This window comes from Cellulosimicrobium composti, from assembly GCF_009711085.1.
In the GTDB taxonomy this organism is placed as follows: Bacteria; Actinomycetota; Actinomycetes; order Actinomycetales; family Cellulomonadaceae; genus Cellulosimicrobium; species Cellulosimicrobium composti.
On sequence record NZ_WMKA01000001.1, the window covers coordinates 1 to 56,868 of the forward strand.

The following is a 56,868-nucleotide window of genomic DNA, read 5'->3' on the forward strand; positions in this document are numbered from 1 at the left end:
CGCGCCGCGTCGCGACCTCGCGCTCGCCGCCGCGCGCCCGGGTCCGGCCCGCGTGACCCGTCGCGGGCGCCGCGTCGCCGGTCGGCGTGGCTTCCGTGCCCGACGCCGTCCCCCCGGTCGCGGGGGCCGAGTCCGGAGCACCGCCCGCCGACGTCCCCGCGTGGGCCGACCCGTCCGCGTCCGTCGCGGCCTGCGCCGCGTCGCCGTACGTCGAGGCGTAGAGCATGCGGCGGTCGCCCGTGACGCCGGTGAGCGCGATGCCGAGGAGCGGGACGTTGCTCACGCGCAGCCGCTCGGCGGCCTCGACGAGCACCGCACGGTCGGTGCGGCCGGCGGAGGCGATGAGCACGACGCCGTTCGCGTACCCGCCGAGGATCGTCGCGTCGGCCGCGGCGAGCACGGGAGGCGCGTCGACCACGACGACCTCGGCGTGGTCGCGCAGGTTCCGCACGAGCTGTCGGGCGCGCGCCGTCGCGAGGAAGTCGGCCGGGTCCATCTCCTCCTCGGGCACCGGCATGACGCGCAGGTTGGGCACGGTCGTGGGGCGCAGCTCCTGCTCGTCCCCTTGCCACCCGTCGGGCGGCGGCAGCATGCGGTCGAGCTGGGGGCGCCGCAGGTCGCCGGACAGCGCGACCGTGCGCCGACCGCTCAGCGCGAACGACGCGGCGAGGTTCGCGGTGATGAACGAGCGTGGTGCGGACGGGTCGGCCGCGGTCACCACGACGACCGCGTGCTTGATGTTCGTCGTCGAGACCTGGACGGCGGTCCGCAGCTCCCGGATCGACTCCGTGAACGGCGTCGCGACCTTGCTCGCGACGGGGAGCGCGTGCGTGTGGGAGAACTCCTTCTCGGCCGGGCGCGTGCCGTAGAGCTCGGCCAGCACGGGCGTCTCGGTGAGCCGCGTCGACTCGGCGGCGCTGCGCACCCGCATGTCGAGCCCGCGGCGCCCGAACGCGAGGCCGACCCCGGCGACGAGCCCCACGAGGACGGCGAGCGCGAGCACCGTCGCGCGCGACAGCCCGAGCGCCTCCGCGCCGGTCGCGGGGGCGACGACCTCGCCCGGGACGGCGATGCCGCGCAGCGAGTTGATCTGCACCGTGAGCGCCGAGTAGTCGCCGACGATGATGTCCTGCTCCGCGAGCGCGAGCGGGTCGTCCCCGTCGCGGGCGAGCCGCTGCCGGACGCCCGCGAGCTGGTCGGCGAGCGCCTGGCGGCGCGCCTCGAGCTCCGCGGCCTGGTTCCCCTGGATCGTCACGAGCTGTGCGGCGTACGCCTCCGCGAACGCGTTGGCGACCTCCACCGACCACGCCTCGTCCGTCGTCGTCGCTGAGACGTAGACCATCCGGTTGTCCCCGTCCACGTCGGCGCTGACCGTGCTCGCGAGCTCGTCCGCGGCCGCCGGGTCCCCGAGCGCCGTCGCCGCGGCCTCCGCGACCTCGGGCGACGTCACGTCGTCGGCGGTGGTCTTGACGGTGACCTCGACCAGGGACTCGCCGCCCTGCGCGCTCTGCACGCCGTGCAGCTGCACGGTCGCGGTCGCGCGGTACTGCGTCTCCTGGCGGTCGAGGTAGAACAGCGCTCCGGCGACGACGACGAGGACCGCCGCCAGCACGTAGTACCTGCCCGCCCAGACGGTGCGGACGAACTCCCTGATGGTCATTCCTGCGCTCTCCCCCCACCCGGTCGTCCCGCGCTCAGGGTGCGGTCCTGCTGCTGCTCCGCGACGACGCCGCGCAGCCGCTCGACGAACCGCTCCCGGCCGAACGTCGCGACGTGCGCCGCCACGGCGTCATCATCCCACGACCGCGAGAGCGCGTCCTCGACGGCGTCCGCCACGAGGTCCGCGCGCGGTGCGTCGAAGAACACGCCGGTGACGCCGTCCGCGACGGTGTCGAGGTACCCGCCGTCGCGCAGCACGACGCTCGGCCGCCCGAACGCACCCGCCTCGAGGGGGGACAGCCCGTAGTCCTCGTACGACGCCGCGACGAGCGCGGACGCGTGCCGGTACACCCACCGCAGCGTGGCGTCGTCGACACGGCCGAGGAGGTGGACGCGGCCGCGCTGCGCCGCCTGCGCCTCGAGCCGGGCACGGTCCGGACCGTCGCCGACGACGACGAGCTCCCTCCCCGTGGCCTGCGCCGCGGCGACGACGACGTCGACGTTCTTGTACGGCAGGAGCCGCGCGACGCACAGCAGGAATCCCGGCTCCACCCCGGGCAGGGGGCGCTCCTCGCCCGCGGGCAGCATCGCGGGCGGCGGCGCGAGCACCTCCGCCTCGATGCCGTACGCCTCGCGGATCGCGCGCTGCGTGACGGTGGAGTTCGCGAGGTAGACGTCGGCGCGGCGCGCGGCGGCGCCGTCCCAGCGGCGGAGCCCCGGGGACAGCAGGCCGAGCGCCGCGGCGGCGGCGCGCCGCCGGGCCCGGTGCGCGGCCGACCCCTCGGCGGGCCCGAGGTAGCGGTCGCGCTGGTAGAGCCAGCGCGCTGGCGCGTGGCAGTAGACGACGGTGCGGCGCGCGCCCCGGTAGCCGTGCGCCCAGCCCGTGGACGACGCGAGGAGCACGTCGGCGTCGACGCGCTGCCGGTCGACCGCGGGCGCGAGGAACGGCAGGGCCGCGCGGTGGTGGCGGCGGAGCAGGCGCGAGCGGTCGAGCGCGGACGTCCGCAGGTCGAGCGCGCCGAACTCCGGGAACGTGCCGTCCGGGTCGTACAGCGTCGTGTACATCGGCGAGCCGGGGAACGCCTCCGCGAGGAGCAGCGCCACCCGCTCCGCGCCGCCACGCTGGGTCGCGTAGTCGTGCGCGAGCGCGACACCCTGGGTCATCGGCCCTCCCTCGCGAACGCAGGACCACCAGCCTAGGCGGGCGGCACCCCCCGGGAAGGGGGACGAACGGACCTCACCCGGGTGAAAACGGGCGTCCCGGGCCGCGGTCGCGTCAGGCCTTCGTGTGGTACTTCCCCTGCGCGGCGAGCAGCCCCTCGGTGAGCAGCATCTCGACGGCGTCGGCCGCGTCGTCGAGGAGGAACGGCAGCTCCTTGGCCTCGGTGCCCTTGAAGTCCTTGAGCACGAAGTCGGCGGTGTCCTGACGGCCCGGGGGGCGGCCCACGCCGCCGCGGACCCGCACGTAGTCGCGGGTGCCGAGCGCCTTCGAGATGTCGCGCAGCCCGTTGTGGCCGCCCTCGCCGCCCCCGATCTTGAGCTTCACGCTCCCGAACGGGATGTCGACCTCGTCGTGGACCACGACGACGTGGTCCGGGTCGATCCCGTAGTACTTCGCGAGCCCGGAGACGGGGCCGCCCGAGACGTTCATGTACGTCGTCGGCTTGGCGAGCACGACGCGCGGGCCGGGGCGACCGCCCGGCAGCATGCCGATGCGCGCCTCGGCGACCGCGGCCTGCGCGCGGGGGTGACGCGCGAAGCGGGCGGCGGCCCGGCCGGCGAGCACGTCGAGGACCATGTGGCCCAGGTTGTGGCGGTTGCCCGCGTACGCCGGCCCGGGGTTGCCGAGCCCGACGACGAGCCACGGCTGGTCGGTCATGTCGTCCTCGTCCTTCGTGCGGTGCCCGCGCCGAGCGACGGTCGGGCGCGGAATCGTGCGGGCGCACGGACGCCCGGCACCGTCACGGTACCGGGCGTCCGACGCGGGGTCCGGTCGCGGCGTCGGCCGACGACCGGGAGGGTCACTCGGCGGCGGCCTCGGCGGGAGCCTCGGCGGCCTCCTCGGCGGCGCCCTCGTCCTCGGGCAGCGCCTCGGCCTGCGGCTCCGTGACGGAGACCACGATGAGCTCCGGGTCCGCCGTGAGGGTCGCGCCCTGCGGGAGCGTCACGTCGCCCGCGAGCACCTGCGAGCCGGCCTCGAGGCCCTCGATGGAGACCTCGATCGACTCGGGCAGGTGCGTCGCCTCGGCCTCGATCGCGAGGGTCTGCAGGTCGACGAGGTGGATCGTGCCGGGGGCGGACTCGCCGGTGACGACGACGGGGACGTCGACGGCGACCTTCTCGCCCTTCTTCACGATGAGCAGGTCGACGTGCTCGATGACGTTGCGGACCGGGTCGCGCTGGACGTCCTTGGTGATGGCGAGCTGCGCCTTGCCCTCGAGCTCGATCGAGAACAGCGCGTTCGAGTGCTTGAGCGCCATCATCGTGTCGTGGCCCGGGAGGGTCACGTGCAGCGGGTCGCTGCCGTGGCCGTAGAGGACCGCGGGGATCTTGTCGGCACGGCGGATACGGCGGGCGGCACCCTTGCCGAACTCGGTGCGGGCCTCGGCGACGAGCTTGATCTCGGACACGTGGATCACTCCTGGAAGAACGTTGCGGGCCGGCCGCCAGTGGGGAGCGGTCGGCTGTCCGGACGGTGAGAGGGCCTCCCGGACGGGCGGCTGCGTCGGCGCGGGACGTGTGACGGGCGCGCAGGAGGACGACCGCCCAGTCGATAACGGAGATCCAACAGGTCTGGCTGACACTCGCGGTCCCGCGCCGCCGGTGTGCTCACCGGTCCAGCGCTGCCGGCCGTCAGACGTCCCTCGCCGAGGCAACCGGACTACTGTACCCGGGCGGGCCGGGACGGCGAAACCCGCCCGCGCGACGTGCGCCGGGTCAGCTCGTCGCCGCCGCGGTCGCGGCCACGGACGCGCCGACGACGATCGCCGCGGAGATCTCCTGGACGTAGGCGCGCACCGCCTCGCTCCCCCAGCTCTGGCGGGCGATCTCCTTCGCCCGCCGGTCCGCGGCACGTCGGTGGGCGGCGGTCCACTCCTCGCCGCCGCCCGACCCGCCCGCGGCGAGGACCCGGCCCGCCTGACCGGTCGCGGAGAGCACGGCGACCAGCGCGGCCGTGCGCTCGTCCGGGTCGCCGCCCTCGACGAGCACGCGCCGCAGGTCGGCGCGCACGGCGTCCTCGTGCCGCGTGTCGGCCGCGGGCCAGCGCGTCGTCGGGAAGATCCCGAGCACGCGCCCCTCCTCGCGGCGCAGGACGCCCCGCTCGGCGAGCGACGCGATCGCGCGCGCCGCAGGCTTGAGCCGCGCGAGGGGCGCGACGAGGGCCTTGGGCTTGGACCCCTCGCGCGCGCGGACGACGCCGAGCGCCTCGTCGAGGAGGGCGTTGCCCGTCGGGGACGGGTCCCGCACGACGATGCGGCCGACCCGGCCGCCGTCGCCGTCCCCGGCGAGATCGGCGCGGCGCAGCAGGGCCAGCTCGACGAGCAGCGCGCCGGCGGCGACCTGCTCGCGGTAGGAGGCGTCGACGACGGCCTTCCCGGTCACGTCGTCGAGCGTGAGCAGCAGGTAGTCCTCGAGGATGAGCATGTGTCCACGCTACGGCGGCGTGGCGCCCCGGACAGGTGCGGAATGTCATCGCCCGGCCGTGCGGCCCGCACCCCCACGACGAGGGCGCGGGGCGTGCTGGCCGGACCAAGCCCGGGCCCGGGAGGCGCGGTCAGTCCGCGAGCTCCCAGCGGACCGTGACGCTCGCGCGGACCTCCTGGGTGCCGGGCTCGACGACGAGCGCCTCGCTCGCCGCCTTGGCGGCCAGGACACGCGGCACCGGTCCCGGCCCGCCGACGTCCTCGCGGATCTCGACGACGGGCCCGAGCGAGCGGCCCGCGAGGCGCGCGTACTGCTCGGCGCGCGACCGCGCGTCGGCGAACGCGGCGTCGCGCGCCGCCACCGCGAGAGGCGCCGGGTCGCCCACGGCGAGGCTCGTCGAGTCGAGCCGCGCGACCGGGCCCGCGGCGTCCAGCGCCGAGCGGACGACCTCGCCGCACGCCGCGACGTCCCGCACGGTCGCGCGCAGCGTGAGCCGCGCCGTCGTGCGCGGGCCGTCCTCGCGCTGCTCGGTCCACGTCGACGTCTGCGACGTGCGCACGTCCTCGGGCGCGACCCCCGCCGCGACGAGCGCGTCCCGCGCGGCGGCGAGGCCCGCGTTCGCGCGGTCGAGCGCGTCCTGGACGCCCGGCGCGCTCGCCTCGGCCCCCAGCTCGACGACGGCGACGTCCGGCGCCGCGGTCACGGCGCCCTGGCCGGTGGTCGTCACTCCCGAGGTGCTCATCCCGCCTCCACGTCGTCGGTGTGTCGACGGCACGCGCCGGCGACGCGCCCACGCTACGCGGCCGCCCGTCGTCGTGCCGCCCGGGTCGCGGCCGCCCTGGTCGCCCGTCCGCCGGCGTCCCGGGTCGTGCGGTTCGCGCGCGCAGACGACGACGCCCCGCCGCGCGGTCGTGCGCGGCGGGGCGTGACGGTGACGCGTGGCGTCAGCTGTTGCCGTCGAAGAGCGAGGTGACGGACCCGTCGTCGAACACCTCGCGGATCGCGCGCGCGATGAGCGGCGCGATGGAGAGCACGGTGAGCTGCGGGAACTGCTTCTCCGCGGCGATCGGCAGGGTGTCGGTGATGACGACCTCGCTCGCCCCGCACTCGGACAGGCGCTGCGCCGCGGGGTCGGACAGCACGCCGTGCGTCGCCGCGACGATGACGGAGCGCGCGCCCGCGGCGAGGATGACCCGCACCGCCTCGGCGATGGTGCCGCCGGTGTCGATGAGGTCGTCGACGAGCACGCAGTCGCGGCCCTCGACGTCGCCGACGACGCGGTTCGCGACGGCCTGGTTCGGGCGCGTGACGTCACGCGTCTTGTGGACGAACGCGAGCGGCCCGCCCCCGAGCTTCGCAGCCCACTGCTCGGCGACGCGGATGCGGCCCGCGTCGGGCGAGACGACCGTGACGTTCGACGTGTCGACGCGCGAGCGCACGTAGTCGGTGAGGATCGGCATGGCCCACAGGTGGTCCACCGGGCCGTCGAAGAAGCCCTGCGTCTGCGCGGCGTGCAGGTCGACGCTCATGAGGCGGTCGGCGCCCGCGGCGGTGAACAGGTCGGACATGAGGCGGGCCGAGATCGGCTCGCGGCCGCGGTGCTTCTTGTCCTGGCGCGCGTAGCCGTAGAACGGCTGCACGACCGTGATGGTGCGCGCCGACGCGCGCTTGGCCGCGTCGACCATGAGCAGCTGCTCCATGATCCACTGGTTGATCGGGGCGGTGTGGCTCTGGAGGATGAAGACGTCCGAGCCGCGCACCGACTCCCCGAACCGGACGTAGATCTCGCCGTTCGCGAAGTCGTACGCGGTCGTCGGGAGCAGGTCGATGCCCAGCTCCCGCGCGACGTCGTTGGCGAGCTCGGGGTGCGCGCGCCCCGAGGCGAGGACGAGGGACTTCTCCCCGTTTCCGGCGATCGTGCTGCTCATACCTGTGGGTTCCTTCGGTGGTGTTTCCGGGTGCGGGGGTGGTCTGAGGAGGTCCGGCCGGTTCGCGGTCAGTCTGCCGTGGTGGTGGGTCGGGTGCCACGCAGCGCCTCGAGCGTGTGCTCGAGCTCGGGGCCGGGCGGCGGCGGGGTGGGGCGCTCGGCGGTCGCCGCGGCGCTCTGGTCGGCGAGCTGCGCCTGCGCCTGGGCGCCGAGCGGCGGCACCTCGGGGTCCGTCGCGCGCGCGGCCGCGGCCGCCTCGGCCGCCGCGGTCCCGGGACGGCGGCGCTCGACCCAGCCCTCGATGTTGCGCTGCGGGCCGCCGCTGACGCCGAGCGCGCCCGCCGGCACGTCCCGGCGGATCACGGACCCGGCCGCGGTGTACGCGCCGTCGCCGACGGTCACGGGCGCGACGAACATGTTGTCCGCGCCGGTGCGCGCGTGCGAGCCGATCACCGTGCGGTGCTTGTGGACGCCGTCGTAGTTGACGGTGACCGACGCGGCACCGATGTTCGTGTGCTCGCCGATCGTGGCGTCGCCCACGTAGGACAGGTGCGGGATCTTGGAGCCCTCGCCGATCTCCGCGTTCTTCGTCTCGACGAACGTGCCGATCTTGCCCTTCGCGCCGAGCACCGTGCCCGGGCGCAAGTACGCGAACGGCCCGACCGTGGTCCCCGCGCCGAGGACGGCGAGGCTGCCGTGCGTGCGCGTCACCGTCGCACCGGCGCCGACCTCGGTGTCCGTGAGCGTCGTGTCCGGGCCGATCGTCGCGCCCTCGCCGACGACCGTCGCGCCGTGGAGCTGCGTGCCCGGGAGCAGGGTGACGTCGCGTGCGAGCTCGACGTCGACGTCGACCCACGTCGTGGCCGGGTCGACGACGGTCACGCCCTCGCGCATCCAGTCCTCGAGCAGGCGGCGGTTGAGCTCGGCGCGCAGCGTCGCGAGCTGGACGCGGTCGTTGACACCCTCGACGACCGTCGGGTCGTCGGAGACGAGCGCCCGCACGACCCCGCCCTCGGCGCGCGCCGCCGCGACGACGTCCGTGAGGTAGACCTCGCCCTGCGCGTTGTCGCGCCCGAGCGTGGCCAGCCCGCGGCGCAGGACCGCGGCGTCGAACACGTAGATCGAGGCGTTGATCTCGCGGATCGCGAGCTCGTCGGCCGACGCGTCCTTGTGCTCGACGATGCGCAGCACGTCGCCCGTCGCGGCGTCGCGCACGACGCGCCCGTAGCCGGTCGCGTCCTCGAGCTCCGTCGTCAGCATCGTCACGGCGTTGCCGTCCGCGACGTGCGCCGCGAGGAGCTGGGCGAGCGTCCCGCCGTCGAGCAGGGGCGTGTCGCCCGCGGTGACGACCACGGGCCCCTCGAGGCCGTCGCCGACGCCGCGGCCCTCCTCGCCGTCGGGCACGCCCCGCAGGAGCGCCTGCGCGTGGGCCTTGGCGTCGAGCGCGGCGAGCGCGCACTGCACCGCGCGCCCCGTCCCGGGGATCTCGTCCTGGTCGACGACCACGGCGGCCGGGTCGACCGTCACCGCGTGCTCGGCCACCCGGTCGCGCTCGTGGCGCACGACGACGGCGAGGAGCGCCGGGTCGAGCGAGCGCGCGGCGACGAGCACGTGCCCGAGCAGGCTGCGGCCCGCGAGCGTGTGGAGCATCTTGGGGGTGGACGACTTCATCCGCGTCCCCTCGCCGGCGGCGAGGACGATCACGGCAGCGGGGGCGACCGTGGTGTCGGTTCCCTGCTGAGCTTCCATGGGTGTTCCCCTCGGGATCGGTGGCACGAGCTCCGCCCCCAGGACTCGAACCTGGACCAAGGGCACCAAAAACCCTTGTGCTGCCGATTACACCAAGGCGGAACGGACCCGGCGTCGACCGCGCCCGGTGCGTTCCCGGGCCGCGACGGGCGGGGTGGGTCCGGGAACAGTCTGCCAGGTCGGTCCCCCTGCGCGGCGACGCTCGCGCCCGGCTTCACGGCATGATGGTCCTCGTGGCCGAGCCCAGACGTACCCCCCGTTCCCGCATGACCGCGAGCCAGCGGCGCGAGCAGCTGCTCGCCGTGAGCCGCGGCCTGTTCGCGGAGAAGGGGTTCGAGGGCACGAGCGTCGAGGAGATCGCGGCGCGCGCCGAGGTGTCCAAGCCCGTCGTCTACGAGCACTTCGGGGGCAAGGAGGGTATCTACGCCGTCGTGGTGGACCGCGAGGTGCAGGCGCTGACCGCCGCGCTGTCCGGGGCGCTCGACGAGGGCGGCCACCCCAAGGTGCTGCTGGAGCGCACCGCTCTCGCGCTCCTGACGTACATCGAGACGTCGGAGGACGGGTTCCGCATCCTCGTCCGAGACTCCCCCGTCGCGCAGGCGACCGGCACGTTCTCGAGCCTCATCGGCGACGTCGCGACGCAGGTCGAGCACCTCCTCGCGGACCAGTTCAAGTCTCGCGGGCTCGACCCCAAGGTCGCGCCGATCTACGCGCAGATGCTCGTGGGCATGGTCGCGCTGACCGGCCAGTACTGGCTCGACGCGCGCTCCCCCAAGAAGTCGGAGGTCGCGGCGCACCTCGTCAACCTGGCGTGGAACGGCCTCGCCGACATGGAGAAGCGCCCGCACCTCATCACGACGAAGCGCTGACGGACGGCGCCCGGCACCCGGGCGAAGACCACGGGAGAAACCGCGTCATGGCGGCACGGCGTGCCCGTCTCTCCCTCGGAAGCACGAGCTCGACGAAGGGCGGGGCACCTCATGCACGGGCACGACCGGTCGACCGACCGCACGCCGCACGACTGCCGGGACGAGATCCGTCCCACGGTCTGGGGCTACTCGACGTGGACGACGGCGCGCTGCCTGCAGGGCGCCGTCGCCGGGACGCCGGAACGGATCGTCCAGCGGACCGACGTGCTCGTGCCCGGGCTGACGCCGCGCGAGCTCGACCGGGTGCGCCGGCACGCGGCCCGGCGTGCCGCGGTCGACGGGCTGCGTCCGGGCGTCGTCGCGGGTGCGCTCGTCGCGCTCGCGGTGCTCGTCCTGGGCCGGGACCTCGCGCCCGCGCCGCTCGTCCTCGCCGCCGCGGTCCTCGGTGCGGGCGCCCTGCTGCTGACGCGCGCGCTCGTGCACGCGGCCGCCGGGCCCCGGCTCACGCGCGTCGAGCGCCGCGCCCTGCGCGACGCGATCGAGATCCGGCGCGTGCGCGTCGCGCCGCCCACGTCCGCGGGCATGCGCGTGCTCGTCGCGATGAGCGCCGTCGAGTCGGTCTCGGGGCGCCTCGACGAGCGCGAGGCCGCGATCGCGCGCGAGCTCCTGTGGGCCGCGCTCGACGCCGTCCGCCGCGACGACGTCGCGGACGTCGACCACGCGACCGCGGCGATGCTGCGGATCACGGTGCGCGCCGCGCGCTCGCCGCTCCCGCGCGTGCCCGACGAGCACCGGGGCTGACCGCCCCTCGCAGCGCCGGCCACCGACCTCGGCGGGCCAAGCCCCCGCCGTCCGCACGGGCAGGACGTGACATCTGTCCCGTGCCGCCCGCCCGGCCGCGTGGTTGTGTGAGACGCATGGCGACTCTTGAGATCGACTCGCTGACCAAGTCCTACGGCGACGTCCGTGCCCTGCGGGGGACGTCGTTCGACGTGCGCGCCGGCGAGATCTTCGGCTTCGTCGGCTCCAACGGGGCCGGCAAGACCACGACGATGCGCATCGTGCTCGGCGTCCTCGCCGAGGACGCGGGCGAGGTGCGCTGGGACGGGCGGCCGATCGACCTCGCCGCACGACGGCGCATCGGCTACATGCCCGAGGAGCGCGGCCTGTACCCGCGCATGAAGGTGGGCGAGCAGCTCGTCTACCTCGCGCGGCTGCACGGCCTCTCCGCGGCCGACGCCAAGGACGCGATGGAGCGCTGGACCGCGACGCTCGGCGTCGACGCCCGCCGCGGCGACGAGGTGCAGAAGCTCTCGCTCGGCAACCAGCAGCGCGTCCAGCTCGCCGCGGCGCTCACGCACGACCCCGAGCTGCTCGTGCTCGACGAGCCGTTCAGCGGCCTCGACCCGGTCGCCGTCGACGTCATGAGCGGCGTGCTGCGCGACCGCGCCGACGCGGGCGTGCCCGTCGTGTTCTCGTCCCACCAGCTCGACCTCGTGGAACGGCTGTGCGACCGCGTCGGCATCATCAAGGACGGCGCGATGGTCGAGGTCGGCACGATCGACGAGCTGCGCCGCACGGAGCACGAGCGCTGGGTCGTGGACGGGCCGCCGGGAGCGACGTGGATCGGCGCCGTGCCCGACGCGCGGGCCGTGAGCCTCGAGGGGTCGCGCACGGTCGTCGAGCTCACGTCCGCGGGCGGCGTCGACGGGACGAGCGGGCGCGAGCAGGCCGTGCTGCGCGCCGCGCTCGCGGCCGGCCCCGTGCACGAGTTCGCGCTCGTGCGGCCGTCGCTCACCGAGCTGTACCGCGACGTCGTGAGCGCCGAGGAGAAGCCGGCCGGCGAGGCCGCGGAGACCGTGGAGGTGGGGGCATGAGCACGGGGACCACGCTGACGTCCTGGGGCGCGATCCGCCTCGTCGCCGGCCGCGAGATCATGACGCGGCTGCACTCGAGGTCCTTCGTGTGGCTGACGGTGATCCTCGTCGCCGCGGTCGTGCTCGGCGGCGTCGTGCTCAACGCCGCGAGCTCGTCCGGCCCGACCGCCGAGCGCGTGGGCGTCACGCCGCAGACGGCGGCGCTCGCGGAGCCGATCACGGCCACGGGCAGCACGCTCGGGACCGAGGTCGAGACGGTCGACGTCGCCGACGACGCCGCGGGCGAGGCCCAGGTGCGCGACGGCGACCTCGCCGCGCTCGTCACGGGGACGGCGGACGACCCGACCGTCGTCGTGGACACCGAGCTCTCGCCCGGGCTCACGGCCGTCTTCACGACGCTCGCCCAGCAGACCGCGCTGTCCGACGCCGTCGCGGACCTCGGCGGCGACCCGGCCCAGGTCGCGGGTGACATCGCGACCGCCGAGCCGACCGTCCGCACGATCGGCGAGCCCAGCGAGTTCGACCCCGCGCGCTACATCACGGGCCTCGTCACCGGGATCCTGCTCTTCATGGCCATCATGATCAGCGGCCAGCTCATCGCGCAGGGCGTCGTGGAGGAGAAGACGAGCCGCGTCGTCGAGCTCCTGCTCTCCACGGTCCGGCCGTGGCAGCTCATGGCGGGCAAGGTGCTCGGCATCGGCCTCGTCGGGCTCGGGCAGGTCGCGCTCGTCGTGGTCGCGGGCGTCGGCACGGCGCTCGGGCTGGGCCTCGTGGACACCTCGACGATCGACCTGGGGACCGCGGCCGTATGGGCCCTCGTGTGGTTCGTCGTCGGGTTCGTCAGCTACGCGCTGCTCATGGCCGGGCTCGGCGCGCTCGTCTCGCGCCAGGAGGACGTCGGCGCCGTCACGACCCCCGTCACGTTCCTCATGGTCGTGCCGTACATCGTGGGCGTCTCCGTCGCGCCGTGGGCCCCGGACAACCCGCTCGTGGTGTGGCTGTCGTACGTGCCGCTGTGCTCGCCGCTGCTCATGCCCGTGCGCATCGCGCTCGGCAGCGCCGAGACGTGGGAGGCGCTCCTCGCCCTGGGCCTGTCCGTCGCCGTCGTCCCGGTGCTCGTGTGGCTCGCCGCGAAGATCTACTCCAACGCGGTCCTGCGCACCGGCGCGCGCGTCAGGCTCAAGGACGCCCTGCGCGCCGCCTGATCACCCCCACGCCGAGCATGCGGTTCCGGAGCGTCCTGATCGTCGGACGCTCCGGAACCGCATGCTCGGCGCGCCGGAGTTGACCGGGGCCCGTCAAGAGTCTTGACGTCGAGACACATCGAGTACCCTCTCGTCATGGACCAGCAGCACGAGGACGAGGTCGACCGCATCGTCGCGGCCTGGCAGCGCGAGCGCCCCGACCTGGACGTCGAGCCGCTCACCGTCTTCTCGCGCGTCGACCGCCTCGCGCGCCACCTCGACCGCGCGCGCCGCACGGCGTTCGCGCGCGGGCACCTCGAGACGTGGGAGTTCGACGTCCTGTCCGCGCTGCGCCGGGCCGGCGAGCCGTACCGCCTCTCGCCCGGCGCGCTCGTCACGCAGACCCTCGTGACGAGCGGCACCATGACGAACCGCATCGACCGGCTCGAGGAGCGCGGCCTCGTCGTGCGCCGCCGCTCCCCCGACGACCGCCGCGGCGTGCTCGTCGAGCTCACGCCCGACGGACTGGAGCGCGTCGACGCGGCGATGACCGACCTCCTCGCCGTCGAGGCGCGCATCCTCGACGCGCTCGAGCCCGGCGGACGCCCGGCGCTCGCGGCGCTCCTGCGTACAGTCGTAGGACAGTTCGACGACTGACCGACGGCCCCCCGACCGGACGGGCGGCGTCGCCCCCGTCCGCACCCGGAGGTCCCCGCCCGATGCCGCCGTCCCGCCCGAGCACGTTCCGCGGCGGGATCGACGGCGTGCTGCTCGTCGCCGTGCTGCTCGTCGCGGTCAACCTGCGCGCTCCGCTCACGGCGCTGCCGCCCGTCGTCGCCGACGTCGCCGCCGACCTGCACCTCACGGCCGCGGCGGCCGGGCTGCTCACCGGGATCCCCGTCCTGTGCTTCGCGCTCGCCACGCCCGCCGTCGCGGGACTGCTCGGGCGGTCGTCGCTGCGGACCGCGATCGCCGTCGCGCTCGGCCTGATCCTCGCGGGCACCCTCGTGCGCTCGGCCGACCTGGGAGCGCTCGTCGGCGGCCCGGCGGTCAGCGCCCCGGGGACGTTCGCCGGGACGGTGCTCCTCGGGCTCGGCATCACGACGGCGAACCTCGCCGTCCCGATGATCGCCCAGCGCGACTTCCCCGGGCACGTCTCGACCGTCACCGGCCTGTACACGGCGGCGATCAACGTCGGGACGGTCGCGACGACGGCGCTCACCGCACCCCTGGCCGACGCCGTGGGCTGGCGCTGGGCGCTCGCGTCGTGGTCCGTGCTCGCAGTGGTCGCGCTCGTCTGGTGGCTGCGCGCGGTCCCGCGCGAGGCGCGACCCGACCGCGGTCCGGCGGTCTCGGCGGCGCCGCCGCGGGAGGCGCCCGACGCCCCCGGCGACCACGACGGCGACGGCGGCCCCGGCGCTGACGGCGACGGCGAGGCCCTCGCCGCGGCGGCCGCGGAGGGCGTGACGGGCACGGACCCGGCCGCCGCCCGTGAGCGCCGCGTGCTCGCGACGCCCTTCACGTGGTGGCTGTGCGCGATGTTCGCGCTCCAGTCGTCGAGCTTCTACGCGCTCACGGCGTGGCTGCCGCTCGTCCTGGAGGAGCTCGCGGGCATCCCGCGCGCGGCGTCGGGCGGGGCGGCGTCGCTGTTCCAGGGCTTCGCGATCGTCGGCGGGCTCGCCGTGCCGCTCGCGGCGCGGCGGTGGTCGCTGCGGCAGAGCTTCGTGGGGATCGCCGTGCTCTGGCTCTCGCTGCCCGTGGGCCTCCTCGTCGCGCCGGGGCTGTGGGCGGTCTGGGCGTCGGCGGCCGGGGTCGCCCAGGCGGCCAACTTCGTCGTCATCTTCACGCTCGTCGCGCAGCGCTTCCCCACCGTCCGACGCGGACGCCAGGCGTCGGCGACCGTGCAGTCGGTGGGCTACTGCCTCGCCGCGGTCGCGCCGACGCTCGCGGGAGCGCTGCACACCGCGACCGGGACGTGGACGACGCCGGTCGCCGTCGTGCTGGGCGCGCTCGTCGTCATGACGGGGATCGGCCTCGTGCTCACGGGCCGACGCCCGGCGCCCGCGCCGCGCTGACCGGACCTCTTCATCAACGGCCGGAGCATCCCGGCGCCCGTCGACCCTTGACCCTCGCTCGCGGGCGTGTTTATGGTGTACACATCGTTTATACCATACACCTACGTGTGCGTCGCACACCGCATCCGACCGAGAAGGAGAAGGCGATGACCGAACCGATGATCGCCGTGCAGGGGCTGGAGAAGTCCTACGGCGACCACACCGTGCTGCGCGGCGTCGACCTGACCGTGCGCCGCGGCGAGATCTTCGCGCTGCTCGGCCCCAACGGCGCCGGCAAGACCACGACGGTCAACATCCTCACGACCCTCGTGCGGCCCGACGGCGGCACGGCGCGCGTCGCCGGCGCGGACGTCGTGCACGACGCGGCGCGCGTGCGCGAGGTCATCGCGCTCACAGGCCAGTACGCGTCGGTCGACGAGTTCCAGACGAGCCGCGAGAACCTCGTGATGATGGGCGAGCTCGCGCACCTGCCCCGGCGTGCGGTGCGTCGACGCGCGGACGAGCTCCTCGCGCGCTTCGACCTCACCGACGCGGCCGACCGGCGGGTCGGGACCTACTCGGGCGGCATGCGGCGCCGGCTCGACCTCGCGATCAGCCTCGTCGCCGACCCCGCGGTGCTCGTGCTCGACGAGCCCACGACGGGGCTCGACCCGGCGTCGCGCGCCCAGCTCTGGGACGTGGTGCGCGGCCTCGCCGCGGACGGGACGACCGTCCTGCTCACCACGCAGTACCTCGAGGAGGCCGACCGCCTCGCGGACACGATCGCCGTCCTGCACGACGGCCGCGTCGCGGCGCGCGGCACGGCCGCCGAGCTCAAGGCGCTCGTCGCGGGCGACCACGTGCGCGTCGCGTTCGACGACCCGGCGAGCCTCGCCGCAGCGGCCGGGCTGGCCCCCGCGCTGGGGCTCGACGGCACGACCACCGACGAGAAGGACCTGTCGCTCACCGCGCCGAGCGACGACCCCGTCCGCACGATCCGCGACGTGCTCGCCGCGGCCGACACCCACTCCCTCGCCGTCGTCGGCGTGAGCGTCGTCAAGCCGACGCTCGACGACGTCTTCCTCGCCCTCACCCGGAAGGAGAGCGCCCGATGAGCGCCACCCCCACGGCCACCCCCACCCTGGCCCGGCCCTCGCGCACCGGGCCCGACCGTCCCCGCCGCAGCCCCGCGACGGCCGCGCGCGACGTCCGCACGATGGTCCGCCGCGAGACGCGGCGCCAGCTGCGCAGCGTGGACGGGCTCATCACGGCGTTCTTCCTGCCCGTGATGGTCATGCTCGTCTTCGTCGTGATCTTCGGCGGCGCGATCGGCGGCGACGACTACATCGACTACGTCGTCCCGGGGGTGCTCGTCATGTGCCTCGGGTTCGGCTCCGCGACGGCCGCGGTCGGCGTCGCGCAGGACATGACGTCCGGCACGATCGACCGGTTCAAGACGCTGCCGATCTTCGGGCCGTCCGCGCTGTGGGGGCACGTCGTGGCGAGCGTCGTGCGCAACCTCGCGTCCGCCGTCGTCGTCGTGGGCGTCGCGCTCGCGCTCGGCTTCCGGCCCGACGCCGGGCTCGCCGACTGGCTCGGGCTCGTCGCGTTCGCCGTGCTCGCGGTGCTCACGTTCACGTGGCTCAGCGTCGCGCTCGGCCTCGTCCTGAGCGTCGAGGCGTCGCAGTCGGTGAACTTCCTCTTCCTCTTCGTGCCCTACCTCAGCTCGGGGTTCGTCCTGATCGACACCATGCCGACGTGGCTGCACGGGTTCGCCGAGAACCAGCCGTTCACGCCGGTCATCGAGACGTTCCGCGGCTTCCTCGCCGGGTCGCCCGACGCGTCGACGGCGCTCACCGCGGTCGCGTGGCTCGCCGGCTTCCTCGTGGCGAGCTGCGTCGTCGGCTCGGTGCTCTACCGGCGACGGACCGCCCGCTGATCCCGCCGCCGAGAATGTTGCTGTCGCCCGCCCTGGGCTCAGGGCGGGCGACAACCACATGCTCGGCCGGGCACCGCGCCGGACACCCGACCTCGGGGATGATGTGGGCATGACGGACGCACCCGACCTCCCTCCCCGGCTCGCGCTCGCGTGGGGCGTCGCCGAACGCCCCGAGCGTGCGCCCAAGCGCGAGCTGAGCATCGAGCGGATCGTCGAGACGGCGATCGAGATCGCCGACGCCGACGGGCTCGGCGCGGTGTCCATGGCCAAGGTCGCGCAGCGGCTCGGCTTCACGACGATGTCGCTCTACCGGTACGTCACGAGCAAGGACGACCTGCTGCTCCTCATGCAGGAGGCCGCGCTCGACGTCGAGTACCCGCCGCCGCACGACCCCGCCGACTGGCGCGCGGAGCTGCGCGAGTGGGCGCAGTTCACCATGGCGACGTTCGCGTCCCACCCGTGGTTCCTCGACATCCCCGTGACGGGGGCACCCCTCACGCCGAACAACCTGCGCGGCGCGGACAGCGGGCTGCGCGCGCTGCGCTCCACGCCGCTCGACGACGAGGAGAAGATGTCCGTCATCCTCCTCGTGAGCGGGTACGCGCGGAACGCGGCCCGGCTCCAGACCGACCTCGCGCGCGCGGTCGCGGCGGCCGACGGCGACGCGACCGTCCAGGGCGGCGCGTGGGCCGACGCGCTGCGCGAGCTCGTGGACGAGGTCCGGTTCCCCTACCTGCGCCCGCTCGTCGAGGCGGGCACGTACGCGGGCGAGGGCGACATCGACGACACGGCGTGGGGCCTCGAGCGCGTGCTCGACGGGATCGCGGTCTACGTCGACGCGCGCGCGGCCGGTGCCCCGGGGGCTGGCAACCGCGGTGGCAGCGGCTCGACGCCGGTCGACGGCCCCGGCGCGGACGGCGCGGCCTCCGCGCCGGACCCGCGCGACGCCGTCGCACCCGTCGAGGTCGCGGTCCACCTCAAGGACCCGAAGGTCAAGAAGGCCACGCTCAGGCGCCGCGACGCCGAGCGGCGCGTGCGCGAGGCGCAGAAGAAGGTTCGCGAGCTCGAGAAGGCGCTGCGCGAGGCGCAGAAGGCCGAGCGCGAGGCCGCCCGTGCGGCGGTCGAGAAGGCGCGCGCCTGACCGCACGCCTCGCGGGAGGCCGACGCCGGGCATCACGCCCCGCGGCCCCCGCACGGCACGACGACGGCCGGTCACCCGCGCGGGGTGGCCGGCCGCCGTCGTGCGCGCGCCGTGGTGCGTCCGGCGCGAGCGCCGTGGGTCACTCGGCGAGGGCGAAGCCCGTGGTCCACGAGGTCTTCTCGGCCGCGGCGAGCGTGAGCTGCAGGAAGCCGAGGGCCTCGAGCTCGTGCGCGCGCCGCAGCGGGCCGGCGTCGACGACGCGCACGCCGGACACGGCGGCGGCGAGCGTGGCCTTCGCGTCGGCGTCGTCGCCCGCGACGAGGACGGTCGTCGACAGCGGGCCGACCTGGCCGGACGCGAGCGTCGCGGCGAAGTTCGTGTTGAACGCCTTGAGCACGCGGGCGCCCGGCACGCGCTCCTGGATCTGCGCGGCGGCCGACGAGCCCGCGGGCACGACGAGGGAGTCGAACGTCGCGAAGTCGACGGGGTTGGTGATGTCGACGAGCACCGTGCCGTCGAGGCGGTCCTCGTAGGTGTCGAGGACCTCGTCGACCGCGCCGTACGGGAGGGCGAGCACGACGACCTCGCCCGTGACGTCGTCGCCGACCTTCCCGGCCGTGACGCGCGGGTCGAGCTCGGTGGCCTCGCGCGTGAGGACCTGGACGTCGCTGCCCGCGGCGAGCGCGAGACCGGTGATCGCCGAGCCCATGTTCCCGGCGCCGATGATGGTGATGCTGCTCATGGTGGCTTCCCTTCCTGCGCCGTCCGGCGGGCGGCTATTGGTTGTTGCTACAACTAACACCGTACGCTCCGAAACTTGTAGCGTCAACTATTACGATGGAGTCTCCCGAGGAGGCTTGATGACGACAGAACCCCGCTGGCTCGACGACCAGCAGCTCGACGCGTGGAAGCGGCTCGTGGCGGTGGTCGAGCTGCTCCCGGGCGTGCTCGACTCCCAGCTCCGGCGCGACGCCGACCTGAGCCACTTCGAGTACTACGTGCTCGCGATGCTCTCCGAGGCACCGGGCCGCACGCTGCGCATGACGGGCCTCGCGAGCGCGACGAACGCGACGCTCCCCCGGCTCTCGCACGTCGTGGCGCGGCTCGAGAAGCGCGGGCTCGTCGAACGCGTGCCGTGCCCCGAGGACCGCCGCGCGACGAACGCCCACCTCACCGACGCCGGCTGGGACAAGGTCGTGGCCACCGCGCCCGGGCACGTGGCGACGGTGCGCGACCACGTCATCGACGCCCTCACGGACGAGCAGGTCGCCCAGCTCGACGAGATCGCGGGCGCCATCCTCGCGCGCGTCGACCCCGACGACCGCATGGGCTTCCTGCGGCGCTGAGCCCCGACGGCACCGCTCAGCGGGCGCGCGCCGGCCCGGCGACGACGAGCACCCCGTCGTCCGGGCCGAGGCCCGCGAGCGCCGCCGGCAGGTCGTCCACCGCGAGGTCGGCGTGCGCCGGGAGCGCGGCGACCACGTCGTCCCACTCGGGCGACGCGTCGTCGACCTCGACGCTGTGCCCGTCCACGAGGTCGAACGACACGTAGCGCGCGGTACCGCCCGCCGCCGCGAGCGCGAAGGCGGTGATGCGGCGTACGTCCGACCACGGCGCGAGGACGCCGCCCTGGCCGTCGTCGACCTCGACGCCGCGCGTCGAGACGGCGACCCGCATCGGGTGCGGGCCCGTCACCCGGCGACCTCCGCCGCCTCGAGCCACGCCGCCTCCAGCTCGTCCTTCTCGGCCGCGAGCGTGCGCAGCTCGGCGTCGAGCTCCGCGACGGCCGCGAAGTCGGTCGCGTTCGCCGCGATCTTCTCGTGCAGGCGCGCCTCCGCCTCCGCGATCTTCGACAGCCGCCGCTCGATGCGGTTGATCTCCTTCTTCGCCGCACGCACCTCGGCGGCGCTCGGCCCGGCCGGGGCGGCCGCGTCCGGCGCGCCCTCCGCCCCGCCGTCGCCCCCGGCCGCAGGCGCGAAGCCGCTCGACGCCGCCCCGGGAACCGCGAGCGCCGCGCGCCGCAGCTCGAGGTACTGCTCGACGCCGCCCGGCAGGTCGCGCACCTGGCCGTCGCCGAGCAGCGCGACCTGGCGGTCCGCGACGCGCTCCAGCAGGTAGCGGTCGTGCGAGACGACGATGAGCGTGCCGGGCCAGCCGTCGAGCAGGTCCTCGAGCGCGGCGAGCGTGTCGGTGTCGAGGTCGTTCGTCGGCTCGTCGAGCAGGAGCACGTTCGGCTCGGCGACGAGCAGGCGCAGGAGCTGCAGGCGCCGCCGCTCGCCGCCCGAGAGGTCGCGCACGAGCGTCTGCGACCGCTCGCGCGTGAAGCCGAGCCGCTCGACGAGCTGGGACGCGGAGAGCTCCTTGCCGTCGACGACGACCGAGCGCTTCTCGTCCTCGATCACCTGGATCACGCGCGCGCCGGCGATGTCGTCGAGCTCGCCGACGTCCTGCGACAGCTCCGCGACGTGGACGGTCTTGCCGCGCTTGACCCGCCCGGAGTCGGGCTCGCGCCGCCCGGCGAGGAGCGCGAGGAGCGTCGTCTTCCCGGCGCCGTTGACCCCGACGACCCCGTACCGGTCGCCAGGTCCCAGACGCCACGTGACGTCGTCGAGCAGCACGCGCTCGCCCTGACCGTCCTGGCGCGGCACCGCGACCGTCACGTCCTCGAGGTCGAGCACGTCCTTGCCGAGCCGCTTCGTCGCGGTGCGCGTGAGCTCGAGCGTGTCGCGCGGCGGCGGGACGTCGGCGATGAGCGCGGCGGCGGCGTCGAGGCGGAACTTGGGCTTGGACGTGCGCGCGGGCGCGCCGCGCCGGAGCCACGCGAGCTCCTTGCGCAGCAGGTTGTCGCGCTTCTCCGCCGCGACGGCCGCGGTGCGCTGGCGCTCGGCGCGCGCGAGCACGTACGCCGCGTACCCGCCCTCGTAGCCCTCGACCTGGCCCGAGCCGTCGCCGCGCACCTCCCACATGCGCGAGCACACGGCGTCGAGGAACCAGCGGTCGTGCGTGACGACCACGAGGGCGCCCTTCGCGCCCGGGCGGGCGAAGCGGTCGCCGAGGTGCGCGGCGAGCCACGCGACGCCCTCGACGTCGAGGTGGTTCGTGGGCTCGTCGAGGAACAGCACGTCGTGGTCGGCGACGAGGAGGGCCGCGAGCGCGACGCGCCGCCGCTGCCCGCCGGACAGCGTGTCCGCCGGGGCGTCGAGGTCGAGGTCGCCCAGCAGCCCCGCGTGGACGGTGCGGATGCTCGCGTCCGACGCCCAGGCGTGGGTCGCGGCGTCGCCGTGCACGAGGTCGCGGATCGTCGCGCCGGTGCCGACGTCGTCGCGCTGGTCGAGCAGGCCCACCCGCAGGCCGCCCACGCGGGTGACGCGGCCGCCGTCGGGCTGCTGCGTGCCCGCGAGGAGGCGCAGGAGCGTGGTCTTGCCGGCCCCGTTGGGGCCGACGATGCCGACGCGGTCGCCGTCGTCCAGGCCGAGCGAGACGTCGTCGAGCAGGGTGCGGGTGCCGACGGTCAGCGAGATGCCGTCGGCGCCGAGGAGATGAGCCACACCGTCGAGCGTAGCGACCTCGGCGGCGTCCTCGTGCAGGGCGCCGGGCGCTCAGCCCGACCGCGCGTCTCGGCCCGATGGGGACTCCTCCCCCTTGCGCCGGGCCGCGCCATGACGAAGGGTGACCGTGACAACCGTCCCCCTGCCAGCAGAGGTTCACCATGTCCTTCTACGGTGCCGACGTCGCCGCGCTGCGCGGGCTCGCCGACACGTTCCAGGGCGAGTCCGCGAAGCTCGAGGCGACGACCTCGGCGCTGCGCGCCGCCGTCACGTCGACCCCGTGGGCAGGTCCGGACGCCGAGGCGCTGCGGGCACGGTGGCACGGCGAGATGGAGGCGGCGCTGCGAGCGGCGTCGACCCTGCTCGACGACGGCGCGCAGAAGCTCCGCGTGCAGGCCGAGCAGCAGGACAGCGCGAGCGCCGTCGACGGCGGCGGGAGCAGTGGCGGCGGTGCTGGCGGCGGCGGCGGTGGCGGCGGGATCCCTGGTCTGCCGGGCGATCGCACCCTGCCCGACCTGCCGCCGATGACCGAGCAGCAGGAGCCGCCGACGATCGTCGCGACGGAGCACGTGACGTACGAGCAGGGCATCGGGGCCGGCCCGGGGGAAGGGAGCGCCGGGTTCGAGTACCGCATCGACGAGCTCTCCGACGGGACGTTCCGGGTCACCCAGCTCGCCGGGGGCAGCCTGGGGGTCGGAGAGGGCACCCCGACCCCCTACGTCGAGGGGCACGTGAACGAGCACGGCGTCAACCTCGGCGCGCAGGCGGGCGCCTCGGGCGGGGCGGTGCTGAACGTCGGGAGCGAGTACACCTTCGCGAGCCAGGAGGAGGTCGACGCCTTCCTCGCTTACCAGCAGCGCCAGACGATGCACTACATGGGGCCGGAGCTCGGGTCGTACGTGCCGCCGAGGCCCGACGCCACGATCGTCGAGGCGGGCGCCTACGCGACCGGGTCCGCCGGGGGTGCGGTCGTCCCGCTCGCCGGAGGCAGGGCCGAGGTCGAGGTCGAGGGCCTGGTCGGCACCCGAGTGGACAACAACACGGGCACCACGACGGTCTACGTCCGCGGCGAGGCCGGCGCAGGCATCGAGGGCACGGGGATCGTCCCGGGCAGCACGGACCTCGGCGGGCCCGGCGTGTACGCGATCACGTACGACGCGAGCGGCAACGTCGTGCCCAACCCGCCGAGCTCGCTCATCACGACGCCCCCCGGCGGGACGGTCGTGAAGGAGCAGGGTGCCGGGTTCTCCGCCGGGACGCCGCTGCCCGTGGTCGGCGGCGGGAGCGTCTCGGTCGGAGGGTCGCGCACCCGCACCGAGTACCCCGAGCAGGGCTGATCGGCGGCCTCTCCTACTTCAGTCCCGTGTGCGCCAGGCCCTGGACGAACTGCTTCTGCGCGACGAGGAACACCGCGAGGACCGGCAGCACCGTGAGCGTCGTCGCGGCGAGCTGGACGTTCCACATCGGGCCGCCGTAGGCGTCGACGTACTGCGTGAGCGCCTGCGGGAGCGTGAACCGGTCCTTGCTGGACAGGTACACGATCGGCTCGAGGTACAGGTTCCACGACTTGAGGAACGTGAAGATCGCGACGGCCGAGATCGCCGAGCGCGACAGCGGGAACGCGATCCGCCAGAAGATCCCCCACCGCCCGAGGCCGTCCATGCGCCCCGCCTCCTCGAGCTCGCCGGGGAGCCCGAGGAAGAACTGGCGCATGATGAACGTCGCGAGGACGCTCGGCGCCCCGAGGATCGGGATGACCACGAGCGGCCAGTGCGTGTCGATGAGCCCGAGCGAGTTGACCATCCGGAACAGCGGGACGATCGTCACCTCCGACGGCACGAGCAGCCCGACGAGCACGAGCAGGAACAGCGCGTTCGCCCCGGGGAACCGGATGCGCGCGAACGCGTACCCGGCCATCGAGGCCACGAGGATCGTCCCGACCGTCACGACCACGGCGATGTAGAGGCTGTTCCAGTACTGCTGCGCGAACGGCTGCAGCCGGAACACCTCGCCGTACGCCGCGAAGGACGGGTCCTGCGGCCACGGCGTCGGCACCGCGCGCAGGATCTCGCTCATCGGCTTGAGGCTCGACGTCGCCATCCACCACGTGGGGAAGACGAACGGGACGCTGAGCACGACGAGCAGCGCCACGAGCGCCCCGCGGCCCCAGCGGCGCCGGGACCGCGCCGCCCGGTCGCGCCGTGCGGGCGCGGGCCGCGCGCGGTCCCTGCCGTCGCCGCCCGTGCCCGACGCCGCGGGTCGGGCGGGGGCGTCGTCCGCGCCGGGGAGCGTGGCCGGGCCGGGCATCACGTCAGACTTCATGGAAGACCCACCTCTTGCGCGTCTGCCACTGCACGAGTGTCAGGACGAGGACGATGACGAACAGCAGGACGGAGATCGCGCTCGCGTAGCCGAAGTCGTTGAACCGGAACGCCTGCTGGTACAGGTAGTAGACGAGCACCGTGGTCGAGCTCCCCGGCCCGCCGCCCGTGAGCACGGCGATCTGCGCGAACACCTCGAGCGACCCCACGATCGTGAGGATCGAGACGAGCAGGACGGTCGGGCTGATGAGCGGGAGCGTGATCGAGCGGAACCGCCGCCACGCGCCCGCGCCGTCGATGCGCGCGGCCTCCTGGATCTCCTCGGGCACCCCCTGCAGCGCCGCGAGGAACAGGATCATGTTGAGGCCCACGTTCTTGAAGACCTGCACGACGATCACCGAGAGCATCGCGGTCGTCTCGCCGCGCAGCCAGTTCGGGCCCTCGACGCCGAGCAGCGACAGGAAGCCGTTGATTCCGCCGTCGGCCTGGAGCAGGAAGCTCCACACGATCGTCCACGCGACGAGCGACACGACGACGGGCGAGAAGAAGAACGTGCGGAACGTCGTGGTGCCCGGGAGCCGCTGGTTGAGCAGCACCGCGAGGAGCAGCGCGAGCGTGATGTTGAGGACCACGAGCCCGACGGAGAACCACAGGCTCGCGAGCAACGAGTCGCGCAGCCCGGGGTCGGCGAGCATGCGCTCGTAGTTGTCCGCGCCCGCGAACGTGAACGTGTTCGCGAGGACGTTCCACTCGTGCAGGGAGTACCAGACGACGGCGACGAGCGGCGCGACGACGAACGCGAGCGCGCCGAGCACGGCGGGCGCGACCATGGTGTAGCCCACGGCCGCGTCCCGTCGTGCGAGTGCGGAGGACGCCACGCTCAGTCCCCGAGCAGGGGCTGGATCGCCGCGCACGTGTCGGCGAGGACGCCCTCGACGTCCGCGTCGGCGGTCCACAGCGCGTCGAGCTCGGCGCGCACCGTGTCCTGCAGCTTGGCGAAGCTCTGGTGCGACGGCTTGGTCACCGCGCCCTGGATGCCGTCGACCACGACCGCCTGGAGCTGGGTCTCGCTGAGCCTCGGGTTCGCCGCGCCGAGCGTCTCGGCGTTCAGGAGCGACTCGCGCGGCGGCGGGAAGTACGCGGCGAGCGTCTCGGCGTTCTCCGGGTTGGTGAACCACGCGAGGAAGTCGGCCGCGACGTCCGGGTGCTCCCCGGCGGCGAAGACGCCGATGCCGGCCTGGCCGATGACGTTCTGCTGGCCCGCCGGGCCCGCCGGGAGCGGCACGACGTCCCACGCGAACGAGTCGTCGAGCGCCGACGCACGGCTGATCTGCGTGATCGTCATCGCGGAGTCGCCCGCGAAGAAGTCGGCGGTCGTGCCCGGGCCGGGCAGGGCCTTGTCGACGAACGTCGCGTCGTGGATCCACGTGAGCGCGTCGACCATCTCCGGATCGGTGAACGTGCACTGCGTGCCGTCCTCGCTCCACGGCGCGGCGCCCCAGCCGTCCCAGACCGTCGACAGGTTCTCCCAGATCTTGTAGTCGAAGTCGCGCACCACGAGGCCCTGCTTGCCCGACGTCGCCGCGGCGGCCTGCGCGATGTCGCGGGCCTGGTCGTACGTCCACTCGCCGGACGCGACGAGGTCGGCCGGGTTCGGCTGGCCCGCCGCGGCGACCTGGTCGGTGTTGACGAACAGCGCGAACGGCGAGTTGGAGAACGGGTACGCGTACAGGCCGCCGTCCTTCTCCCACAGCGCGAGCGACGAGTCGAGCAGGTCGTCGTACTCGTAGCCCTCGGTCTCCCGGAGCTTCGGGGCGACGTCCACGAGCGCGCCGCTCGCGACGAACTCGGGCGCGTAGCTCTCGAGGATCCATGCGAGGTCGGGCGCGTTGCCGCCCGCGAGCTGCGTCGTGAGGGACGTCGTGTAGTCCTCGAACGGGATGGTCTCGAACGTCACGCCCGAGACGAGGTCCGGGTTCTCGGCGACGTACGCGTCGGCGATCTCCTGGAACTGCGCGAGCTGCGTCTCGTCGGCCGTCCAGACCGTCATGCGCAGCTCGACCGGCTCGCTCGGGGTGCTCGGCTCGCCGGAGACGTCGTCGCCGCCGCCGGAGCACGCGGTGAGGACGAGGGCCAGCGCGGCACCGCCGGCGGCGAGGGGCACGCCGACGAGGCGGCGTCGGGCCGGGGTGCGGCGGGTGAGGGGGGTCATCAGTTCTCCTTCGGACTGAGGGGGTCGTGCGTCGGTCGCCGTCGGGCGGCCGGGTCAGTAGGGGTGGGCCTCCGCGGGCCAGCGCAGCTCGACGCCCGCCCGGACGAGCTCGTCCTGGTAGTCGGCGAGCAGGTCGGCCTTGGACTGGACGGCGTGCGGGGTGCGCCCCGTCGCGAGGCAGTGCGCCGCGAGGTGTCCCGCGGCCTCGCCGATGTTCCACTCGACGGGGTGCAGTCGGTAGCACCCGTTGGTGATGTGCGTCGTGCCGATGTTCTTGTTGGCGGCGAGCAGGTTGGTCACGCGCTGCGGGAGCAGCGCGCCGAGCGGGATCTCGAACGGCGTCGACGCGACGTCGATGTACGTGTCGCCGCCGGTCGAGGGGTGCAGGTCGATCCGGTACATGCCGACGCCGACCGAGTCGTCGTAGCGCGTCGCGCCGCGGTCGCCGCGCACGGCGTACGAGACGTCGTTCTCCGTCACGGTCGTCACGGCGCGCAGGCGGCGGGACTCGCGGTGGTAGGCCGCCTGGGCGAGCCCGTCGGCCGAGCCCATGACGTCGGGCCGCAGACGCAGGCCGGGGAACCCGGTCCCGCCGTCGGCGCGGGGCGCCTCGGTCTGCATCCAGTAGAGCATCGAGAGGCTGAGCTGGCGGGCGTCGGCGATCCGGGCCTCCTCCACGTCGCGCGGCACGTCGAGCACGGGCGCGAGGAAGTAGTCGATGCTCGGCCAGTTCACGAGGCACAGGTCGCTCGCGTAGTGGCCGGGCGCGAACAGGTCGCGGGCGGCGATGCGCCGGAACGTCCACAGGTTCCCGTCGCCGGGGTTCTTCGACTGGTCGGCGTCGACGGCGCGCGCGTCGTCCCCCGGGTTCGGGGTGAACGACCGCACGTCCATCGCGAGCGTGCGCGGGTTGGGCGCCTCCCACGACAGCATGCGCCGCCCGTTCCACGGTCCGGGTGTGTAGGTGCTCCAGAAGCCGTAGCGCTCGGGGCGGTCGATCGTGTGGTCGCCGTCCACGTGCTCGACGGCGAAGCACACGCTCAGCGCCTGCACGTTGTCCGGCTGCGCCTCGTCGGGAGCGCTCGGCTCGCCCGTCTCGCGGTTCGACTCGAAGCCCGTGACGTACTCGGTGCCGGTCAGCGGCAGGAGCTCTCCCGTCTCGGTCGCGTCGACGACGTACGCGGCGTGGACCGTCACGGCCCCGTCGCCGCCCGTGCCGTCGCCCGGGGTGACCGGGGTGAGCGTCACGGAGGTGACGCGGTCGCCGTCGGTCGTGGCCGCCGTCGGGCGTACGCGCTCCAGCAGGCGGACGCGGCCCGCCGACCGCCACGGGGCGAGCATCTCCTCGAGCACGCCGACCGCGACGCGCGGCTCGTGGCACAGCTTCGAGACCCAGCCCGCGCCGGGGTTGAGCGCGTCCCACGTGCGCGCGGCGTCGGTGAGCGGGTACGAGCGCCGGTAGACGTCGCGGATGCCCTCGCGCAGCGCGCGGTAGCGCGCGGTCACGCCGAACCGCTCGACCCACGCGCTCTCGTCCGGCGGCACCGCCTGGGACGTGAGCTGCCCGCCGATCCACGGGTGCTCCTCGGTGAGGACGACGCGGGCGCCCCGCTCCGCCGCGGCGAGCGCGGCGGCCACGCCGCCGAGCCCGGCGCCGACGACGAGGACGTCTGCCTGCAGGTCTGGATGGGTCACGCTGGGGTCCGTTTCTCTGGTGCTCGGGTTCGGGTCGGTGGGGGGCGTCAGACGCCCGGGGCGGTCGCGGGCGCCGGCCGTGCGGGGGCCGCCGGCCGTACGGGGGCCGCGGCACGACGGCGCGCGGGCGGCGCGGCGACGGTCTCGCCGTCGACGTCGACGCACTCCAGGAGCTGGTGGAGCTCGTCCTCGGGGACGGTGAGGCCGCGCGTGGCCCGCCGCCCGGAGCGCGTCGGGCCGGTGTCGGCCGCGACGAGGCGCGAGAGGAGGACGAGGGCGCGCGCGCCCATCTCCTCGCGCGGGATCGAGAACCCCGACCACCGGCGCCCGCCCGGGCGGCCGTGGTGGGGCTGGCCGAGGAGGAGGAACGACACGTCCTCGGGCACCCGCACGTCGCGGCGCTCGAGCTCGTCGACGAGCTCCTCGGGGTAGTTCTCCGGGGCGACCACGACCGCGGTGAGGCGCTGGTCGACGATCTCCGCGGCGGTGGCGGCGACGTCGTCGAGCTCGACGAACCGCACCGTGAGGCCGTGCGCCTTCATCGTGGCGCGGTAGGCGTCGACGCGGTCGAGCGTCGGCTGGTCGGTGCCGCGCGGCCCGACGTAGCCGATCCGCTCGTGCCCGAGCGTGACGAGCCGCTCGACCTGCCGGGCGGTCGCCGTGACGTAGTCGGCGCCGACGTAGGGCAGCCGCCCGCCGTCGCTCCCGCGCTTGCCGATGAAGACGAACGGGTAGTTCGTGTCGAGCAGGTGCTGGAGCTCGCCGCGGTCCTCGTGCTGGCCGAGCAGGAGGCAGCCGTCCGCGATGCCCAGGCGCTGCCACCCGTCGCGCGTGAGGCGGCGGCGACCGTCGACGACGCGCGCGCTCGTGAAGAGCAGGATGTCGATGCCGAGCTTCTCGGCCGCGTGCTCGATCCCGACGAGGAACGGGCCGTAGAAGTCGCGGCCGGCGCGCGGGAACGTCGCCTCGTAGGTGAAGACGCCGAGGATCTGGTTGTGCCCGCCCGCGAGGCGCTGGGCCACGGGGTTCGCCGAGTAGCCGGTGATCCGGATCGCGTCGAGGACGCGCTGGCGCGTCTCCTCGCTGATCCGCACCCCTGCGGGCGTGGAGTCGTTCAGCACGAACGAGACCGTCGCCTGGCTGACGCCGGCCATCGCGGCGACGTCGGCCTGGGTGATGCGGTGCCTCGGCATGGATCCTCCTCGATCACGTCGTCGATGACGTGATGAGGAGTCTCGCGAGCGGCGTGCGCCGAGGTCAACGCGATAATACGCATTATTACGCCGGGAGCCGCGCGCCTGCGCGCCTGGTCCCCGCTCCGGTGATCCGTATTACGACCGCCCGCGCGGGCTCCGGACCGTCTTCGGGCGGGCGGCGGGCGGGCTTCCGGCGGGCGACGGACGGGCGCGCACGGGACGGGCCCGGGACCGCACGCCGGGGTGCGGTCCCGGGGCCGTCGCAGGGCGTCGTCGGCGGGCTACCCGCAGGTCACCGCGTCGTAGGGCGCGGTGGTGGACCCGCCGCCGTCCCCGACGACCTCGACCGTCGCGTCGCCGGACGCGACCTGCGCCGAGCGCGACGCGAACGACTGGTACGCGCTGCGACCCGGCTCGACGTCGGCGACGGTCCGCTCGCCGAACGGCGTCACGAGCCGCACCGTCGCCGGGGCGTCGCCCGCGTTGCGCGCCGTCACGGCCACGTACGCGCGGCCCGCGAGGCAGCGCGCGACCGCGTCCACCTCGACGGCCGGCCCGTCGTCCGCGCACGCCGCCGCCTCCTCGGCCGTGGGCGTCCACCGGAACCAGTCGAACGACGCGACGATCTCCGGGGGCGTCGCGGACCCGCGCATCGCGAACGGCCCCACCCCGGTCGCGCCGAGCGCGGCGACGCCCACCGTGCGCCCCCACGGCGTGAACTCGACGCCGTCGACCGAGACCGACGCCCGCACGTCCGTCCCGTCGCTCGCGAGCCGGAGCCAGAACGTGTCGCCGAGCCCGGCCGGCGGGGCGATCGAGTCGAAGCCCGTGTTGCGGTCGCTGCCGCCCTGGCGCCAGATGAACTCGAGCCGGGCGCCGTTGGAGCCGTGCACGAGGTCGAGCTTCGCGTAGTTCGCGTCGTCGCGGTACAGCAGCAGCCCGCCCTGCTGGAACGTCTGGGCCGGGGACACGGAGACGGCGGTCGTGACCTCCCACGGCCCGTCCGGCACGGCCTGGAGCGGCAGCGACGCGCCGGCCACGCCGGTCGGGTACGCCGGGACGCGCAGCGCGCCGTCGGTCAGCGCATGCCGCGCCGTGCCCTCGCGCACGACCGACCACAGCGCCGGGTCGAGCGCCGCGCCGTCGAACTCGTCCGACCCCGCGCCGCGGCACTGCTCGCGCAGCGGGTCAGGGTCCTGCCCGGGCTCGGGCGGCCGCACCGCGTCGGGGTCGCGCTGCGCCCACGCGATGGTCGCGCCCAGCCGGTCGCCGGACTCGTAGAAGAGGTACGTCTCGTCGCCGTCGGTGACGATCTCGGGCGCGGCCACCCGGCCGGTGTCGTCGCCGACGCCGCTCGCGCGGTGCAGCTCCCAGCGCGGGCCGACCTGGGTCATCGTCGGGTCGAGCGTGCGCGCGAACGTGATGCCCGTGGAGCCGTGGTAGATCACGTAGAGTTGGCCCTCCCACTCCCACAGGTTGCCGCCGGACACGTTCGTGCCGGTCGCGGCGTCGGGCACGACGAGCGGGTCGGGCCGCACGTCCCACGTGCGCCCGTCGACCGACTCGGCCACCTTGATGCGGCGGATGTCGTCGGTCCGGTTCTGCATGTACGTCATCGCGAACCGGTACCCGGACGACGGGTCGGGGTGCTCGACGACGCGCGCGTACGAGGTCTCGGTGGTCCCCGCGCCGCCGTCGGCGTTGGTCACGGCGACGCCGGAGTCGTCGAACGTCACGCCGTCCGACGACGTCGCCCACCGCGTCGTCGAGTTCTCGCCGTGGAAGTACAGCAGCACCTCGTCCGTCGCGTCGTCCCACAGGACGTCGGGCGACGACACGTGCGACACGTGGTCGTAGAAGGGCGGCCACTCGTTCGCGACGAGCGGGTTGTCCGCGTACTCCGTCCAGGGGCCCTCCAGCGAGTCGGCGTACATGAGCGAGATGCCGCCCGGCGAGTCGTGCGGGGCGTAGTACAGGTACCACTCCCCCAGCGGGTCGTCGAGGTGGGCGCCCGCGTGGAACACGCTCGGGAAGATGAACTCGTCCGTCGGGTTGTAGGTCATCGACTCCTTGTCGGTGATCACGCCGCGGTACTCGAACACCGGCAGGTCGGACGCGGTGGGCGCGTCGCCCGCGGCGGAGACGGTCGCGGTGCTCGCGCCGCCGGGCGCCGGCGTGCTCCCGGCCGCGGCCGTCGCGGGGGCGGCGCCGGCCGCGAGCGACACGGTCAGGGCTGCGGCCAGGGTCGCCGCGGCGCCTGGTCGGCGCCGCGGTGCTGCTGCTCGGGTTCTCACAGGGGACCTCCATCGGTTCCTCGCCGGGGGCGTCGTCGCCGTCCGGGGCCGCGCACGACGGCGCGGGCTCGCTGGCAGTGTGGCCGGTCCGGCGGGGCGGAGGTCAAAGGGATGATGCGCATTATTAGCGTGGTCACCCGGTCGCCGTGACGGCGCTAGAGTCGATCCGACCCTGCGTCGACATCAGACGTCAGATATTTCTCACCTCCGGAGGACCGTCACCGTGCCGCTCTTCGACCTGCCGCTCGCCGAGCTCGAGACCTACGCCCCCGCGCTCGACGAGCCCGCCGACCTCGACGCGTTCTGGTCGCGAACCCTCGCCGAGTCCCGCGCGGCCGGGGGCGACCTCGCCGAGACGGTGCGCCTCGAGCCGGTGGACACCGGCCTCGACCTCGTCGTGGTCGACGACGTGACGTTCCCCGGGTTCGCCGGGCACCCGATCAAGGCGTGGCTCGTGCGCCCCGCGGTACCCCGTGACGAGCCGCTGCCCGCCGTCGTGGAGTTCATCGGGTACGGCGGCGGGCGCGGCCTGCCGCACGAGCACCTCGCGTGGGCGAACGCCGGCTTCGCGCACCTCGTCGTCGACACGCGCGGCCAGGGCAGCCACTGGGGCAGCGGCGGCGGCACGCCCGACCCGGCCGGGTCCGGGCCCGCGGTGCCGGGCGTGCTCACGCGCGGCATCGAGGACCCGCACGACCACTACTACCGCCGCGTCTTCACCGACGGCGTCCGCGCCGTCGACGCCGTGCGCTCGCTGCCCGGGATCGACCCCGCGCGCGTGGCCGTGCACGGCGTGAGCCAGGGCGGCGGCATCGCGATCGCCGTCGCCGCCCTCGCCGACGGCCTCGTCGGCGCGATGCCCGACGTGCCGTTCCTGTGCCACTACCGCCGCGCCGTCGAGATCACCGACCGCGACCCCTACCGCGAGCTCACGCGCTACCTCGCCGTGCACCGCGACGCCGAGGAGCGGGTGTTCCGCACGCTGTCCTACCTCGACGGCGCGCTCCTCGCGCGCCGCGCCGCCGCGCCCGCGCTGTTCTCCGTGGCGCTCATGGACCAGGTGTGCCCGCCCTCGACGGTCTACGCCGCGTACAACGCGTGGGGCGCGTGCACCGCGGGCGACGCACCCGCTGAGCGCGCGATCGACGTCTACCGCTACAACGAGCACGAGGGCGGCCAGGGCTTCCGCTTCGCGCGCCAGCTCGCCTGGCTGCGCGAGCGCACGCGGTAGCCGCCGGACGCGGAGCCGCCGACGCCGGCGCGACCGCCGGGGTCGGCGGGTCGGCGCGGGTCCGCGCGGGTCGGCACGGGTCGGCGCGGCTCAGCGCGCGACGACGCGCGCCCCGGCGGCGGGCGCCGTCGTGCACCACACGGTGTCGCACGCGTCGTTCGCGGTCCACGACGCGGCGATCGCGAGCGCGTGCTGGCGGCTGCGCGCGAGCGCGGCGACCGTCGGGCCCGAGCCCGAGACGATCGCGCCCAGCGCGCCCGCCTCCGTCGCGACGTCGAGGGTGCGCTGCAGCTCGGGCCGCAGCGCGAGCGCGGGCTCCTGGAGGTCGTTGCGCAGCACCTGCCCGAGCCCGACGGCGTCGCCCGCGCGCAGCGCCTGCATGAGCGCCGTGTCCTCCGCCAGGTCGAGCTCGGCGGGCCCCCCGACGGTCTCGTCGAACGTGCGGTAGACCTGCGCCGTGGACAGGCCCTCGGCCTGCACCGCGAAGACCCAGTGGAACTCCCCGCGCGTCATCGCGGGCGTGAGCACGTCCCCGCGCCCCGTCCCGACGGCGGTGTGGCCCACGAGCCCGAACGCGACGTCCGCCCCGAGGCCGGCGGCGAGCCGCACGAGGTCGGCACGCGGCACGCCGGTGTCCCACAGCGCGTCGCACGCGACGAGCGCGGCCGCGGCGTCCGCGGACCCGCCCGCCATGCCGCCCGCGACGGGGACCTCCTTGTGGATCTCCAGGTGCACGTCCGGGTCGACGCCCACGTGCTCGGCGAGCGCGACCGCCGCCCGCCACGCGAGGTTCGTCCCGTCCGTCGGCACGACGTCGGCCTGCAGCCCTTGGACGCTGAGGGAGACGCCCGAGCCGGGCGGCACCTGGTGGGCGACGACGTCCTCGCTCAGCCCGACCGCCTGGAAGATCGTCACGAGCGGGTGGTACCCGTCGTCCTGCAGCGCCCCCACCCGCAGCGAGAGGTTGACCTTGCCGGGTGCGCGCACGCGGACGGACGGGGGTGGCGCGAGGGCGATGCTCGGCGGACGCGGGGGTGTCACGCGTCCACTGTGCCAGGTCGCCCGGCGGACCGCCCCGCGGCGGGGGGTGCGGTGCGCGGCCCGCGGTCGCCCAGGCCCGCGCGCCGGACGAGCTGCTCCGCGACGCGCGCGAACGCGGCGACGTCGAGCACCTCGCCGCGCGCCTGCGGGTCCACGCCCGCCGCCTCGAGGGCCTCCGCCGCGACGCTCGCCGACCCGGCGAGCCCGGAGAGCGCCGACCGCAGCATCTTGCGGCGCTGCGCGAACGCGGCGTCGACGACGGCGAAGACCTGCTCGCGCGTCGCCGTGGTGGCCGGGGGCTCGCGGCGGTCGAGCGCGACGAGCGCCGAGTCGACGTTCGGCACGGGCCAGAACACGCTGCGCCCGACGGTGCCCGCGCGTCGCGCGTCGGCATACCACGCGGCCTTGACGGACGGCACGCCGTACGTGCGCGAGCCGGGCGGTGCGGCGAGCCGGTCGGCCACCTCGGCCTGCACCATGACGAGGACGCGCTCGAGCGAGTCGAACCGCTCGAGGAACGTGAGCAGCACCGGCACCGCGACGTTGTACGGGAGGTTCGCCACGAGCGCCGTCGGCGCCTCGCCCGGCAGGCTGGTGACCTCGAGCGCGTCCGCCCCGACGACCTCGAGCCGGTCGCCCAGGTCGGGCACGTGCGCCGCGACCGTCTCGGGGAGCTGCCTCGCGAGCACCGGGTCGATCTCGACCGCGACGACGCTCGCGCCCGCCTCGAGCAGGCCCAGCGTGAGCGACCCCAGCCCGGGACCGACCTCGACGACGCGCTCCCCCGGTCGCACGTCCGCCGCGCGCACGATCTTGCGGACCGTGCCGCCGTCGTGGACGAAGTTCTGGCCGAGCGTCTTGGTCGGGCGGACGCCGAGGCGCCCCGCCAGGTCGCGGATCTCGGCCGGACCCAGCAGGGCACCTCGGGCGTCGCTCATGGGACGCAAGCCTACCGACCCGGCAGCGGCCCGACCCGGCGCGGCCCGACCGCACCCGGGGACGACGAAGGGCGGGGCGCCGTGCGCCCCGCCCTCCGCGGTGCGGCCGTCGAGCGGCCGGGTACGTCTCGCCTACCAGGTCAGAGCAGGCCCAGCTTGCGCGCGCACGCGGGCCACTGGCCCCAGCCCGACCGGGCCTGGAGCGCCTGGGCGCGCTGCGTCTGCTCGGCGGCCGAGGCCTCCGAGGGGAGGCCGGTGCCGCCCATCGCCTGCCACGTCGGCAGCGAGAACTGGTAGAGGCCGTAGTAGCCGTTGCCCGTGTTCGTCGCCGGGTTGCCGCCGGACTCGCACTGGGCGAGCGCGCCCCAGACGCCGCCGGGGGCGGAGCCGAGGTCGGCGGCCGGGGCGGACGAGCCGCCGGACGACGAGGACGACGACGAGGACGACGACGAGGACGAGGACGAGCGCTGCTGCGTCGTGACCTTCGGCTTCGGCTTCGGGCGCTCCTTGGTGCCCTGCACGAGGATCTCGTTCACCGGCGGCGTCGTGACGCCTTCCGACACGAGCTCGCGCGACTCCTCCACGCCGTCGACCGTCGTGACACGGTGCACGGTCGTGTGGACGCCCTCGACGCCCTCCTGCTTGACCGCCGGGTCGAGGTCCTTATAGCGGTCCGGGTCCTCCTCGGTGACGGTCTCGAACGGCACCGCCTTCTCGGTCGGCACCTCCTCGACCTTCACGCGCTGCACGACGAGAGTCACCGGGGCGTCGGCCGCGGCGTCCTCGGCGGCCGGGTCCTCGGCCGCGGCGTCCTCGGCGGCGTCGTCGGCCGCGGGCTCCTCGCCCTCGGCCTCCTCCTGCGCCGCGAGCTGCGCCGTCCTGGCCACGTGGACGCGGTCGAGGTCGCCGAGGCGGATGCCCTGCTGGTCGAGGATCGCGTCGATGCCGATGCTGCCGTCGGGCGCGACCTTCGTCTCGCCGTCGGCGACGACGTTGACCGGGCCGTCCGCGTCGAGGCGGATCGGGAGGGACGCGCGCTCGCCGGAGCGCGACGCCACGAGGCGCACGTCGCTGCCGCGCGAGGCGAGGGTCGTCAGGGCCTCGTCCGCGTCGAGCGCGGTGAGCCAGACGGAGGACTGGGAGCCGTCGACCTGGACGGGCACCTCGCGCCCGTAGCGCACGACGACGTCCCCGCCGCCGCGCAGGGCGGAGTCGAGGTCGGGCACGACGAGGTCGCGGTCGCCGACCGCGACGTCCTGCTCCTCGAGCAGGCCCTCGACGGACCCGGCGAAGGTCGTGACGGTGGTGATCTGGCCGTCGACGTCGAGCTCGACGGTCTTGCGCGCGCTGCCGTAGGCGACCGCACCGGTCGCGAGGAGGACGACCGCGGTCGCGCCGGCGACGAAGGGCCAGCGGCGGCGCGAGCGGTGCGCGGTGGTCGCGGGGCTCTGGGGGCTCTCCGCGAGGTCGTCGGTGGTGACGGGGGTCAGGGGGGTGGTGTCGGCGCCGTCGGGGGCGCCGGCCGCGTCAGCGGTCCGGTGGAAGGGGTTCTTCACTCGGGTCCAGTCGTCGGGGGTCCCGGTCACGACGGCTCGACGGCGCGTAGCACCGACCGCGGCCCGCGCAGGACATGGTCCTCCGCGGCGGGCGCACACGTGCGTCCGCGGTTTCTCGAGCGGCCGATCCGGCTGCCGGCGCCACCCCGGCGCCCCTTCCCCAGGGCCCGACGACGGCGCACCGCTCGCGTGGTCCCGTCACGTCCACCCGGTCCTGGTGGGCCCGGGAGGGCGTGCCGATCGCGCGCGAGCGACGTTCGACCGTAACCGATCCGTTATCAAGCGCCAACCCCTGAGGCGCTAGACTGGAGAGTTCTGTCCGGGTTTGGACGCGAATGTCAGCGCCACCTGCACGGATTTCTCACCCGCACGTCACCGCTCGGCACCCTGCGCCGGCTCGTCCGGCGCGGGCCGCGCCCGGGCCGCCCGCTCCCCCGCGCGCGCCAGCGTGGCGACGAGCTCGGGCGGGTCGAGCACCGTGAGGTCGACGTCGAGGCCCAGCAGGAAGCCCGCGAGCCGGGCGAGCGAGGTGCCGCCCGTCTCGAGCACGCACGCGTGGGGGCCGTCGTCGACGAGAACCCCGGCCCCGGGCGACAGTCGCTGCGCCACCACGCCCGCCGGGGCGTGCAGGCGCACGCGCGCCGGGTGCGCCCACGCCTCGGAGCCGACGCCGCGCACCACGTGCGCGACGGCGTCGCCCCCGGGCACGGGCCGGGGCACGAACCGCCGCCCGCCCGGCGTGCGCAGGCGGAGCCGGTCCACGCGGAAGGTCCGCCAGTCGTCGCGGTCCAGGTCGAACGCGAGCAGGTACCACCGGCGCTCGACGAGGACGAGCCGGTAGGGCTCGACGCTCCGCGACGAGGTGGTGCCGTCGTACGCGCGGTACTCCAGGCGCAGACCCGTGCGTGCGGCGACCGCCGCCGCGACGTCCGCGAGCACGCGCGGGTCCACGGCGGGCCCGCCCGCCGGCGCGCTCGCCACCGCGTCGCGCAGGGCGTCCGCCCGGGCGCGCAGCCGCGCGGGCAGCACCGTGTCGAGCTTGACGAGCGTGCGCCCGGCGACGTCCTCGACGCCCGAGACCGAGCCCGCGGCGGCCGCGCGCAGCGCGACCGCGACCACGGTCGCCTCCTCGTCGTCGAGCAGGAGCGGCGGCAGCGCGGTCCCGGAGCCGAGGCGGTACCCGCCCGCGACGCCGGGCGACGAGCGCACCTCGTACCCCAGGAGCCGCAGCCGCTCGACGTCGTTGCGCACCGTGCGCGTCGTCACGCCGAGCCGCTCCGCGAGCTCCGGGCCGGACCAGGAGGGGCGCGTCGGGAGCAGCGCGAGCAGGCGCAGCAGGCGGATCGAGGTGTCCAGCACCCGTCCATCGTGCCCGACACTGCGGAACCGCACGTTCCGCATGACGTCCTACGGTCGACGTGTCGGCCCCGCCGGGGCACGGCGGACGGCCCGGGTGCACGCCCGGCAGGACGAAGGAGACGAGCATGCTGCGTGGGATGGCGACGCTGAACCTGTGGGCGGACGACCTGGAGGCCGCGTCCGCGTGGTACGAGGAGGTCCTCGGCACGGCGCCCTACTACGTCGTGCCGGGCGGGTACGTGGAGTTCCGCGTCGGCGACCGCGAGGACGAGCTCGGGATCATCGCCCGGTCGTGGTCGCCGCACCCGCAGCCCGACGCGCCCGGCGGGGTGATCGTGAACTGGCACGTCGACGACGTCCGGGCCGCGTTCGCGCGGCTCCTCGAGCTCGGCGCGACCGAGTACGAGGGCGTCGTGGAGCGCGGGCAGGGGGAGGGCTTCGTCACCGCGTCCGTGGTCGACCCGTTCGGCAACGTCCTCGGGATCATGCAGAACCCGCACTACCTCGCGATGCTCGAGCGCTGACGCGCGCCGCTCGCGGCGCCCGGGCGCCGCGGCCCCCGGTCCGTCAGTACCAGCCCTTCGCGACCGAGTGCGACCACGCCGAGCACGGCGTGCCGTAGCGGCCCTCGATGTAGCCCAGCCCCCACGTGATCTGCGTCGCGGGGTTGGTCCGCCAGTCGGCGCCCGCGCTCGACATCTTCGACCCGGGCAGGGCCTGCGGGATCCCGTAGGCGCTCGACGTCGGGTTGTCCGCGTCGACGCGCCAGTTGCTCTCCTTGGTCCACAGCTTGTCCAGGCACGAGAACTGGTCGTCGCCCCAACCGCGCTGCGCGGCGAGCGAGCGACCGATCGCGCGCGCGGAGCCCGGGTCCACCGAGACCGAGACGTCCATCGTCCCGACCTTGATGACCTCGTTGCGCGGCTCCGTGGTCACCGTGCGCGTGAGGACCGTGCGCGACACCTCCGCGCCCGCGAGCGTCTGCACGGCGTACGTCGTGACGGCCTCGCCGACCCGACCCGACTGCACGACGACGCGGTGGCCCTTCGGCAGGTTCGGGTCCTCGACCTCCTCCGTCGTGAACGGCAGGACCTCCGTCACCGTCGCCGCCGACGACGCGGCCCGGCTGACGAGCACGAGCATGCCGTCCACCGCGGCCGCGTCGAGCGGCGCGGACGTGCTGTCGCCCTCGGCCAGGACGATGCCCGCGGTCGCGAGGACGCCCCGCACGGTCGGCTCCGCCGTCGTGATGGGCATGACCGCGCCGTCCACGGCGACGTGCACCGTCTTGAGCGTCGAGACGCGGATCCGGTCGCGGCCCAGGGCCTGCGTGCGCGACACCTCCGTCACGGCGCCCTCGGCGCGCGGACCGAGGTAGGTGAGCAGCTCGCCCACGGTGCGCGCCGTCGTCGAGATCGTCTGGACCTGCCCGTCGATCTCGACCGTGACGTCGTGCGCCGTGCGCACGACGATCGTGCCGCCGTCGTGCGCCGCGTCCGTGAGGCCCGGCTCGACGAGGTCGCCCTCCCCGACCGCGACGTCCTGGTAGTCGAGCACCTCGGCGACGGTGCGCCCGTACGCGGAGACCTCGTGCAGCTCGCCGTCCACGTCGAGCGTCACGCTCTTGTGGAGCGTCGCGAACGCGCCCGTGACGACGACGAGGCTCGCGACGACGAGACCCTGGGCCGCCACGCGCTGCAGGCGCCGCCGACCGGTTCCGTCAGGTGCGAGCACGCGCGCGGTCCCTTCTGCGGGGGAACGGCCCACGGCGAGCACCGAGGGCGGGGTGGGGTGCGGCCGGGGCGGCCCGACGCACGGACCCGACCGTAGCCGAAACGTGACCGGGGGCGAAACCTCCCGAACGTCCCGGAACGCCCGCGCCGAGAGGAGCGGTGCGCGCCCGCGTCACCACGCGCCGTACACCGCGACCGAGGTCGCAGCGAGCCGCGCGCACACGTCGGCGAGCGGCAGCCCCACCACGTCGGCGACCGTACGCACGGTCGTGGGGAGCACGTACGGCGCGTTGGGTCGGCCGCGGTACGGGTGCGGCGTGAGGTACGGCGCGTCCGTCTCGACGAGGACCTGCCCGAGCGGCACCGCGCGCAGCGCGGCCCGGAGCTCGTCGTTCGCGCGGAACGTCACCGGGCCCGCGAAGGACAGGTACCAGCCCTGCTCGGCGCAGAACCGGGCCATCGCGGCGTCGCCCGAGTAGCAGTGGAACACCGTGCGCTCGGGGGCGCCGTCGCGCGCGAGCACGTCGAGCACCTCGGCGTGGGCGTCGCGGTCGTGGATCTGGAGCGCGAGCCCGAGCTCCTTCGCGAGCGCCACGTGCGCGCGGAACGCCTCGCGCTGTACGGCCTCGCCCCGGGCGCCCGTACGGAACAGGTCCATCCCCGTCTCGCCGATCGCGCGCACGCGGTCGTTCGAGCGCGCGATCGCGGCGATCTCGGCGATCGCGTCTTCGAGCGGGACGTCGTGCTGGGGCTGCGGGTCCGGCTCCAGCCCGTCCGGGCCGACCTCCCGCACGCCGCCGTGCAGCACCGCCTCGTTCGGGTGGATCGCCACCGCCCCGAGCAGCCTCCCGACCCCGCCGAGCATGTGGTCGTCGCCCGTCACGACCTCCGGACGGGCGGTGACCCCATGTTCGGCGGACGGCGCGCCGCGCAGCAGGGCGTCGGTCCACCGGGCCGCGTGCAGGTCGCACCCCACCTGCACGACGCGGTCCACCCCCGCGGCCGCCGCACGCGCGAGGTGCTCCGCGACGCTCGGCACCGGCTCCCCCTCGGGCAGGACGTCGCCGATCGCGTCGAGGTGCGTGTGGTTGTCCACGACCGGGACCGGCAGCGGCTCCGGGTCCGGCGGCCACCCCCGCTCACGCTGCTTCGCCACGGTCAGGCGGTCTCGCGCAGGCGGTCGAGCTCCTCCTCGACGATCGAGTCGTCGAGCTTGGTGAACACCGGCGTCGGCTTCGCGACCGGCGTCCCCGGCACCACGGCCCTCGGCTCCCACGTCGCCAGGCCCTCGGCGCGGTAGTCGCCCGTGATGACCGGGTAGTGGCGCGAGTCGTCGTCGAGGTCGGTCACCTCGTCGATGCGCGGCTGCGGCGCGAACGTGCCCGTGCCGCCGAACGCCTCGTGCACCTTCTGCGCCGAGTGCGGCAGGAACGGCGACAGGATCGTGTTGAGGTCGCTCACCGCCTGCGTCACCGTGTGCAGCACCGTCGCCAGACGGTCCGGGTCGGTCTTGAGCTTCCACGGCTCGGTGTCCGAGACGTACTTGTTGACCTCGCCCACCGTCTTCATCGCCTCCGCGACGGCGGCGCGCTGGCGGTGCGTCGCGATGAGCTCGCCCACCCGGCCGAACGCGGTCGTCGTCGTCGCGAGCACGCCCTCGTCGATCGGCTGGCGCTGCCCCGGCTCCGGGATCGCCCCGAAGTTCTTGTGCACGAGGTTCGCCGTGCGGTTCACCAGGTTGCCCCAGCCGGCGACGAGCTCGTCGTTCGTGCGGCGCTGGAAGTCCGCCCACGTGAAGTCCACGTCCTGCGTCTCCGGCCCGGCCGACGCCACGTAGTACCGGAACGCGTCCGGCTGGTAGCGGGCCAGCATGTCGCGCACGTAGATGACGACGCCGCGCGACGAGGAGAACTTCTGGCCCTCGACGTTGAGGAACTCGCTCGACACGACCTCCGTCGGGAGCTGCAGGTTCCCGTACGCGCCCGGCTCCCCGCCCCGGCTCCCCCGGCCGTCGTAGCCGAGCAGCTCGGCCGGCCAGATCTGGGAGTGGAACGTGATGTTGTCCTTGCCCATGAAGTAGTACGACCGCGCCTCGGGGTCGTTCCAGAACGCGCGCCACGCGTCCGGGTCGCCGCTGCGGCGCGCCCACTCGATCGACGCCGAGAGGTACCCGATCACCGCGTCGAACCACACGTACAGGCGCTTGCTCGAGTTCTCCTCCCACCCGGGCAGCGGGACCGGGATGCCCCAGTCGATGTCGCGCGTCATGGCGCGCGGGCGCACGTCGTCGAGCAGGTTGAGCGAGAACTTCAGGACGTTCGGGCGCCACGCGGTGCGCGTGCGCAGCCAGTCCCCCAGCGCGTCGACGAACGCGGGCAGGTCGAGGAAGAAGTGGTTCGACTCGACGAACTTCGGCGTCTCGCCGTTGATCCGGCTGTGCGGGTTGATGAGGTCGATCGCGTCGAGCTGGTTGCCGCAGTTGTCGCACTGGTCGCCACGCGCGCCGTCGTACCCGCAGATGGGGCACGTGCCCTCGATGTAGCGGTCCGGCAGCGTGCGGCCCGTCGACGGCGAGATCGCGCCCATGGTCGTCTGCTCGACCATGTACCCGTTCTTGTGGACCGTGCGGAACATCTCCTGCACGACGGCGTAGTGGTTGCGCGTCGTGGTCCGCGTGAACAGGTCGTACGACAGCCCGAGCTGGTGCAGGTCCTCGACGATGACGCGGTTGTACCGGTCCGCGAGCTCCTGCGGCGTCACGCCCTCCTTGTCGGCCTGGACGAGGATCGGCGTGCCGTGCTCGTCGGTGCCCGAGACCATGAGGACGTCGTGACCCGCCATGCGCATGTGCCGGCTGAAGACGTCCGACGGGACACCGAAACCTGCGACGTGGCCGATGTGGCGCGGCCCGTTGGCATACGGCCACGCCACGGCCGAGAGGATGTGGGTCATGGTGCCCGATCCTAGTCGGCCCGCGCGTCCGCCCGCGGGGCGTCTCGTGCGAGGAGCGCGGCGGTCGCGGGCCCGAGCGGGAGCGGGCGCTGCTCAGTACCAGTTGGTGGCCTGCGAGTGCGACCAGGCGCCGCACGGGGAGCCGTAGACCGAGGCGATGTAGTCGAGGCCCCACGCGATCTGGGTCGCGGGGTTGGTCGCCCAGTCGGCGCCCTTGCTCGCCATCTTCGAGCCGGGCAGGGACTGCGGGATGCCGTAGGCGCTCGACGTCGGGTTGTCCGCCGTCGGGTTCCAGTTGGACTCCTTGGTCCACAGCCTCTCCAGGCAGGTCCACTGCGAGCCGGTCCAGCCGCGCTCGGCGGCCATGGTCTGCCCGATCGTGCGGGGATCCTTCGGGCGCTCCTTCGTCCCGGTGACGACGACCTCGTCCACGGGAGCGGTCGTGACCTCCTCGGAGAGCTGCTCGCGCGACTCCTCGACGCCGTCGACGAGCGTGACCTCGAACGTCGTCGTGGTGACGCCGTCCTTCCCGGCCTGGGCGACGGCGGACTCGTCGGTGTACCTCGAGTCGTCGGGCTTCGTCACCGTCTCGTGGGCGATCGGCGTCGTGGTCTGCTGCTGCTCGACGACGACGCGCTGCACGACGAGCGAGACCGTCGGCGCGCCCGGCTCGGGCGCCTCGACGCGCTGGACGCTCACGCGGTCGAGGTCGGAGAGCTCGATGCCCCGCTCCTCGAGGATCGCGGGGACGCCGATGCTGCCGTCGGGGGCGACGGTCGTCTCGCCGTCCGCGACGACGTTCACCGGGCCGTCGGTGTCGAGGCGCAGGTCGAGCGACGCGCGCTCGCCGGAGCGCGACGCGACGAGGCGGACGTCGCCGCCGCGCTCCGCGAGGCTCCGCAGGGCCTCGTCCGCGTCGAGCGCGGTGAGCCAGACGTCGGACTGCTCGCCGTCGGTCTGGACGGTGACCTTCTTCGCGAGCCGCACGACGACGTCGTCACCGTCGTCGATGGCCGAGCCCGGGTCGGGCGCGACCTGGTCGCGTGCGCCGACCTCGACGCCCGCGGCGTCGAGCGCGCCGGCGACCGAGCCCGCGAGGGTGCTGACGGTCGTCACCTCGCCGTCGACGTCGATCGTCACGGTCTTGTTCGCCTCGCCGTACGCGACGGCGCCGGAACCGACGAGCGCGACGGCGGTGGCCGCGGCGACGATCGACCAGCGGCGGCGGCGCGTGGTGCGCTGCGAGCGCGCAGAGCGGGCCGCGCGCCGGCTCGGCGTCGGGGCGTGGGTCGCGGGGGCGGGCTCGGGCGAGGTGTCGGCGTCGCCGTTCTGGGGCGCGCCGAAGCGGGAGAAGAGCTGCACTGAGGATCCAGTCGTCGGGGGTCCCGGGCACGGGGGTCGACGGCGCGCACGCACCTCGGGCGCGCCGCGCACCGCTCGCTGCGGCTCGGGCGCACCCGTTCGACCAGCCGATCCGGCCGTCCTGCGGCCACCGGCGCCTCCTGGGCGCTCGTCACGAGCCGCGCCTCGCGGCCGTCCATACACCTGTCCCCGGTGAGCGGCTACGCGAGACACTCGACCGTAACCGATTCGTTATCGGGCTCCAAACCGGCAGGTCAGCCCGCCGGCGTCACGGTCACACGCAGCAGGCGGTCGTCACCGTCGCGGGGGTCGCCGCGCCCGTCGGTGTTGTTCGTCAGCACGTACAGCGCCGCGCTCCCGTCGTCCCCGAGGGGCGTGGCCGGGTCGACGAGCACGGCGCGCAGCCGCCCGCGGTCCGTGAGCAGCGCCTGCGGCGCCCCGAACGCGTCGGCGGACGCGCCGCCGTCGGCCGACGCGAACGGCACGCGCCACAGCGTCTGCCCCCGCAGCCCGGCGAGGTAGGCGGCCTCGCGCGTCACCGCGAGCCCGCTCGGCGACGCGTCCGACGTCGCCCACGTCGTCACCGGGTCGACGAACCCGGCCCCCGCACCGCCCGTGCCCTCGACCTCGGGCCAGCCGTAGTTGCCGCCCGGCACGACGACGTTGAGCTCGTCGAACGTGTCCTGGCCGAACTCCGACGCGAGCATGCGCCCCGTGACGTCCCACGCGACGCCCTGCACGTTGCGGTGCCCGAGGCTCCACACGCGCGACGCGGGGTCGGGGTTGCCCGGGGCGGGCGCACCGTCGACCGTGACGCGCAGGACCTTGCCCGCGAGCGCCCCCGGGTCCTGCGCCGCGCCGCGCTGCTGCGCGTCGCCCGTCGTCACGTAGAGGAAGCCGTCCGGGCCGAACGCGAGCCGGCCGCCGTCGTGCGTCGAGGCGGCCGGGATGCCCCGGACCAGGGGCGTGAGCGCGGACAGCTCGCGCCCCGTCAGCGTGCCGCGCAGCACCTCGTTCCCGCCCGGAGCCGTGCGGTAGAGGAAGACCTCCCCGGGCGCCGCGCCGTCCTCGGGCCCGACCGCGACCCCGAGCAGCCCCGACTCCCCGCGCGCGACCGTGCCGTCGCGCAGGTCGTCCGCGCCCGGCCCGGTGACCGGCTCGACCGCGCCCGTGGCTGGGTCGACGACGACGAGCGCGCGCTCGTCGCGCAGCGAGACGAGCAGCGTCCCGTCGGCGAGCGCCGCGAGCCCCCACGGGGCGGCGAGCCCGGTCGCGACCTCGGCGACGTCCACGCGCACCTCGGGCACGACGACGAGACCCGGCTCCGGCGACGGCTCCGGTGCCGGCGGCGCCGTCCCGGGCGACCCGGTCGGCGCGTCGGTGGTGGTCGTAGCCGACGGCGTCGGGCCGGGTCCCTCGCCGCCGTCGCCCGAGCACGCGGCGAGCAGCGCGACCACCGCGACCGCCAGGACCGCGCGGCGCACGGACGACCGACGGGCGGACGTGGAAGGCGTGGTCGAGCGGTGCACGGTCGTGGTGCGCACGGTCGAGCGCCGGGTGAGCATGCGACCATCGTCGCCCGGCCCGCCGGGCGCCGCACCCGTCACACCCTTTCCCCCAGCGCGACCCGACGTCCGCCCCCGCGCCCGGCGCGGCGCGACGTCGAGCCCGGGGAGGACCTCTACTGCAGGCGGGTGAGACCGCGCTTGAGGCCGCGGACCGCCTGGCCGATGCGGTGCTCGTTCTCGATGAGCGCGAAGCGCACGAACTCGTCGCCGCCGGGGCCGAACCCGACGCCCGGGGACACCGCGACGTCGCACTCCTCGACGAGGTGCGTCGCGAACTCGATCGAGCCCATGTCGCGGTACGGCTCGGGGATCCGGGCCCACGCGAACATCGTGCCGCCGGGCTTGTGGATGTCCCACCCGATGCGCTGCAGGCCGTCGTAGAGGGCGTCGCGCCGGGACTCGTACACGGACGAGATCTCCTGCGGGAACTCGGTCGCCTCGTTGAGCGTGACCGTCGCGGCGATCTGGATGGGCTGGAACGTGCCGTAGTCGAGATAGCTCTTCAGCTTGGCGAGCGCCCCGACGACGTCGCGGCGCCCCACGAGGAACGCGACGCGCCAGCCCGCCATGGAGAACGACTTCGTCATCGAGTACAGCTCGACCGCGACCTCGCGCGCGCCGTCGCACTCCATGATCGACGGCGGCCGGAACCCGTCGAACGTCATGTCGGCGTACGCGAGGTCGTGCACGAGCACGACGTCCTTGTCCCGCGCCCAGTCGACGAGGCGCTGCAGGTCCTCCTTGGTCGCGACCGTCGTCGTCGGGTTGTGCGGGAACGACAGCACGACGACGCGCGGCTTGGGCCAGCCGAGCTCCCACGCCTCGATGATGCGGTCGATGTAGCCCGCGGCGTCGGTGCCGTCGCCGATGGGGACCTGGCGCGCGTCGGCGCCCGCGAAGTAGGGGCCCCAGATGTGGATGGGGTAGCTCGGGGTGGGGACCAGCGCGACGTCGCCCGGCTGCAGCAGCACCCACATGAGGTGGCTGAAGCCCTCCTTGGCGCCGATCGTCGAGATGATCTCGGTATCCGGGTCGAGGCTCACGCCGAACCTACGCTGGTACAGCCCCGCCACGGCCTCACGGAGCTTCGGGATGCCGCGCGACGCGGAGTACCGGTGGTTGCGCGAGTTCTGAGCGGCCTCGGCGAGCTTGTCGACCGCGACCTGCGGGCTCGGCAGGTCCGGGTTGCCGAAGCCGAGGTCCACGACGTCGCGCCCCGCTCGGCGTGCCTCGATCTTGAGCCCGTCGATGATCGTGAAGACGTAGGGCGGCAGACCGGGGATCCGGCGGAACTCCATCGCAGTGCTCCAGCTCTGTGCGGTGCGCCCGGACGCGGGGTGCGCACGGGTCGCGGGTCTCGCAGGGTACGCCTGCCGCCCGACGACGCGGCGGCGCGTCTCGCGACCGCCCGGGGCCGGTCAGCCCGTCAGCCCGACCAGCCGAGGTTGCGCGCCATGCGCTCGAGCGTCGCCACCGTCCGGGCGTACTCCTCGCGGCTGATGCCCTCCGCGATCCGCTCGCGCGACAGCGACACCGCGTCGAGGAGGTCGTGGTACGCGTGGTTGCCCGCGACCGTCACGGACAGCGCGCCGTCCGCGCCGCGCGCGACCCAGCCGCGCCGCACCAGGTCGTCGATCTCCGCCGCCACGGCGCTCGCGCCGCCGTGCCCTGCGCCCCCCGCCCCGGTGAAGGGCGACAGCACACCGTCGACGCTCGTCTCCTCGCTCACGCCGTCCCGGATGGTGTTGAGCACCTGCCAGTGCCGACGCGTGAGGCCCGAGTGGTGGAAGACGCCGTCGAAGCTCTCGTCGATGAGCCGGTCCACGAGCTTGAGCCAGTAGCCGATCGGGCGCTCGGGCGCGGTGTCGGGGGTGGTCGTGGACGGGGCGTCGTCGCTCATCGGAGGCCTCCCGGTGGTGCGCTGGTCTCGGGAGTCCACTGTGGCACCCGCACCGCGGGCGCGCCCGGCGGCCCGGCCCGCCGCGCTCCCCCACGACACCCCGTGCGGTGGCAGAGTGGACGCATGAGCGAGAACACCCCCGGACCGCGCCGCGCCCTCCTCGTCGTCGACGTCCAGCCCACGTTCTGCGAGGGCGGCGAGCTGGGCGTCGAGGGCGGGCACGCCGTCGCGCAGCGCATCGCCGACCACGCGCGCGACCACCGCGACACCTACGCCCTCGTCGTCACGACGCAGGACTGGCACGTGGACCCGGGCGAGCACTGGAGCCCCGACCCTGACTTCGTCGACACGTGGCCGCCGCACGGCATCGCCGGCTCGCCGAACGCCGAGCTGCACCCGGCGCTCGCCGACCTCGCGCCCGACGCGAGCGTGAAGAAGGGCGAGTTCCAGGCCGCGTACTCGGGGTTCGAGGGGGTCGACGTCGACGGCACGCCGCTCGCCGACATCCTGCGCGCGGCCGGGATCGAGGCGGTCGACGTGGTGGGCATCGCCGAGTCCCACTGCGTGCGCGAGACGGCGCTCGACGCCCACCGGCTCGGGCTCGACACGCGCGTCCTCACCGACCTCACCGTGCCCGTGACGCCCGAGCTCGGGGCCGCGGCGCGCGAGGCGCTCGCGGCGGCGGGCGTCGCGCTCGAGGCGAGCGACGTCGTCGGCCGCTGACGCGCAGCTCCCCCTGCACCGCACCGGTACGGTGCGCACCGGCACGGCGCTCGCGGCCTCAGCGCCCGCGGGCCTCGACGGCCGCGGCGTAGAGGTCGCGCTTGGGCACGCCGGCCCCCGCCGCGACGTCGGCCACGGCCTCCTTGAGCCGCTCGCCGCCGTCGACGCGCGCCAGGACCTGCGGCACGAGCTCCGCGAGCGGCACCGGGCCGCGCGGGGGCGCGCCGCCGACGACGACGCAGATCTCGCCGCGGAGCTGCTCCGCGGCGGCGCGCTCCGCGAGCTCGCCGAGCGGGCCGCGCAGCACCTCCTCGTAGGTCTTGGTGAGCTCGCGCGCGACGGCGGCCGCCCGGTCGGCGCCGAACGCGTCGGCCATCGCGGCGAGCGTCTCGGCCACGCGGTGCGGCGCCTCGAAGAACACGAGGGTGCGCGGCTCGTCGGCGAGCGCGGCGAGCGCGCGCGACCGGTCGCCCGCCTTGCGCGGCAGGAACCCCTCGAAGCAGAAGCGGTCGGTCGGCAGGCCCGAGAGCGCGAGCGCGGTGAGCACCGCGCTCGGGCCGGGCGCCGTCGTCACGGGGACGCCGCGCTCGACGGCGCGCGCGACGACGCGGAAGCCCGGGTCGGACACGCTCGGCATGCCCGCGTCGGACACGACGAGCACGGTCCCGCCCCCCTCGACCACGTCGAGCAGGTCGTCGGAGCGGTCGGACTCGTTGTGCTCGTGGAAGCTCAGCACGCGGCCCCCGACCTGCACGCCGAGCCGGCCCGCGAGCGCGTGCAGGCGCCGCGTGTCCTCGGCCGCGACGACGTCGGCCTCCGCGAGGAGGCGTCGCAGGCGCGGGCTCGCGTCCTCCGCGTTGCCGATCGGGGTGCCGCCGAGCACCAGGTGCCCGGCCTCCCGGGCGGGCTCGCCCGCCGGTCGGGTCGGGTCGGGGGTCGGGGCGGAGACGTCGGGGCGGTCGCCGGGCGAGGAGGGCATGGCTCCCAGGGTTCCACACGCCCGTGCCCCTACGATGGCCTGCGTGTCCCAGCCGCCCGCCGACGCGCACCCCGGGCCCCGGCCCGCGACCGACGTCTCCGACGACAGCACCGCGGCGCCCGGCGAGGTGGCGACGGCCGACACGACGGCCGACGCTATGGCCGACACGGCGACCGACGCGACCGCCGGCGCGACCGACCCCCTGACGGAGCCCGTCGAGGACGCGCCGGGCCTGAGCCACCGCGAGCGCCTCCTGGTCGCGCTGCTCGGCCCGCGCCGGCTCGCGCTCGGCGCGACGGCGCACGACCGCCTGTGGGGGTGGCTCGGCGTCGCGGTCGTCGCGGCCGTCGCCGCGGTGCTGCGCCTGTGGGACCTCGGCCGACCGGGCACGCTCGTGTTCGACGAGACGTACTACGTCAAGCAGGCGTGGACGCTCCTGCGGGCCGGGTTCGAGGCGAACTGGCCGGAGGAGCCGAATCCGGCGTTCGAGGCGGGCGACGTCGACTCGTTCCTCCCGACGGCGGACTACGTGGTCCACCCGCCGCTCGGCAAGTGGATGATCGCGCTCGGCATGCGCGTGCTCGGCGGCGCCGAGAACCCGTGGACCTGGCGGCTCGCGTCGGCGCTCGTCGGGGTGCTCGCCGTGGTGCTCGTCGCGAGGATCGCGCGGCGCCTGTTCGCGTCGACCGCCATGGGGGTCGTCGCGGGCGCGCTCCTGGCCGTCGACGGCGAGGCGATCGTGCACTCGCGCACGGGCCTGCTCGACAACATGCTCATGATCTGGGTGCTCGTCGCGTTCGGGTGCCTGCTGCTCGACCGCGAGCAGGCCCGGCGGCGGCTCGCCGAGCGCTGCGGCGCGATCCTCGACGCGGGCGGGCGCATCGGCCGGTACGGCCCCGGGCTCGGCTGGCGGTGGTGGCGGTTCGCGGCGGCCGTCGCGCTGGGCCTCGCGTGCGGGGTGAAGTGGTCGGGCCTGTACTTCCTCGCGGTGTTCGCCGTCGTGTCGGTGCTGTGGGACGCGACGGCACGCCGGACCGCGGGGGTCGGGCGCTGGTGGGAGGACGCGCTCGTGCGCGACGCGGTCCCGGCCGCGCTCGTCATGCTCCCGACGGCGGCCCTCGCCTACCTCGGCGCGTGGACGTCGTGGTTCCGCTCCCCCGGCGCGTACATGCGCCAGTGGGCGCTGGACAACCCCGGCGAGGGCGTCGCGTGGCTGCCGCCCGCGCTGCGGTCCCTGTGGGAGTACCACCTGAAGATGTGGGACTTCCACAACGGGCTCACGTCCGAGCACACGTACGAGGCGCACCCGCTCGGGTGGATCCTCCAGTGGCGGCCGACGTCGTTCTACTGGCGCTCCTACGACCCGGGCGAGGCCGGGTGCGAACTCGAGCGGTGCGCGCGGGCGATCACGTCGATCGGCAACCCGGTCCTGTGGTGGACGGCGGCCCTCGCGATCCTCGTCGCGCTCTACGCCCTCGTGCGGCTCAAGGACTGGCGCGCGCTCGCCGTGCTCAGCGGCATCGTCGCCGGGTGGGCGCCGTGGTTCCTCTACGCCGAGCGGACCATCTTCACGTTCTACTCGATCGTGTTCACGCCGTGGGTCGTGCTCACGCTCGTCTACGCGATGACGCTCGCGCTCGAGCGCACGGAGCACCGCGCGGAGGCACGGGCCCGCGTGCGGACGTGGATCACGGTCCTGCTCACGACCATCGGCGTCGTCAGCGTCTTCTACTACCCGATCTGGACCGCGTGGCAGGTGCCGTACTGGTTCTGGCGCATGCACATGTGGTTGCCGAGCTGGATCTGACGCGTCACCACTCGACCTGCGGCGACTCGTGGAACGCGTTCCCCGCCCGGCGCCACGCGTGCGCCTCGCGGGCCACGCGGCGGCGGTAGTCGTCCCAGTCCTTGCGGTCGGCGGCCGTCCACGCGACCTCCGCGACGGCGCTCAGGCGCGGCAGGAGCATGGTGAACAGCGCCTCCGGCGTAGGGATGCGCTCGGTCCACACCGCGGCCTCGACGCCCTCGATCGTCTCGGCCGGCAGCCCGGGCACGGCGTCCTCGGGCTCCCAGTCGTAGGAGTCGCGGACCTCGACGAGGCCCGCCCACTCCTGGCCGAACGGGAAGTCGGCCGTGTACTTCATGTCGAGGTACACGCGGTTCGCGGGCGACAGGATGACGCGCGCCCCGGCCTTCGCCGCGTCGACGAGGTACGTGAGGTCCATGGGGTGCGTGTCCCAGTACTGCACGAGCGTGCCCGGGCGCAGCGGGGCCTTGGCCGCCTCCTGCCACGCGACCGGCGTCTTGCCCGCCTCGACCACGAGCCGCTCGCACAGCTCGACGAACCGCGCGTACTCCGCCGGCTCCATCTTCAGCACCTCGTCGCCGCCGAAGTGCACGTGCTCGCCGTCGGTCGCGCGGGCGAGGTCGGTGAAGACGTCGCGCAGGAACGGCTCGGTGGCGGGCAGGTCGAACGTGAGGCGCGAGAAGCCGACCTCGATCCCCGAGTACGCGTCGGTCGGGACGCCGTCGGGCATGAGGTCCCCGTACACGTGGGTCGCCGCGTTGATGTGCCCGGGGACGTCGATCTCGGGCACCACGCGCACGAACCGCTCGGCCGCGTGGTCCTGCAGCGCGCGGAACTCGGCGAGCGACAGGTGGCCGCCCGTGCCGCCGGACGTGTCGGTCCCGGAGGAGAGCTTGGCGAGCTCGGGCCGCGACGGCGACTCGATGCGCCAGCCCTGGTCGTCCGTGAGGTGCAGGTGCAGCACGTTGAGCTTGTACGACGCCATGACGTCGATCACGGCGCGCAGCGCGTCGAGCCCGAAGAAGGTGCGCGCGACGTCGAGGGACAGGCCGCGCCACGCGTAGCGCGGGGCGTCGTGCACGACGACGTGCGGCACCCGGGCGGGCCCGTCGCCCGGCGTCTCGACGAGCTGGCGCAGCGTCTGGGCCGCGTGGAGAAGCCCAACGGGCTCCGCCGCCGTCGCCGTGACCCCCGCGGCGTCGACGACGAGGCTGTAGCGCTCGGCGCTCGTGGAGCCGGCGGGGCCGGCCTGCTCGTCGAGCCGCAGCACGAGCGCGGTCGCGTCCGCCGGCGCGACGCCGGACGCCGGGTCGTCGTGCGTCGCGGTGACGCCGCCGACCGCGCCGAGGAGCTCGGCGACCCGGTCGCCGAGCCACGGCGCCGTCTGCTCGAGCCCGAGCGCGTGGACCGCGAGGGCCGCGACGGGCAGGTGCCCGTCACCGGGCTCGACCTGCAGGGGCTGGGGAATGACCGCGACCATCGGGCACCTTCGTCGTCTGGGGAGGATCGAAACGATTCGGCTTTTGCAAGCACCACACCCTAACCCCTGCCCGCAGCAGTTCCAACCGCCCCCGGTCAGAGCGCGGGAGCGACGTACCGCGGGCTCGGGTCGAGCGCGAGGACGCCCTCGACGTCGCGCGCCGGGTCCGCCGAGCCCGTGGTCCAGCCGCCCACGACACCCTCGGGCACGCCGTCGAGGAGCACACCCCACTCGCGCACGCGCTCGCCGAACCCGTTCCTCGACGTCGACTGCACGACCACCTGCGCCTCGCCCGCGCCGAGGTCGAGGTCCGCGCCGTCGCGCACGGCGTCGGCGTCCGCGCGCTGCACCACGACGAGCTTCTGGGGCAGGGCGTGCTCGCGCACGACACCGGCGACGACGTCGATCGCGGCGCCGAGCTCCGCGGCGTCGACCGTGCCGGCGGGCGTCCCCTCGCCGGGGCGGCGCGCGTCGACGTCGAGCGCGACGCCCACCGTCGTGCGCGCGAGGAGGTCGGCGTACTCCGCGACCTGCTCGTCGAACGTCGCCCGCCCGGGCTCGATCCGCAGGACGACGTGGACGCCCGCGGCCTCCGCGGCGTCCACGAGCGGCGCGAGCTCCTCCGCCGGGATCTCGGTCGAGTAGTCGCGGTCCGGGCCCGCGGACGACGACGCGCGCGTCGCCGGCACCTCGAGCACCGGGACGACGACCTCGTCCGGGGACACCTCGGCGTACGCGCCGGCGGCCTGCTGCGCGCGCTCGACGGCGGCCGACCGGGCCTCCTCCCCCACCGCGACCAGGCTGCGCGTGACCGCGTCGGCCCCGACCGCGACGTACCGCACGCCGTCGGCGAGCACGAGCTGCGATCCGCTCGGCAGCAGCGCGCCCGCCTCGGCGGTGCGCAGGCGCCACGCGAGGTCCTCCGCCTCGCCGAAGCTCTCGCCGATGCCCACGACGGCGAGCGCCTTGGCGGCCGCGACCGCGTCGACGACCTCGGCCGACGACCGCGGGTCCCCGCCCGGCACCTCGAGCGGCACGGCGCCGGCCGCGCGCGCGGTCGCGATCGCGGCGGACTGCGGCCCGCCCGCGGCGTCGAGGCTCCCGGGCTCGGTGAGCGCGAGCACCTCGGTCAGCGTCTCGGGCTCGCCACGCTCGGGCAGCGCCGCGCGGACGTCCTCGAGGTCGTGCGGGTCGACCGTCCCGTCGACCCCCAGCGCCCCCACGTCGAGCAGCACCCGGTCGACGCCGTCCACGTCGCCGAGCGTCGCGCGCCGGGGGGCCTCGTCCTCCGCGCCCTCCTCCTGCCCCGGGGGCGCGTCGGCCTCCCCCACCTCGACCACGGCCACGGTGCCGAGGCGACCGAGCTCGGTGCGCAGGCCGCCGTCGGAGATCGCGCCGCCGACGAGCAGGACGGGCGCGGCGAGCTCGACCGCGGCCGCGGCAGCCGTCGCACGCGCCTCCTCGTCGTCCGCGACGGCCAGGACGACGACCGGCGCGGACGTGAAGAACGCCTGGCTGCTCGTCAGCGCGAGCTCCGCGGGGTCGGTCGAGCCGAGCACGAGCACGTCGTCGGGCGGCTCGGCTGCCCGGGCGACGAGCGTCGCCTCGCTCGGGGTCGGTCCGTCCGCCTCCGCGGTCTCCGCGGCGCACCCGCCGAGCGCCGCGCCGGCGCCGAGCACGAGCGGGAGGACGACAGGGATGAATCGGACCTTCCGTGAGTTCACGCCCCCATCATCGCGCACCCTCGCGCACTCGCTCGACGCCGGATGTGGAGGACTCGTGACGACCGGCCCGTCGGGTGGACGCGCGTCGGAGCGCCCCTCGGCCCGACGACCCGACTCGGGGCGCGCCGGGCGAAGGCCGGGACTCGCGCGGGCTCGACCGGCATACTGGGCGGGCCGCAACCAACCGCCGAGGAGATCGCATGTCGACCCCCGACCAGCCTGACCAGAACCCGCAGCAGCCGGGCGCGACGCCGTCGGGTCCGCCCGCCTACGGCGCGCCCGAGCCGGGCCAGCCGCAGCAGCCGCCGCAGGCCCCGCAGCACGGCGCCCCGCAGGCGCCCCAGTACGGTGCCCCGCAGGCGCCGCAGTACAACGCCCCGCAGCAGGGCTCGCCGTACTCGGCCCCCGGCCAGGGCGAGGACCCCGGCAAGACGATGGGCATCGTCGGCCTCGTCCTGTCGTTCCTGGGCTGCCTCTCGATCGTCGGCCTGATCCTCAGCATCGTGGCCTACAACAAGTCGAAGAAGGCCGGCTACAAGAACGGCGTCGCGCTCGCCGGCATCATCGTCGGTGCCGTCGTGCTGGTGATCTCGATCATCGTCGCGATCGTCGTCGGCACCGCGTCGTTCGCCCTCATCGAGAAGTGCAACGAGCTCGGCCCGGGCACGCACTACGAGAACGGCGTCGAGTACACCTGCGGCTGACCGCCGGCGTGCACCGCACGTGACGAAGGCCCCCGCCGACGGCGGGGGCCTTCGTCGTCCTCACGCGGCGTCGTCGTCGGCCGCGCAGCGGAACCCGAGGTGCGTCGTCGCGCTGTCGTCCGACTGCGGCGACCGGGCCGCGGGGCGGTACCGCCGGCAGTACTCCGGCGCGCACAGGTGCGACCCGCCCTTGGTCACCCGCATGACCTGCGGCGACGTCGTCGGCGCCAGGAGGCTCGGGCGCGACCCGGCGTCGGGGCCGCCCGTGCCGGGCACGACGTGGCGCGGCGCGAACGTGTCGACCGTCCACTCCCACGTGTTTCCGATCATGTCGACCAGCCCGTACCCGTTGGGCGGGAAGGTCCCGACCGGCGACGTCCCGCCCCAGCCCGCGTCGAGGTAGGGGAACCGGCCCTGCCACGTGTTCGCCATGACACGGCCGCCGGGCGCGAGCTCGTCGCCCCACGCGAACTCCGCGCCGTCGAGGCCGCCGCGCGCGGCGCGCTCCCACTCGACCTCCGTCGGCAGACGGCGCCCGGCCCACGCCGCGTACGCCGACGCGTCCTCGAACGCGACGAGCACCACCGGGTGGTCGGGTCGGTCGTCGACGTCGGAGCCCGGCCCCTGCGGCGAGCGCCACGACGCACCGGGCTGCCAGCGCCACCACTGCCGCCAGTCGCGCAGGTCGACGGGGCCCGCGGTCGGGGTGAAGACGAGGCCGCCGGGCACGAGGTCCGCGGGGTCGGCGCCCGGGAAGTCCGCCGGGTCGAGCGCGCGCTCGGCGACGGTCACGTAGCCCGTGTCCGCGACGAACGCGGCGAACTGCGCGTTGGTCACGGGGTGCCGCTCGACGAGGAACGGCGCGACCTCACGGTCGTGCGCCGGCCCCTCCTCCGGGTAGTGGGCGTCGGACCCCATGCGGTACGTCCCACCCGGGACGGCGACGAGCTCCGTGAGGTCCACGCGGCCAGCATAGGTCGCCGGGCCCGCACGACGTGCCGCTACATCAGCCGGGTGGACTCGAGCGCCTTCGCGAGGTCGTCGTTGAACCCGATGAGCGGGACCCGGAGCACGAGCCCCAGGAGCAGGGCGGGCACGACGAAGAGGACGAGACATCCGAGCGAGATCCAGAAGTCACCCTCGTAGATCCCCGCGATCGCCGCGCGGACCGCGCTCGTCGCGTGCGTGACGGGGAGGAAGGGACTGATGTTCTGGAACCACTGCGGCAGGACGCTCAGCGGGTACGCCCCTCCCCCGGCCGAGATCTGGACGACGAGGAGGAAGACGGCGAGTGCCTTGCCCGCCTCGCCGAACGACAGGACCAGCGTGTACGTGATGAGCGAGAAGACGAGCGACATCACCCACCCCGCGAGGATGAGCAGGGCCGGGTAGACCGGTCGCACCCCGACGAAGCCGATGAGCCCCACGTACAGCAGCGAGCTCTGCAGCAGGGCGAGGACGGCGAAGATGCCGTAGCGCCCGAAGTACTCCTGAGGGAGCGTGAGGCCCGCCCCGAACGGGAGGCGGTCGCGCACGACGTCGACCCGGATCAGGACCGAGAGCAGCAGGGCACCGACCCACAGGCCCAGCACGGAGTAGAAGGGCGCCATCTGCGCCCCGAACGTGTCGACCTCGAACACCGGGATGGTCCGGAGCGCGACCGGCGTGGTCAGCTCGCCGGCGAAGGTCTGCGCGTCGGGGCCGATGATCGTGGTGAGCGCGCTGAGGTCGCCCGACTCCGAGGCGTCGCGCAGCGCGGACGCGACGCCGTCGAACCGGGCCGCTGCGGCCTCCAGGTCCTCGGAGATCGTCGACAGGGTGCCCTCGGCGGCGGTGAGCACGCCGGTGAGGGAGCCGGAGCCCTCGGACAGGGCGGCGACCGCGCCCGACAGGTCGTCGCCGATCGCGACGAACCCGCCGTTGACCGACGCGAGCGTCCCGGCGAGCTGCTCGAGCTGCGGCCGCAGGCTCTGGGAGTACGAGCTCTCGACCCCCTCGACGGCGCTCCTCGCCTCGTCGACGACCGCGATCACCTCGTCGCGCGTCGCCTGGCTGTCGACCTCGCCCTGGGTCAGGCGCGTGGCCGCCTCCTGGATGCGGTCGCGCAGCAGCTCCTGCCGGGCGAGGGCCCCGTCGATGCGGGAGACGACCAGCTCGAGCGCGTCCCGCAGCGCCGGGTCGGTCGCCGTGTCCGCCTGCGCCTGGAGCTCGTCGCGCAGACCCTGGTACGCCGCGATCTGCGCGTCGACCTGCCCGGCGAGCGTGTTCAGGGTGGCGACCGTCGCCTGGCTCTGCGAGCCCAGCGACGTGAAGAGCTGGTCCACCTGGGTGCCGAGCGCCCGATAGCTGTCCGCGCTCGTCGAGAACGCCGCGGCCAGGGACCCGGTCGCCGTCTCCAGCGTCGTGCCGAGGCGCCGTGCCGCGGTGGACCCGTCGCCGATCGCGCCGGCCGTCTCGCGCAGCGCCGAGTCCGAGGAGGTCGCGAGCGACGTCGCACCGGT

General features: G+C 74.8%; 49 protein-coding genes and 1 tRNA gene (1 of these 50 only partly in view). 16 read left to right on the top strand and 34 right to left on the bottom strand.

The window, feature by feature from the left end; all coding sequences use genetic code 11:
- The 9 genes from GJV82_RS00005 to GJV82_RS00045 form a co-directional block, all read right to left on the bottom strand.
- Positions 1–1,660, bottom strand: a 1,660-nt coding sequence (locus GJV82_RS00005) for a polysaccharide biosynthesis tyrosine autokinase (RefSeq protein ID WP_155097813.1), incomplete at its 3' end; no start/stop codon positions are given.
- Positions 1,657–2,823, bottom strand: a complete 1,167-nt coding sequence (locus GJV82_RS00010; protein WP_024841188.1) for a glycosyltransferase — start codon at positions 2,821–2,823, stop codon at positions 1,657–1,659. The genes GJV82_RS00010 and GJV82_RS00005, both read right to left, overlap by 4 nt.
- Positions 2,824–2,935: 112 nt before the next feature.
- Positions 2,936–3,538, bottom strand: coding sequence for an aminoacyl-tRNA hydrolase (pth, locus tag GJV82_RS00015; RefSeq protein WP_024841189.1), 603 nt, complete (start codon positions 3,536–3,538; stop codon positions 2,936–2,938).
- Positions 3,539–3,680: 142 nt separating this feature from the next.
- A complete protein-coding gene (locus GJV82_RS00020) occupies positions 3,681–4,289 on the bottom strand; it encodes a 50S ribosomal protein L25/general stress protein Ctc (RefSeq protein ID WP_024841190.1) in 609 nt (202 codons plus the stop codon).
- Between the two features lie 307 nt (positions 4,290–4,596).
- Positions 4,597–5,304, bottom strand: coding sequence for a GOLPH3/VPS74 family protein (locus tag GJV82_RS00025; protein ID WP_024841191.1), 708 nt, complete (start codon positions 5,302–5,304; stop codon positions 4,597–4,599).
- A gap of 130 nt (positions 5,305–5,434) precedes the next feature.
- Positions 5,435–6,046: an SIMPL domain-containing protein gene (locus tag GJV82_RS00030; protein WP_034604696.1), complete on the bottom strand. Its 612-nt coding sequence runs from the start codon at positions 6,044–6,046 to the stop codon at positions 5,435–5,437.
- Positions 6,047–6,248: 202 nt separating this feature from the next.
- The gene (locus GJV82_RS00035) at positions 6,249–7,232 is read right to left on the bottom strand and encodes a ribose-phosphate diphosphokinase (protein WP_024841193.1); all 984 of its coding nucleotides are present in this window, start codon (positions 7,230–7,232) and stop codon (positions 6,249–6,251) included.
- A 68-nt stretch (positions 7,233–7,300) separates the two neighbouring features.
- Positions 7,301–8,980 carry a bifunctional UDP-N-acetylglucosamine diphosphorylase/glucosamine-1-phosphate N-acetyltransferase GlmU gene (gene glmU / locus GJV82_RS00040; protein ID WP_051471767.1) on the bottom strand — a complete coding sequence of 560 codons (1,680 nt, stop codon included), beginning with the start codon at positions 8,978–8,980 and terminating at the stop codon, positions 7,301–7,303.
- A 30-nt stretch (positions 8,981–9,010) separates the two neighbouring features.
- Positions 9,011–9,082 (bottom strand) — tRNA-Gln (locus GJV82_RS00045).
- Positions 9,083–9,246: 164 nt separating this feature from the next.
- On the opposite strand from GJV82_RS00045, the gene GJV82_RS00050 reads away from it, so the two are divergent.
- The 9 genes from GJV82_RS00050 to GJV82_RS00090 all read left to right on the top strand — a co-directional run bounded on the left by GJV82_RS00050 (position 9,247) and on the right by GJV82_RS00090 (position 18,044).
- Positions 9,247–9,849, top strand: coding sequence for a TetR/AcrR family transcriptional regulator (locus GJV82_RS00050; RefSeq protein WP_024841195.1), 603 nt, complete (start codon positions 9,247–9,249; stop codon positions 9,847–9,849).
- 111 nt (positions 9,850–9,960) lie between these two features.
- Positions 9,961–10,650 (top strand): hypothetical protein, encoded by a 690-nt coding sequence (locus GJV82_RS00055; protein WP_024841196.1) that lies wholly within the window; start codon positions 9,961–9,963, stop codon positions 10,648–10,650.
- Between the two features lie 116 nt (positions 10,651–10,766).
- Positions 10,767–11,726, top strand: a complete 960-nt coding sequence (locus tag GJV82_RS00060; protein WP_155097815.1) for an ABC transporter ATP-binding protein — start codon at positions 10,767–10,769, stop codon at positions 11,724–11,726.
- A complete protein-coding gene (locus GJV82_RS00065) occupies positions 11,723–12,931 on the top strand; it encodes an ABC transporter permease (RefSeq protein WP_024841198.1) in 1,209 nt (402 codons plus the stop codon). The genes GJV82_RS00060 and GJV82_RS00065 overlap by 4 nt, the downstream gene beginning before the upstream one ends.
- A gap of 135 nt (positions 12,932–13,066) precedes the next feature.
- Positions 13,067–13,567: a MarR family winged helix-turn-helix transcriptional regulator gene (locus tag GJV82_RS00070; protein WP_115943104.1), complete on the top strand. Its 501-nt coding sequence runs from the start codon at positions 13,067–13,069 to the stop codon at positions 13,565–13,567.
- Positions 13,568–13,629: 62 nt separating this feature from the next.
- A complete protein-coding gene (locus tag GJV82_RS00075; protein ID WP_155097816.1) occupies positions 13,630–14,985 on the top strand; it encodes an MFS transporter in 1,356 nt (451 codons plus the stop codon).
- Positions 14,986–15,131: 146 nt separating this feature from the next.
- Positions 15,132–16,079: an ATP-binding cassette domain-containing protein gene (locus GJV82_RS00080; RefSeq protein ID WP_155097817.1), complete on the top strand. Its 948-nt coding sequence runs from the start codon at positions 15,132–15,134 to the stop codon at positions 16,077–16,079.
- On the top strand, positions 16,076–16,903 hold the full coding sequence (locus GJV82_RS00085) for an ABC transporter permease (protein ID WP_081772381.1): 828 nt from the start codon (positions 16,076–16,078) through the stop codon (positions 16,901–16,903). The genes GJV82_RS00080 and GJV82_RS00085 overlap by 4 nt, the downstream gene beginning before the upstream one ends.
- Positions 16,904–17,012: 109 nt before the next feature.
- Entirely contained in the window at positions 17,013–18,044 is a 1,032-nt protein-coding gene (locus GJV82_RS00090; protein ID WP_155097818.1) for a TetR/AcrR family transcriptional regulator, read from the top strand.
- A 139-nt stretch (positions 18,045–18,183) separates the two neighbouring features.
- Here the strand turns inward: GJV82_RS00090 and GJV82_RS00095 are convergent, their stop codons facing one another.
- A complete protein-coding gene (locus GJV82_RS00095; RefSeq protein ID WP_024841204.1) occupies positions 18,184–18,786 on the bottom strand; it encodes an NADPH-dependent F420 reductase in 603 nt (200 codons plus the stop codon).
- A 118-nt stretch (positions 18,787–18,904) separates the two neighbouring features.
- Between GJV82_RS00095 and GJV82_RS00100 the strand changes: the two genes are divergently transcribed.
- Positions 18,905–19,390 carry a MarR family winged helix-turn-helix transcriptional regulator gene (locus tag GJV82_RS00100; protein ID WP_024841205.1) on the top strand — a complete coding sequence of 162 codons (486 nt, stop codon included), beginning with the start codon at positions 18,905–18,907 and terminating at the stop codon, positions 19,388–19,390.
- Positions 19,391–19,406: 16 nt separating this feature from the next.
- Here the strand turns inward: GJV82_RS00100 and GJV82_RS00105 are convergent, their stop codons facing one another.
- Both GJV82_RS00105 and GJV82_RS00110 read right to left on the bottom strand, forming a co-directional pair.
- The gene (locus GJV82_RS00105) at positions 19,407–19,739 is read right to left on the bottom strand and encodes a hypothetical protein (RefSeq protein ID WP_155097819.1); all 333 of its coding nucleotides are present in this window, start codon (positions 19,737–19,739) and stop codon (positions 19,407–19,409) included.
- The gene (locus GJV82_RS00110; protein ID WP_024841207.1) at positions 19,736–21,592 is read right to left on the bottom strand and encodes an ABC-F family ATP-binding cassette domain-containing protein; all 1,857 of its coding nucleotides are present in this window, start codon (positions 21,590–21,592) and stop codon (positions 19,736–19,738) included. Before GJV82_RS00110 ends, GJV82_RS00105 begins: the two co-directional genes overlap by 4 nt.
- A 161-nt stretch (positions 21,593–21,753) precedes the next feature.
- On the opposite strand from GJV82_RS00110, the gene GJV82_RS00115 reads away from it, so the two are divergent.
- Positions 21,754–22,929: a WXG100 family type VII secretion target gene (locus GJV82_RS00115; RefSeq protein ID WP_155097821.1), complete on the top strand. Its 1,176-nt coding sequence runs from the start codon at positions 21,754–21,756 to the stop codon at positions 22,927–22,929.
- A 13-nt stretch (positions 22,930–22,942) separates the two neighbouring features.
- Here the strand turns inward: GJV82_RS00115 and GJV82_RS00120 are convergent, their stop codons facing one another.
- From GJV82_RS00120 to GJV82_RS20560, 6 genes are all read right to left on the bottom strand, one after another.
- On the bottom strand, positions 22,943–23,914 hold the full coding sequence (locus GJV82_RS00120) for a carbohydrate ABC transporter permease (protein ID WP_225872956.1): 972 nt from the start codon (positions 23,912–23,914) through the stop codon (positions 22,943–22,945).
- Positions 23,904–24,791 carry a carbohydrate ABC transporter permease gene (locus GJV82_RS00125; protein WP_024841210.1) on the bottom strand — a complete coding sequence of 296 codons (888 nt, stop codon included), beginning with the start codon at positions 24,789–24,791 and terminating at the stop codon, positions 23,904–23,906. Before GJV82_RS00125 ends, GJV82_RS00120 begins: the two co-directional genes overlap by 11 nt.
- A 2-nt stretch (positions 24,792–24,793) precedes the next feature.
- Positions 24,794–26,125: an ABC transporter substrate-binding protein gene (locus tag GJV82_RS00130; RefSeq protein ID WP_155097822.1), complete on the bottom strand. Its 1,332-nt coding sequence runs from the start codon at positions 26,123–26,125 to the stop codon at positions 24,794–24,796.
- Positions 26,126–26,179: 54 nt separating this feature from the next.
- Positions 26,180–27,820: an FAD-dependent oxidoreductase gene (locus GJV82_RS00135; protein WP_318657103.1), complete on the bottom strand. Its 1,641-nt coding sequence runs from the start codon at positions 27,818–27,820 to the stop codon at positions 26,180–26,182.
- A gap of 47 nt (positions 27,821–27,867) precedes the next feature.
- Positions 27,868–29,013, bottom strand: coding sequence for a LacI family DNA-binding transcriptional regulator (locus GJV82_RS00140; RefSeq protein WP_155097823.1), 1,146 nt, complete (start codon positions 29,011–29,013; stop codon positions 27,868–27,870).
- A 284-nt stretch (positions 29,014–29,297) separates the two neighbouring features.
- Positions 29,298–31,310: a DUF1349 domain-containing protein gene (locus tag GJV82_RS20560; protein WP_155097824.1), complete on the bottom strand. Its 2,013-nt coding sequence runs from the start codon at positions 31,308–31,310 to the stop codon at positions 29,298–29,300.
- A gap of 223 nt (positions 31,311–31,533) precedes the next feature.
- On the opposite strand from GJV82_RS20560, the gene GJV82_RS00150 reads away from it, so the two are divergent.
- Positions 31,534–32,541: an acetylxylan esterase gene (locus tag GJV82_RS00150; protein WP_318657104.1), complete on the top strand. Its 1,008-nt coding sequence runs from the start codon at positions 31,534–31,536 to the stop codon at positions 32,539–32,541.
- 90 nt (positions 32,542–32,631) lie between these two features.
- On the opposite strand, the gene GJV82_RS00155 is transcribed toward GJV82_RS00150, so the two are convergent.
- From GJV82_RS00155 to GJV82_RS00170, 4 genes are all read right to left on the bottom strand, one after another.
- Complete coding sequence (locus tag GJV82_RS00155; RefSeq protein WP_024841217.1) at positions 32,632–33,582, bottom strand: 4-(cytidine 5'-diphospho)-2-C-methyl-D-erythritol kinase; 951 nt, start codon at positions 33,580–33,582, stop codon at positions 32,632–32,634.
- Entirely contained in the window at positions 33,579–34,520 is a 942-nt protein-coding gene (gene rsmA, locus GJV82_RS00160) for a 16S rRNA (adenine(1518)-N(6)/adenine(1519)-N(6))-dimethyltransferase RsmA (RefSeq protein WP_155097826.1), read from the bottom strand. Before rsmA ends, GJV82_RS00155 begins: the two co-directional genes overlap by 4 nt.
- Positions 34,521–34,660: 140 nt before the next feature.
- Positions 34,661–36,106, bottom strand: coding sequence for a transglycosylase family protein (locus tag GJV82_RS00165; protein ID WP_318657106.1), 1,446 nt, complete (start codon positions 36,104–36,106; stop codon positions 34,661–34,663).
- Between the two features lie 342 nt (positions 36,107–36,448).
- Positions 36,449–37,435 (bottom strand): helix-turn-helix transcriptional regulator, encoded by a 987-nt coding sequence (locus GJV82_RS00170; RefSeq protein ID WP_318657107.1) that lies wholly within the window; start codon positions 37,433–37,435, stop codon positions 36,449–36,451.
- Positions 37,436–37,560: 125 nt separating this feature from the next.
- Between GJV82_RS00170 and GJV82_RS00175 the strand changes: the two genes are divergently transcribed.
- Entirely contained in the window at positions 37,561–37,959 is a 399-nt protein-coding gene (locus tag GJV82_RS00175; protein WP_155097828.1) for a VOC family protein, read from the top strand.
- A gap of 43 nt (positions 37,960–38,002) precedes the next feature.
- Here GJV82_RS00175 and GJV82_RS00180 read toward each other — a convergent pair whose 3' ends face one another.
- From GJV82_RS00180 to GJV82_RS00210, 7 genes are all read right to left on the bottom strand, one after another.
- Entirely contained in the window at positions 38,003–39,169 is a 1,167-nt protein-coding gene (locus GJV82_RS00180; RefSeq protein ID WP_318657108.1) for an aggregation-promoting factor C-terminal-like domain-containing protein, read from the bottom strand.
- Positions 39,170–39,340: 171 nt separating this feature from the next.
- On the bottom strand, positions 39,341–40,324 hold the full coding sequence (locus tag GJV82_RS00185; protein ID WP_318657109.1) for a TatD family hydrolase: 984 nt from the start codon (positions 40,322–40,324) through the stop codon (positions 39,341–39,343).
- A gap of 2 nt (positions 40,325–40,326) precedes the next feature.
- The gene (gene metG / locus GJV82_RS00190; protein WP_024841224.1) at positions 40,327–42,120 is read right to left on the bottom strand and encodes a methionine--tRNA ligase; all 1,794 of its coding nucleotides are present in this window, start codon (positions 42,118–42,120) and stop codon (positions 40,327–40,329) included.
- 93 nt (positions 42,121–42,213) lie between these two features.
- The gene (locus GJV82_RS20565) at positions 42,214–43,482 is read right to left on the bottom strand and encodes an aggregation-promoting factor C-terminal-like domain-containing protein (protein WP_318657110.1); all 1,269 of its coding nucleotides are present in this window, start codon (positions 43,480–43,482) and stop codon (positions 42,214–42,216) included.
- 254 nt (positions 43,483–43,736) lie between these two features.
- Positions 43,737–45,047 carry a PQQ-dependent sugar dehydrogenase gene (locus GJV82_RS00200; protein WP_155097829.1) on the bottom strand — a complete coding sequence of 437 codons (1,311 nt, stop codon included), beginning with the start codon at positions 45,045–45,047 and terminating at the stop codon, positions 43,737–43,739.
- A 116-nt stretch (positions 45,048–45,163) separates the two neighbouring features.
- Positions 45,164–46,348 (bottom strand): aminotransferase class I/II-fold pyridoxal phosphate-dependent enzyme, encoded by a 1,185-nt coding sequence (locus tag GJV82_RS00205; RefSeq protein ID WP_024841227.1) that lies wholly within the window; start codon positions 46,346–46,348, stop codon positions 45,164–45,166.
- Between the two features lie 128 nt (positions 46,349–46,476).
- Entirely contained in the window at positions 46,477–46,950 is a 474-nt protein-coding gene (locus GJV82_RS00210; protein WP_155097830.1) for a MarR family winged helix-turn-helix transcriptional regulator, read from the bottom strand.
- A 123-nt stretch (positions 46,951–47,073) separates the two neighbouring features.
- Here GJV82_RS00210 and GJV82_RS00215 point away from each other — a divergent pair, with 123 nt between their 5' ends.
- Positions 47,074–47,673, top strand: a complete 600-nt coding sequence (locus GJV82_RS00215) for an isochorismatase family protein (RefSeq protein WP_024841229.1) — start codon at positions 47,074–47,076, stop codon at positions 47,671–47,673.
- A 58-nt stretch (positions 47,674–47,731) separates the two neighbouring features.
- Here the strand turns inward: GJV82_RS00215 and rsmI are convergent, their stop codons facing one another.
- A complete protein-coding gene (gene rsmI, locus GJV82_RS00220) occupies positions 47,732–48,652 on the bottom strand; it encodes a 16S rRNA (cytidine(1402)-2'-O)-methyltransferase (RefSeq protein ID WP_155097831.1) in 921 nt (306 codons plus the stop codon).
- Between the two features lie 34 nt (positions 48,653–48,686).
- Between rsmI and GJV82_RS00225 the strand changes: the two genes are divergently transcribed.
- Entirely contained in the window at positions 48,687–50,459 is a 1,773-nt protein-coding gene (locus GJV82_RS00225) for a dolichyl-phosphate-mannose--protein mannosyltransferase (protein ID WP_155097832.1), read from the top strand.
- Between the two features lie 4 nt (positions 50,460–50,463).
- Here GJV82_RS00225 and GJV82_RS00230 read toward each other — a convergent pair whose 3' ends face one another.
- Together GJV82_RS00230 and GJV82_RS00235 are read right to left on the bottom strand one after the other, a co-directional pair.
- Complete coding sequence (locus GJV82_RS00230; RefSeq protein ID WP_155097833.1) at positions 50,464–51,939, bottom strand: family 20 glycosylhydrolase; 1,476 nt, start codon at positions 51,937–51,939, stop codon at positions 50,464–50,466.
- A 95-nt stretch (positions 51,940–52,034) separates the two neighbouring features.
- Positions 52,035–53,663, bottom strand: a complete 1,629-nt coding sequence (locus GJV82_RS00235; RefSeq protein WP_155097834.1) for a hypothetical protein — start codon at positions 53,661–53,663, stop codon at positions 52,035–52,037.
- A gap of 200 nt (positions 53,664–53,863) precedes the next feature.
- Between GJV82_RS00235 and GJV82_RS00240 the strand changes: the two genes are divergently transcribed.
- Entirely contained in the window at positions 53,864–54,367 is a 504-nt protein-coding gene (locus GJV82_RS00240) for a DUF4190 domain-containing protein (protein ID WP_115943127.1), read from the top strand.
- Between the two features lie 60 nt (positions 54,368–54,427).
- On the opposite strand, the gene GJV82_RS00245 is transcribed toward GJV82_RS00240, so the two are convergent.
- Together GJV82_RS00245 and GJV82_RS00250 are read right to left on the bottom strand one after the other, a co-directional pair.
- A complete protein-coding gene (locus tag GJV82_RS00245; RefSeq protein WP_225872971.1) occupies positions 54,428–55,285 on the bottom strand; it encodes a formylglycine-generating enzyme family protein in 858 nt (285 codons plus the stop codon).
- A gap of 83 nt (positions 55,286–55,368) precedes the next feature.
- Positions 55,369–56,868, bottom strand: the 3' portion of a protein-coding gene (locus GJV82_RS00250) for a YhgE/Pip domain-containing protein (RefSeq protein ID WP_024841236.1). The gene runs 687 nt beyond the window's last position; 1,500 of the gene's 2,187 nt are visible here — the last part of the coding sequence; its start codon lies beyond the right edge, outside the window; it ends in the stop codon at positions 55,369–55,371.

What these genes read in the sequence shown, in the direction of transcription:
- GJV82_RS00010 (WP_024841188.1), bottom strand. Translation starts at nt 2,823, where the DNA reads ATGACCCAGGGTGTCGCGCTCGCGCACGACTACGCGACCCAGCGTGGC.
- pth (WP_024841189.1), bottom strand. Translation starts at nt 3,538, where the DNA reads ATGACCGACCAGCCGTGGCTCGTCGTCGGGCTCGGCAACCCCGGGCCG.
- GJV82_RS00025 (WP_024841191.1), bottom strand. Translation starts at nt 5,304, where the DNA reads ATGCTCATCCTCGAGGACTACCTGCTGCTCACGCTCGACGACGTGACC.
- GJV82_RS00030 (WP_034604696.1), bottom strand. Translation starts at nt 6,046, where the DNA reads ATGAGCACCTCGGGAGTGACGACCACCGGCCAGGGCGCCGTGACCGCG.
- GJV82_RS00035 (WP_024841193.1), bottom strand. Translation starts at nt 7,232, where the DNA reads ATGAGCAGCACGATCGCCGGAAACGGGGAGAAGTCCCTCGTCCTCGCC.
- glmU (WP_051471767.1), bottom strand. Translation starts at nt 8,980, where the DNA reads ATGGAAGCTCAGCAGGGAACCGACACCACGGTCGCCCCCGCTGCCGTG.
- GJV82_RS00050 (WP_024841195.1), top strand. Translation starts at nt 9,247, where the DNA reads ATGACCGCGAGCCAGCGGCGCGAGCAGCTGCTCGCCGTGAGCCGCGGC.
- GJV82_RS00055 (WP_024841196.1), top strand. Translation starts at nt 9,961, where the DNA reads ATGCACGGGCACGACCGGTCGACCGACCGCACGCCGCACGACTGCCGG.
- GJV82_RS00060 (WP_155097815.1), top strand. Translation starts at nt 10,767, where the DNA reads ATGGCGACTCTTGAGATCGACTCGCTGACCAAGTCCTACGGCGACGTC.
- GJV82_RS00065 (WP_024841198.1), top strand. Translation starts at nt 11,723, where the DNA reads ATGAGCACGGGGACCACGCTGACGTCCTGGGGCGCGATCCGCCTCGTC.
- GJV82_RS00070 (WP_115943104.1), top strand. Translation starts at nt 13,067, where the DNA reads ATGGACCAGCAGCACGAGGACGAGGTCGACCGCATCGTCGCGGCCTGG.
- GJV82_RS00075 (WP_155097816.1), top strand. Translation starts at nt 13,630, where the DNA reads ATGCCGCCGTCCCGCCCGAGCACGTTCCGCGGCGGGATCGACGGCGTG.
- GJV82_RS00080 (WP_155097817.1), top strand. Translation starts at nt 15,132, where the DNA reads ATGACCGAACCGATGATCGCCGTGCAGGGGCTGGAGAAGTCCTACGGC.
- GJV82_RS00085 (WP_081772381.1), top strand. Translation starts at nt 16,076, where the DNA reads ATGAGCGCCACCCCCACGGCCACCCCCACCCTGGCCCGGCCCTCGCGC.
- GJV82_RS00090 (WP_155097818.1), top strand. Translation starts at nt 17,013, where the DNA reads ATGACGGACGCACCCGACCTCCCTCCCCGGCTCGCGCTCGCGTGGGGC.
- GJV82_RS00095 (WP_024841204.1), bottom strand. Translation starts at nt 18,786, where the DNA reads ATGAGCAGCATCACCATCATCGGCGCCGGGAACATGGGCTCGGCGATC.
- GJV82_RS00100 (WP_024841205.1), top strand. Translation starts at nt 18,905, where the DNA reads ATGACGACAGAACCCCGCTGGCTCGACGACCAGCAGCTCGACGCGTGG.
- GJV82_RS00115 (WP_155097821.1), top strand. Translation starts at nt 21,754, where the DNA reads ATGTCCTTCTACGGTGCCGACGTCGCCGCGCTGCGCGGGCTCGCCGAC.
- GJV82_RS00120 (WP_225872956.1), bottom strand. Translation starts at nt 23,914, where the DNA reads ATGAAGTCTGACGTGATGCCCGGCCCGGCCACGCTCCCCGGCGCGGAC.
- GJV82_RS00130 (WP_155097822.1), bottom strand. Translation starts at nt 26,125, where the DNA reads ATGACCCCCCTCACCCGCCGCACCCCGGCCCGACGCCGCCTCGTCGGC.
- GJV82_RS00140 (WP_155097823.1), bottom strand. Translation starts at nt 29,013, where the DNA reads ATGCCGAGGCACCGCATCACCCAGGCCGACGTCGCCGCGATGGCCGGC.
- rsmA (WP_155097826.1), bottom strand. Translation starts at nt 34,520, where the DNA reads ATGAGCGACGCCCGAGGTGCCCTGCTGGGTCCGGCCGAGATCCGCGAC.
- GJV82_RS00175 (WP_155097828.1), top strand. Translation starts at nt 37,561, where the DNA reads ATGCTGCGTGGGATGGCGACGCTGAACCTGTGGGCGGACGACCTGGAG.
- metG (WP_024841224.1), bottom strand. Translation starts at nt 42,120, where the DNA reads ATGACCCACATCCTCTCGGCCGTGGCGTGGCCGTATGCCAACGGGCCG.
- GJV82_RS00200 (WP_155097829.1), bottom strand. Translation starts at nt 45,047, where the DNA reads ATGCTCACCCGGCGCTCGACCGTGCGCACCACGACCGTGCACCGCTCG.
- GJV82_RS00205 (WP_024841227.1), bottom strand. Translation starts at nt 46,348, where the DNA reads ATGGAGTTCCGCCGGATCCCCGGTCTGCCGCCCTACGTCTTCACGATC.
- GJV82_RS00210 (WP_155097830.1), bottom strand. Translation starts at nt 46,950, where the DNA reads ATGAGCGACGACGCCCCGTCCACGACCACCCCCGACACCGCGCCCGAG.
- GJV82_RS00215 (WP_024841229.1), top strand. Translation starts at nt 47,074, where the DNA reads ATGAGCGAGAACACCCCCGGACCGCGCCGCGCCCTCCTCGTCGTCGAC.
- rsmI (WP_155097831.1), bottom strand. Translation starts at nt 48,652, where the DNA reads ATGCCCTCCTCGCCCGGCGACCGCCCCGACGTCTCCGCCCCGACCCCC.
- GJV82_RS00225 (WP_155097832.1), top strand. Translation starts at nt 48,687, where the DNA reads ATGGCCTGCGTGTCCCAGCCGCCCGCCGACGCGCACCCCGGGCCCCGG.
- GJV82_RS00230 (WP_155097833.1), bottom strand. Translation starts at nt 51,939, where the DNA reads ATGGTCGCGGTCATTCCCCAGCCCCTGCAGGTCGAGCCCGGTGACGGG.
- GJV82_RS00240 (WP_115943127.1), top strand. Translation starts at nt 53,864, where the DNA reads ATGTCGACCCCCGACCAGCCTGACCAGAACCCGCAGCAGCCGGGCGCG.
- GJV82_RS00245 (WP_225872971.1), bottom strand. Translation starts at nt 55,285, where the DNA reads ATGGGGTCCGACGCCCACTACCCGGAGGAGGGGCCGGCGCACGACCGT.